52 protein-coding genes and 1 pseudogene (2 of these 53 only partly in view) are annotated in these 57,671 nt (G+C 59.3%); 19 read left to right on the top strand and 34 right to left on the bottom strand.

The annotated features are described in order from the left end of the window. Window positions 1-3,817, bottom strand: the start of a protein-coding gene (locus tag J2Y86_RS29735) for a peroxidase family protein (protein WP_253439813.1). It extends 7,016 nt beyond the left edge of the window; only the first 3,817 of its 10,833 coding nucleotides appear in the window; it begins with the start codon at window positions 3,815-3,817; its stop codon lies beyond the left edge, outside the window. Window positions 3,818-4,492: 675 nt separating this feature from the next. On the opposite strand from J2Y86_RS29735, the gene J2Y86_RS29730 reads away from it, so the two are divergent. The 3 genes from J2Y86_RS29730 to J2Y86_RS29720 are packed head-to-tail and all read left to right on the top strand — an operon-like array spanning window position 4,493 to window position 8,906. Next, a complete protein-coding gene (locus J2Y86_RS29730) occupies window positions 4,493-6,229 on the top strand; it encodes a type I secretion system permease/ATPase (protein WP_253439810.1) in 1,737 nt (578 codons plus the stop codon). A gap of 6 nt (window positions 6,230-6,235) precedes the next feature. Then, window positions 6,236-7,576 (top strand): HlyD family type I secretion periplasmic adaptor subunit, encoded by a 1,341-nt coding sequence (locus J2Y86_RS29725; protein WP_253439809.1) that lies wholly within the window; start codon window positions 6,236-6,238, stop codon window positions 7,574-7,576. Between the two features lies 1 nt (window position 7,577). Beyond that, complete coding sequence (locus J2Y86_RS29720) at window positions 7,578-8,906, top strand: TolC family outer membrane protein (RefSeq protein ID WP_253439807.1); 1,329 nt, start codon at window positions 7,578-7,580, stop codon at window positions 8,904-8,906. On the opposite strand, the gene J2Y86_RS29715 is transcribed toward J2Y86_RS29720, so the two are convergent. Next, window positions 8,899-9,189, bottom strand: a complete 291-nt coding sequence (locus J2Y86_RS29715) for a hypothetical protein (RefSeq protein WP_253439805.1) — start codon at window positions 9,187-9,189, stop codon at window positions 8,899-8,901. The genes J2Y86_RS29720 and J2Y86_RS29715 overlap by 8 nt on opposite strands. A gap of 57 nt (window positions 9,190-9,246) precedes the next feature. On the opposite strand from J2Y86_RS29715, the pseudogene J2Y86_RS29710 reads away from it, so the two are divergent. Next, a pseudogene (locus J2Y86_RS29710) lies at window positions 9,247-9,333 on the top strand (methyl-accepting chemotaxis protein); the annotation flags it as partial. 195 nt (window positions 9,334-9,528) lie between these two features. On the opposite strand, the gene hpaC reads toward J2Y86_RS29710, so the two are convergent. Beyond that, on the bottom strand, window positions 9,529-10,041 hold the full coding sequence (hpaC, locus tag J2Y86_RS29705) for a 4-hydroxyphenylacetate 3-monooxygenase, reductase component (RefSeq protein WP_253439802.1): 513 nt from the start codon (window positions 10,039-10,041) through the stop codon (window positions 9,529-9,531). A gap of 261 nt (window positions 10,042-10,302) precedes the next feature. Here hpaC and J2Y86_RS29700 point away from each other — a divergent pair, with 261 nt between their 5' ends. Continuing rightward, complete coding sequence (locus J2Y86_RS29700) at window positions 10,303-10,932, top strand: response regulator transcription factor (protein WP_253439798.1); 630 nt, start codon at window positions 10,303-10,305, stop codon at window positions 10,930-10,932. 59 nt (window positions 10,933-10,991) lie between these two features. On the opposite strand, the gene feaR is transcribed toward J2Y86_RS29700, so the two are convergent. From feaR to J2Y86_RS29655, 9 genes are all read right to left on the bottom strand, one after another. Further along, entirely contained in the window at window positions 10,992-11,912 is a 921-nt protein-coding gene (gene feaR, locus J2Y86_RS29695) for a transcriptional regulator FeaR (RefSeq protein ID WP_253439795.1), read from the bottom strand. Between the two features lie 153 nt (window positions 11,913-12,065). Next, window positions 12,066-13,013 carry a PDR/VanB family oxidoreductase gene (locus tag J2Y86_RS29690; RefSeq protein ID WP_253439792.1) on the bottom strand — a complete coding sequence of 316 codons (948 nt, stop codon included), beginning with the start codon at window positions 13,011-13,013 and terminating at the stop codon, window positions 12,066-12,068. A gap of 77 nt (window positions 13,014-13,090) precedes the next feature. Beyond that, window positions 13,091-13,831, bottom strand: coding sequence for an SDR family NAD(P)-dependent oxidoreductase (locus J2Y86_RS29685; protein WP_253439789.1), 741 nt, complete (start codon window positions 13,829-13,831; stop codon window positions 13,091-13,093). 11 nt (window positions 13,832-13,842) lie between these two features. After that, window positions 13,843-14,343 (bottom strand): aromatic-ring-hydroxylating dioxygenase subunit beta, encoded by a 501-nt coding sequence (locus J2Y86_RS29680; RefSeq protein ID WP_253439786.1) that lies wholly within the window; start codon window positions 14,341-14,343, stop codon window positions 13,843-13,845. After that, the gene (locus J2Y86_RS29675) at window positions 14,343-15,623 is read right to left on the bottom strand and encodes an aromatic ring-hydroxylating oxygenase subunit alpha (RefSeq protein ID WP_253439783.1); all 1,281 of its coding nucleotides are present in this window, start codon (window positions 15,621-15,623) and stop codon (window positions 14,343-14,345) included. Before J2Y86_RS29675 ends, J2Y86_RS29680 begins: the two co-directional genes overlap by 1 nt. 23 nt (window positions 15,624-15,646) lie before the next feature. Next, complete coding sequence (locus J2Y86_RS29670; protein WP_253439780.1) at window positions 15,647-16,795, bottom strand: amidase; 1,149 nt, start codon at window positions 16,793-16,795, stop codon at window positions 15,647-15,649. Further along, window positions 16,792-17,262, bottom strand: coding sequence for a nuclear transport factor 2 family protein (locus J2Y86_RS29665; RefSeq protein ID WP_253439777.1), 471 nt, complete (start codon window positions 17,260-17,262; stop codon window positions 16,792-16,794). The genes J2Y86_RS29670 and J2Y86_RS29665 overlap by 4 nt, the downstream gene beginning before the upstream one ends. A gap of 3 nt (window positions 17,263-17,265) precedes the next feature. Then, entirely contained in the window at window positions 17,266-17,637 is a 372-nt protein-coding gene (locus tag J2Y86_RS29660) for a hypothetical protein (RefSeq protein WP_253439774.1), read from the bottom strand. 26 nt (window positions 17,638-17,663) lie between these two features. Next, the gene (locus J2Y86_RS29655) at window positions 17,664-18,827 is read right to left on the bottom strand and encodes an acyl-CoA dehydrogenase family protein (protein WP_253439771.1); all 1,164 of its coding nucleotides are present in this window, start codon (window positions 18,825-18,827) and stop codon (window positions 17,664-17,666) included. Window positions 18,828-19,163: 336 nt separating this feature from the next. On the opposite strand from J2Y86_RS29655, the gene J2Y86_RS29650 reads away from it, so the two are divergent. The 7 genes from J2Y86_RS29650 to J2Y86_RS29620 all read left to right on the top strand — a co-directional run bounded on the left by J2Y86_RS29650 (window position 19,164) and on the right by J2Y86_RS29620 (window position 26,237). Continuing rightward, window positions 19,164-20,645 (top strand): PAS domain-containing sensor histidine kinase, encoded by a 1,482-nt coding sequence (locus tag J2Y86_RS29650; protein WP_253439768.1) that lies wholly within the window; start codon window positions 19,164-19,166, stop codon window positions 20,643-20,645. Window positions 20,646-20,907: 262 nt separating this feature from the next. Further along, window positions 20,908-22,056 (top strand): amine dehydrogenase large subunit, encoded by a 1,149-nt coding sequence (locus tag J2Y86_RS29645; protein ID WP_253439764.1) that lies wholly within the window; start codon window positions 20,908-20,910, stop codon window positions 22,054-22,056. Between the two features lie 13 nt (window positions 22,057-22,069). Next, window positions 22,070-22,609: a MauE/DoxX family redox-associated membrane protein gene (locus J2Y86_RS29640; protein ID WP_253439762.1), complete on the top strand. Its 540-nt coding sequence runs from the start codon at window positions 22,070-22,072 to the stop codon at window positions 22,607-22,609. Between the two features lie 3 nt (window positions 22,610-22,612). After that, complete coding sequence (gene mauD / locus J2Y86_RS29635; protein ID WP_017338073.1) at window positions 22,613-23,233, top strand: methylamine dehydrogenase accessory protein MauD; 621 nt, start codon at window positions 22,613-22,615, stop codon at window positions 23,231-23,233. 19 nt (window positions 23,234-23,252) lie between these two features. Continuing rightward, on the top strand, window positions 23,253-23,774 hold the full coding sequence (locus J2Y86_RS29630; protein WP_084322568.1) for a methylamine dehydrogenase light chain: 522 nt from the start codon (window positions 23,253-23,255) through the stop codon (window positions 23,772-23,774). Between the two features lie 102 nt (window positions 23,775-23,876). Then, window positions 23,877-24,398, top strand: a complete 522-nt coding sequence (locus tag J2Y86_RS29625) for a cytochrome c (RefSeq protein WP_253439759.1) — start codon at window positions 23,877-23,879, stop codon at window positions 24,396-24,398. 414 nt (window positions 24,399-24,812) lie between these two features. Then, window positions 24,813-26,237: an undecaprenyl-phosphate glucose phosphotransferase gene (locus tag J2Y86_RS29620; protein ID WP_253439756.1), complete on the top strand. Its 1,425-nt coding sequence runs from the start codon at window positions 24,813-24,815 to the stop codon at window positions 26,235-26,237. Between the two features lie 23 nt (window positions 26,238-26,260). Here the strand turns inward: J2Y86_RS29620 and J2Y86_RS29615 are convergent, their stop codons facing one another. From J2Y86_RS29615 to J2Y86_RS29555, 13 genes are all read right to left on the bottom strand, one after another. Beyond that, a complete protein-coding gene (locus J2Y86_RS29615) occupies window positions 26,261-27,397 on the bottom strand; it encodes a glycosyltransferase 61 family protein (protein ID WP_253439754.1) in 1,137 nt (378 codons plus the stop codon). Between the two features lie 79 nt (window positions 27,398-27,476). Beyond that, window positions 27,477-28,619 (bottom strand): hypothetical protein, encoded by a 1,143-nt coding sequence (locus J2Y86_RS29610; RefSeq protein ID WP_253439752.1) that lies wholly within the window; start codon window positions 28,617-28,619, stop codon window positions 27,477-27,479. 375 nt (window positions 28,620-28,994) lie between these two features. Further along, window positions 28,995-29,729 carry a WecB/TagA/CpsF family glycosyltransferase gene (locus J2Y86_RS29605; protein WP_253439750.1) on the bottom strand — a complete coding sequence of 245 codons (735 nt, stop codon included), beginning with the start codon at window positions 29,727-29,729 and terminating at the stop codon, window positions 28,995-28,997. Next, on the bottom strand, window positions 29,729-30,916 hold the full coding sequence (locus tag J2Y86_RS29600; protein ID WP_253439748.1) for a glycosyltransferase family 2 protein: 1,188 nt from the start codon (window positions 30,914-30,916) through the stop codon (window positions 29,729-29,731). The genes J2Y86_RS29605 and J2Y86_RS29600 overlap by 1 nt, the downstream gene beginning before the upstream one ends. Further along, window positions 30,913-32,115: a glycosyltransferase family 4 protein gene (locus J2Y86_RS29595; protein ID WP_253439747.1), complete on the bottom strand. Its 1,203-nt coding sequence runs from the start codon at window positions 32,113-32,115 to the stop codon at window positions 30,913-30,915. The genes J2Y86_RS29600 and J2Y86_RS29595 overlap by 4 nt, the downstream gene beginning before the upstream one ends. A 12-nt stretch (window positions 32,116-32,127) precedes the next feature. Continuing rightward, a complete protein-coding gene (locus J2Y86_RS29590) occupies window positions 32,128-33,117 on the bottom strand; it encodes a DUF535 family protein (RefSeq protein WP_253439745.1) in 990 nt (329 codons plus the stop codon). A gap of 7 nt (window positions 33,118-33,124) precedes the next feature. Further along, window positions 33,125-34,102, bottom strand: a complete 978-nt coding sequence (locus J2Y86_RS29585; RefSeq protein ID WP_253439742.1) for a glycosyltransferase family 2 protein — start codon at window positions 34,100-34,102, stop codon at window positions 33,125-33,127. Between the two features lie 5 nt (window positions 34,103-34,107). Next, window positions 34,108-34,659 carry a serine O-acetyltransferase gene (locus tag J2Y86_RS29580; RefSeq protein WP_253439740.1) on the bottom strand — a complete coding sequence of 184 codons (552 nt, stop codon included), beginning with the start codon at window positions 34,657-34,659 and terminating at the stop codon, window positions 34,108-34,110. An 8-nt stretch (window positions 34,660-34,667) separates the two neighbouring features. Continuing rightward, complete coding sequence (locus tag J2Y86_RS29575; RefSeq protein ID WP_253439738.1) at window positions 34,668-35,624, bottom strand: glycosyltransferase family 2 protein; 957 nt, start codon at window positions 35,622-35,624, stop codon at window positions 34,668-34,670. Next, window positions 35,621-36,232: an acyltransferase gene (locus J2Y86_RS29570; protein WP_253439736.1), complete on the bottom strand. Its 612-nt coding sequence runs from the start codon at window positions 36,230-36,232 to the stop codon at window positions 35,621-35,623. The genes J2Y86_RS29575 and J2Y86_RS29570 overlap by 4 nt, the downstream gene beginning before the upstream one ends. Window positions 36,233-36,307: 75 nt before the next feature. Next, on the bottom strand, window positions 36,308-37,771 hold the full coding sequence (locus tag J2Y86_RS29565; protein ID WP_253439734.1) for a GMC oxidoreductase: 1,464 nt from the start codon (window positions 37,769-37,771) through the stop codon (window positions 36,308-36,310). After that, complete coding sequence (locus J2Y86_RS29560; RefSeq protein WP_253439732.1) at window positions 37,768-37,962, bottom strand: hypothetical protein; 195 nt, start codon at window positions 37,960-37,962, stop codon at window positions 37,768-37,770. The genes J2Y86_RS29565 and J2Y86_RS29560 overlap by 4 nt, the downstream gene beginning before the upstream one ends. Window positions 37,963-38,084: 122 nt before the next feature. Continuing rightward, window positions 38,085-39,461, bottom strand: coding sequence for an oligosaccharide flippase family protein (locus tag J2Y86_RS29555; protein WP_253439730.1), 1,377 nt, complete (start codon window positions 39,459-39,461; stop codon window positions 38,085-38,087). Window positions 39,462-39,556: 95 nt separating this feature from the next. Here J2Y86_RS29555 and J2Y86_RS29550 point away from each other — a divergent pair, with 95 nt between their 5' ends. The 3 genes from J2Y86_RS29550 to galE are packed head-to-tail and all read left to right on the top strand — an operon-like array spanning window position 39,557 to window position 44,727. Beyond that, a complete protein-coding gene (locus J2Y86_RS29550) occupies window positions 39,557-41,083 on the top strand; it encodes an O-antigen ligase family protein (RefSeq protein WP_253439728.1) in 1,527 nt (508 codons plus the stop codon). 5 nt (window positions 41,084-41,088) lie between these two features. Next, entirely contained in the window at window positions 41,089-43,704 is a 2,616-nt protein-coding gene (locus J2Y86_RS29545) for a cellulase family glycosylhydrolase (protein ID WP_253439726.1), read from the top strand. Window positions 43,705-43,749: 45 nt separating this feature from the next. Continuing rightward, window positions 43,750-44,727 (top strand): UDP-glucose 4-epimerase GalE, encoded by a 978-nt coding sequence (gene galE, locus J2Y86_RS29540; protein WP_253439724.1) that lies wholly within the window; start codon window positions 43,750-43,752, stop codon window positions 44,725-44,727. 43 nt (window positions 44,728-44,770) lie between these two features. Here galE and J2Y86_RS29535 read toward each other — a convergent pair whose 3' ends face one another. The 6 genes from J2Y86_RS29535 to J2Y86_RS29510 form a co-directional block, all read right to left on the bottom strand. Continuing rightward, window positions 44,771-45,559 (bottom strand): CpsD/CapB family tyrosine-protein kinase, encoded by a 789-nt coding sequence (locus tag J2Y86_RS29535; protein WP_253439722.1) that lies wholly within the window; start codon window positions 45,557-45,559, stop codon window positions 44,771-44,773. A gap of 11 nt (window positions 45,560-45,570) precedes the next feature. Next, window positions 45,571-47,136: a GumC family protein gene (locus J2Y86_RS29530; protein ID WP_253439720.1), complete on the bottom strand. Its 1,566-nt coding sequence runs from the start codon at window positions 47,134-47,136 to the stop codon at window positions 45,571-45,573. A gap of 21 nt (window positions 47,137-47,157) precedes the next feature. Beyond that, a complete protein-coding gene (locus tag J2Y86_RS29525; protein ID WP_253440499.1) occupies window positions 47,158-48,276 on the bottom strand; it encodes a hypothetical protein in 1,119 nt (372 codons plus the stop codon). Between the two features lie 26 nt (window positions 48,277-48,302). Further along, window positions 48,303-48,860 (bottom strand): polysaccharide biosynthesis/export family protein, encoded by a 558-nt coding sequence (locus J2Y86_RS29520; protein ID WP_253439718.1) that lies wholly within the window; start codon window positions 48,858-48,860, stop codon window positions 48,303-48,305. A 363-nt stretch (window positions 48,861-49,223) separates the two neighbouring features. Next, window positions 49,224-49,721: a hypothetical protein gene (locus J2Y86_RS29515; RefSeq protein ID WP_253439716.1), complete on the bottom strand. Its 498-nt coding sequence runs from the start codon at window positions 49,719-49,721 to the stop codon at window positions 49,224-49,226. A gap of 281 nt (window positions 49,722-50,002) precedes the next feature. Next, window positions 50,003-50,830, bottom strand: a complete 828-nt coding sequence (locus J2Y86_RS29510; RefSeq protein WP_253439714.1) for an AraC family transcriptional regulator — start codon at window positions 50,828-50,830, stop codon at window positions 50,003-50,005. A 134-nt stretch (window positions 50,831-50,964) separates the two neighbouring features. Between J2Y86_RS29510 and J2Y86_RS29505 the strand changes: the two genes are divergently transcribed. The 4 genes from J2Y86_RS29505 to J2Y86_RS29490 all read left to right on the top strand — a co-directional run bounded on the left by J2Y86_RS29505 (window position 50,965) and on the right by J2Y86_RS29490 (window position 52,795). Further along, complete coding sequence (locus J2Y86_RS29505) at window positions 50,965-51,483, top strand: carboxymuconolactone decarboxylase family protein (protein ID WP_253439711.1); 519 nt, start codon at window positions 50,965-50,967, stop codon at window positions 51,481-51,483. A gap of 28 nt (window positions 51,484-51,511) precedes the next feature. Next, window positions 51,512-51,763 carry a glutaredoxin 3 gene (gene grxC, locus J2Y86_RS29500; protein WP_253439709.1) on the top strand — a complete coding sequence of 84 codons (252 nt, stop codon included), beginning with the start codon at window positions 51,512-51,514 and terminating at the stop codon, window positions 51,761-51,763. Window positions 51,764-51,909: 146 nt separating this feature from the next. Next, complete coding sequence (locus tag J2Y86_RS29495; RefSeq protein WP_253439707.1) at window positions 51,910-52,311, top strand: hypothetical protein; 402 nt, start codon at window positions 51,910-51,912, stop codon at window positions 52,309-52,311. A gap of 202 nt (window positions 52,312-52,513) precedes the next feature. Further along, entirely contained in the window at window positions 52,514-52,795 is a 282-nt protein-coding gene (locus J2Y86_RS29490) for a DUF3303 domain-containing protein (RefSeq protein WP_253439705.1), read from the top strand. Between the two features lie 41 nt (window positions 52,796-52,836). On the opposite strand, the gene J2Y86_RS29485 is transcribed toward J2Y86_RS29490, so the two are convergent. The 3 genes from J2Y86_RS29485 to J2Y86_RS29475 all read right to left on the bottom strand — a co-directional run. After that, entirely contained in the window at window positions 52,837-53,898 is a 1,062-nt protein-coding gene (locus J2Y86_RS29485) for a hypothetical protein (RefSeq protein WP_253439703.1), read from the bottom strand. Window positions 53,899-54,185: 287 nt separating this feature from the next. Next, complete coding sequence (ligD, locus tag J2Y86_RS29480) at window positions 54,186-56,771, bottom strand: DNA ligase D (protein WP_253439701.1); 2,586 nt, start codon at window positions 56,769-56,771, stop codon at window positions 54,186-54,188. 3 nt (window positions 56,772-56,774) lie between these two features. Continuing rightward, window positions 56,775-57,671, bottom strand: partial view of a methyltransferase gene (locus J2Y86_RS29475; RefSeq protein WP_253439699.1) — the 3' portion only. It continues 96 nt past the right edge of the window; the window shows 897 of its 993 coding nt (coding positions 97-993); the start codon falls outside the window, past its right edge; it ends in the stop codon at window positions 56,775-56,777.

Below are 57,671 nucleotides of genomic sequence, written 5' to 3'. Positions count from 1 at the left end.
GCACGGCCTTGAGCTGACCCGGGTTATAGGTGCCGTCGAGCATGAACGGGATCATATCGACCATGCTGTCGAAGGTGGCGATTTCAGGGCCGGTATGGTTGACGTCGCCGGCGTCATACACCGCAATCCTGACGTTGAGCCATTTGTCGCCATCGATCAGATCATCACCGCCGCGCCCCTCGATCAGGTCACTGCCATTGCCACCCAGGATGATGTTGCCCGTGGCAAAGCCGGTGGTGGGCAAACCGGCATCGGCCAGAAACTGCTCCAGTCCGCGGATCAACGCCACATTGGTCAGCGCACTGCCCGTGGTGCCACCGTGATTGATGATTGTGTCCGCATCAACATTATCGCCCTTGAGCACATCGCCGAATTGCGAACCGGACAAGCCTTCGACCTCGGCAAAACGGTCGAGGATCGAGGCCGGCGACGCGCCGACCGGATTGAACGGCCCGTTGTTCTGGTTTGGCGCGTTGCCGTGTGGCTGCGCCAGCGCGGCCATGGTCAGGTCAACGGTCACGCCGATCCTGTCATTTTTGTGGGTTACCCAGTCGAAACCGGACATGCCGTCCATATTGTCCTGAGCATCGCTGCCGACAAAGATGTCATCGCCACCCTCGCCGATCATTTCGTCGAAGCCACCACCACCGATGAAGATGTCGTTGCCGATCACATCGTCATTGAGCAACGGTGAGGCGTTATCGCCAGGCGCGCCGTCCTGGGTGCCCTTCTCGATCCAGTCATCGCCTTCGTTGCCGGTAGCTGGCAGGTTGGTCTTGGCGCCGAGGATGAAATCGTCACCCTGGCCGCCGAAGGTGGTGCTGATGTCTTCAGTAGTGATGATGAAGTCCTGGCCATCGCCCCCCAGGATCAGGTTGCCTCCAACCAGCATGCTACCGGCGACGATCACGTCGTTACCGGCATTGCCTTCCAGACGGTTGTCACCGAACGAGTCGGTGATGATGTCATCGCCCGCGCCGCCAAGGACCGCATCGTTCCCGGCGCCCCCTTCGAGGCGATCGTTGCCGCCGTCACCGTAAACGGTGTCATCGCCCTCACCGGAGAGGATAATGTCATTGCCGGCGGTGCCGCCGAGGACGACATGATCTTCACCGGTGTAATGCAGATAATTGCCGTCCGGACCCACGGTGTCGGGATTGTCGCGAATCACCAGTGACACGATTTCCACACCGTTGATCATGAGGCCGCCCGTTGGATCGTCGCGACCGCCCACGCCCAGGCCAGTGTACTGATTGGCCTGATTCACCTCGAGGGTGAACGTCGGCGTCTGGAACACGGTGTTCGACAGGTGGGTGACATCGGTGTTGAGCATGATCAGCTTGGCGAAGGAGTTGTTCTCAAGCTCCGTGCCGAAGTTCAGGCCCGCCGTACGCGACAGGTAGTAGAAGCGGTCGCCGTCCTGCAAGGCCTCCATCTGGGTCTCAAACACGAAGTTGAAAGACGAGCCAAGCATCCCGCCGAATGGCATCTTCTCTTCGGCGAGGCCACCGACCCAGAAGTCGATGTCGTCGACACCGCTGATGGTTACACCCGTCAGGTCGTCTGCGGTGCCCATCACCCCATCCCTGCCGGCCGTCGTGACGTTTGCCCAGTCACCGCTGCTATTGAGGAAGTCCAGGCGGTCAGCCGGCGCACCGGTACCACCGAATACCAGCGCAAGAGCAGCATCGCGTTTGCCTGCCAGCGTGGTCGCCGACGTAATCGTGTCATGCGTACCATAAGCCGCGATGAAGTTGACCAACGACTCGGGGTGTTTGAGGCTATCCGCCCAGTCAGCCCAACTGATGTACGGCTTGAGTTGGCTGTCACCGGTTGATTGGTAAAACTCGCGGCGCGCTTCATTCAACGTGGGGATGCCAGTGTCGCGGCCACGCGCCAGGTTCAGGGCTGGCAAATCGAGGGGCAGACCGAGCAGGTTGTTGCGCAACGCTTCGGTAACGAACTCGTCGATCTCGTTGCCGAGCTGGCGGGTCACACCGCGAATGATCGCCCCTGCCGCTTCGTCCGCAGTAGCGCCGCTGCCGGCGAAGGCCAGCGGGTTGAGGAAGGCCGCGATCAGACCGAGCTGCGAGTCAGGGTTGTTCGGGTCCGTGAGGAGCGGATTGAACTCGGGGTCGAAGCGATCGACCGTCTCGGTCAACATCGAGTGACCGAAGCGATACACCACGTGGGCGAACTCGGCGAGGATGGCCGGGTTGATCGAGGTGTCATAGCCGTTAGGGGCAAGGAATGCGTCGACCTGCGGCTGAACAGTCCGCGCGAACTCCTCGAACACCAGGTGCTGATACTGCATCTCGGTGCCGAACTTGGCGGCCTGGAACAGCCGTTCGCCGTCCCACACCAATGCTGCGATTTCGGCGGGTGCAGTCGGTATCGCGGCCACATCGTCCGCCAGCCACTCATTGAGGAACGCCAGATCGCCAGAGGCAAGGATGGTTTCCTTGGATTGCTGGACCAGGCGATTGTGCTCGGAATGGAACACATGGTGCACGGCGGTCAGGCCGATGTTTTCGTTCGCCCGGCCATCGCCGGCAATGTAGTGAGCGTCGAGCAGTTCGTTGTCGTAGGTCAGGTTGTTGCCGCCCGCGCCCACTGGCTGGGTATTGCCGATATCGGTGTCAGTATCCGCCTGCAGAGCCCCGCCGATAACGACCGGCGCGGCATTGTGGGCGATGTCGTCGAGGAAGCCATGCCCGGTGCTCACGGCGCTGGCCAGACTGATCGGAGCATCCCGGTTGCCTTCGACCAGTTGCGTGACGTCATCAGCCGTGCCGGCAATACCGTCATCGCCGTTACTGATGCGTATCACCACCTGCGGCATACCGTTCGGGCCCCGGATGAAGTTGCCGTACGCATCGGTGGCCAGCAGCGGCACGTTGTGCACATCGGCGTCGGTCAGGTCGATGCCAAGAATGTCACGGGCCTGGGCCTTGACCACTGCCCAGGTCGCCATGCCGCCATTTTCCGCGCCGCCATCATCGGCAGTGCCGAACTTGCCATCGACGCCCAGATCGCGGTTGGTAATCAGGCGCCCCGTTGCAACAGGGTCACCTGCCGCGTTGAGGACGTACTCGCGGAGAAACACCTGATGCGAGGGGTGCGAGCTGTAAGTCTGGCTCTGGTCCACGAACGGTGAGGTGGTGTTGGGCTGGCCATCATCGGCAGTGCCGACAATTCCGTCCGCGCCGGCTGTACGCACTGCCCGTGGCAGCACCATGAAGTTGGTCGGACTGCCCGGCACGAACAACGGATCGTCCGGCTGCAACGGAATAAACACAAAGTCGGTAGTGCTCTTGCTGAGCAGGTCGAGGCCGTGATCGAAGAACTGGCCAAAGAAGGTCATCCACGAGTTGAAGCCGGCGGTCAGGCCGGCGTCCGCCGACTGGTTGGGAATGAAGAACACTTGCGTGTCGTCATCCGTGCCGAAGACACCGTCGGGACCTGGGCTGATGACCGGGTCGGCACCGCCGTTCGCCGCAACCGCGGCCGGGTTGTTGGCGGTCTGATCAACGATCAGGTTACTGATAATCCGTGGCTGCGGGTCGATCACCGTCCCTGTCCCGGTGTATGACGCCAGAAACGAGGGATCCAGCAGGCGCGGGAAGGCATTGTCCGCAGCGCCGAATTCACTTTGCCCGGCGACCAGGTTGTTGTAGCTGCCATCGACGGTACGCAGGCCGAATGGCACCTGACTGTTGGGTAGCAAATCACTGAGGCTGGCGCCGTCGGCATGCGCTTCTGCGATAAAAATCTGCTTGAGAATGAACTCCAGGTCGGACTTGTTGAAATTGGCCATTTTGCTTGCCCTCGATCTCTTTGGGGAAGGACGCGGGACGATAGGAATCCGCCCACGCCCAGTCAGGTGCTGGCTTGCGCAGTGTGTTGGTTCTTTTTATTGGCGAGCGCTGACGCGGGAAGTCAAAGCCGTTAAACGGCCCCCGGGATGCGCGCCTGAAATTCACAAAAGAATGGCTCGCTGTGCGATCAGGCAGAGCGAACCCGAGCCCTGGGCGGGCCATGGAACCATGCAGTCAAGGCGAACTCCCTGAACAACCCCTTCCCTCTGCCGAAGAACGAAATGATCGACATGGTGTGCTCCCGCGGGAAAATCTCTGCGCCTCGCGCTGCCAAAGAGTTGACAGGTTTCAGGCGGACGTTGCCGTCAATGAGTAAGACTTAAGGTGCATAGCAAATAATTGTCAATTTTACGACGCACAAACCAGACGATCGGCCATTGACCCCACAACCGACTGTTTTTATTAGACTTATAGAAAGTTCGACGCACCATTAGAGCGAAATGTTATTTCAGATTGTTTCATCGCCACCTACGCTGCTGGCTATGGGAGCAACGCAGAAATTGACAGGAGATTCGCCCTAGAGCGAACCCCGGTCTATCGACGGCTACCTGCGAATTACACGCGTTAGCTGTTGCGCCGCAAGGGCTAACGGCTTTTCGAGAGGGGTCAGCCAAATGTACAGACAATCGAGTACTCGATCCGAACTGACCGATGCACTCTTTCGCCTTCGTCGCAGTTTTTACTCCCTGGCAGGTTTCAGCGGCGTGATCAACGTCATGATGTTGACGCCAGCTGTTTATATGCTGCAGGTTTATGATCGCGCCCTGGTCAGTCGAAACGTCACAACGTTGACGATGCTGACGTTTCTGGTGATAGGCCTGTTCCTGCTGATGGCCACGCTGGAAATGTTCCGCACCCGTGTGATGATCCGGGTCGGCAACTGCCTGGACATGGACCTCAATCGACGCATTTTCACCGCGGCATTCGAGCGCAACCTGAGCCGCGCCGGTGGTAATCCGGCCCAGGCCCTTCAGGACCTCGCGCAGGTGCGTCAATTTCTTACCGGCAATGGCCTGTTCGCTTTCTTCGATGCGCCATGGACCCCGATCTACCTGCTGGTCGCCTATCTGATCCACCCGCTGCTCGGGTTGATCACGCTGATCGGCTCACTGATTCTGATGGGCCTGGCCTACCTCACCGAGAAGGCGACGCAAAAACCGCTGGCCGAAGCCAATCAGGCCGCCCTCTCCTCCGCCAGCTACGCCAACAACAACCTGCGCAACGCCGAGGTCATCGAGGCCATGGGCATGCTGCCGTCAATCGGCAAGCGCTGGTACCAAAGCCATTTGCGCATTCTGGAAATGCAGACCCTGGCTTCCGACCGTGCCGCCCTGATCAGCAGCACCGGGCGCTTCGTGCGTATCACGTTGCAGTCGCTGATCCTCGGCGCCGGCGCGCTGCTGGCGATCGAAGGCAAGATCACCCCCGGGATGATGATTGCTTGCTCGATCCTCACCGGCCGCGCATTGGGTCCGGTGGAACAGGTCATCGCGTCGTGGAAGCAACTGCTTGGCTGCCGCTCGGCCTGGGGCCGGCTGAACGAAATGCTCAACGACTATCCGCGCCGACCACCGAGCATGTCGCTGCAACGGCCTCTGGGCATGCTGGCGGTAGAGAATGTGTATGCCGGCGCCCCCGGCACCAGCAACACGATTCTGCGCGGGGTGAGCTTCAACCTTTCCCCCGGCGAAAGCCTTGGCATCATCGGTCCGTCCGCCTCGGGCAAATCCACCCTCGCCCGCCTGATGGTCGGCGTCTGGCCGGCACAGGCCGGCAAGGTGCGCCTGGACGGCGCGGACATCTTCACCTGGAACAAGGGCGAACTCGGCCCCTGGCTCGGTTACCTGCCACAGGACGTGGAACTGTTCGAGGGCACCATCGCCGACAACATTGCGCGCTTTGGCGAAGTGGACAGCGACGCCGTCATCCGCGCCGCCAGGACGACGGGAGTGCACGAGATGATCCTGCGTTTCCCGCAGGGTTACGAGACCCGTCTGGGCACCGATGGCAGCCCGCTTTCCGGTGGCCAGAAGCAACGCATCGCCCTGGCCCGCGCACTGTATGGAGACCCCAATCTGATTGTGCTGGATGAGCCGAACGCCAACCTCGACGACGTCGGTGAAAAGGCCTTGGTCGATGCGCTGGCCCAACTCAAAAACCGCGGCGCCACCGTCATTCTGATTTCCCACCGTCCCAATGTGCTCTGCGCCGTCGACAAGGTGCTGATGCTGCGAGACGGCGGCGTGCAGATGCTCGGCACTCGCGACGAAGTATTCGCAGCGCTGCGCAAGGCCAGTGTGATGCCTGCAGGCGCTTCAACTCCGCTGGCCTCCGTCAAAGCACGGGAGTGACCGATCATGCAGATGAACCAACACACCGACATGATTCTCACCGACCCCAGGCACGCGGTGGATCTGGACGTCAACAAACCCCTGCGCAGAGGCATGTGGCTGGTGCTCGCTGGCTTCGGCGGCTTCCTCCTCTGGTCCTGGCTGGCGCCGCTGGATGCCGGCGTGGTAGCGACAGGCACGGTAAAAGTCACCAGCAATCGCAAAGCCGTGCAGCATCTGAGCGGCGGCACCGTGGAGGCCATTCTCGTTCGCGAAGGCGATTCTGTGAAAAAAGGCCAGGAGGTGGTCCGCCTCGACTCGCTGCGTGCCCTTGCCGAACAGGGTGCGGTCAGCGCCCAGTACATCGTCAGCAAGACGGTGGAAAACCGCCTGGAAGCGGAACGTGACGACCGCGATGTGGTGAACTTCGATCCCGAATTGCTCAAGCGCTTCGGCAATGACTACCGCCTGGTGGCCGCCATGGATCTGCAACAACGCCTGCTGGACACCCGGCGTGCCGGCCTCGCGGGCGAAATCAGCATCCTGCAGGAAAACCTCGCGGCGTCGGCGGTCCAGCTCAAGGGCCTGCAGCAAGTCTATGGCGCCCGCGCCTCGCAGATCGGCTTCCTCAACCAGGAACTCAAAGGTACCCGCGTGCTGGCGGCCGAAGGCTATGTGCCGCGCAACCGCCTGCTTGAGCTGGAACGCAGCAATGCCGACCTCGCCGCCGGCCAGGCGGAGAACCTCAACAACATCGCTCGCGTGCGTAGCCAGACCACCGAAATCAAGCTGCGCATCCTGCAGCGCCAGCACGATTATTTGAAGGAAGTCGAATCGCAGCTCACCGACACCGCCAAGGAAAACACCACCCTCGCCGACCGCCTGCGTGCGCTGGACTATGAAGTGACCCACACGGTAATTCGATCGCCGATCGATGGCATGGTCCAGTCCCTGAGCATTGCTACCGTCGGCGGGATCATCCAGCCCGGCTTCAAGATCATGGAAATCGTTCCGGACAACGAACCGCTGCAGGTCGACGCGATGATTCCCGTGCAGGCCATCGACAAGATGGTCCCCGGCCTGGCCGTGGACATTGCCTTCCCGGCCTTCAACCATGCCCGGACGCCCAACATACCCGGCCGCGTGAAGACCGTCTCCGCCGACCGCCTGATGGACGAGGAAAGCAAGCAACCGTTCTATCTGGCGCAGGTGGAAGTCACGCCCGATGGCATGAGCCTTCTTGGCAGCAATCATATTCGTCCCGGCATGCCCGCCAGCGTCACCATCAAGACTGGCGAGCGCAACATGATGAGCTATCTGCTCAAACCAATGCTCGAGCGTGTAGACAGCTCCTTCAAGGAACAATGAAATGGACCGTCATTGCCTGTGCTTCTGCCTGCTGGCGCTATCCCTCCCGGCCAGCGCCATGGACCTCAAACAAGCCTGGGACCTGTTGCAATACCAAGGCCCCGTCTACCGCGCCGCCGTGCATGAAAAACAGGCCGGCCTGGAAAACCGCGCCATCGGCCAGGCCGGTCTGCTACCGCAGATCAATGCCTCGGCGTACGACAACAAGGTCAATGGCACCCAGCGCCAGAGCGGGATCGAAAGGGATCTCGACTACGACTCCAAGGGCGCTAACGTGCGCTTGCGCCAGCCACTGTTCAACAAACAGAAAATGGCCGAATACCGCCAGGGTAAACAGCGTGCCGACTACAGCGTCGCAGTGTTCGATGCCAAGAGCCAGGACGCGGCGGTGCGCCTCGCCGAAAGCTATTTCGACGTGCTCCTGGCCAGCGAAACCATCACCCTTGCCAAGTCCAAACTGAACGCCTTCGACGAGCAACTCGCCTCGGCGAAACGGCGCATGGAACTGGGAGCCGGCACCGTCACCGATATCGACGAGTCGATCGCTCGCCGCGACCTCGCCGAAGCCGAACTGATCGAAGCGCAGGACAACCTGATCAATGCGCGCCGCAAGCTTGAGGAATACATCGGAGAAACCCCCGAATCGCTGACCACCTTGCGCCCGGGCTTCGATACACCACCGCTGCTACCGAGCAACCTGCAGGACTGGCTGGTCAAGGCTCAGACCGACAGCCCGCTGATCCATGCGCGCCGTCATAGCAGCAACCTCGCTGAAGAAGAAGTGAAGCGCGCCAAGGCTGGTCACTGGCCGACACTGGATTTCGTTGCCGGCTACACCGCAGGCGATAGCCAATCAATCTCCGAGCTGAATCAACGCAACCGCTACGCCTCAATCGGGCTGGAAGTCAATTTCCCGCTGTACAACGGTGGCGGTACCAGCGCCCTGACACGCCAGGCCAGTGCCAATAGTTTCAAGGCCCTGGACGAACTCGATGCCACGCGACAGGAAGTCATCTCCGGAACCACCCGCGAGTATGCCGGCGTACAGAGCGGCGCCAAACGTATTCACGCACTGGAGCGGGCCGTGGAGTCCAACGAGCGTTCACTGACGTCGACACGCAAGGGCTTCAAGGAAGGAGGCACCAGCACCAACTCGGACGTCCTCAATGCCGAAGAACTGCTCTTCGTGGCGCGTCACGATCTGTTCGAGGCGAAGCTGCGGTACTTGATGTCGCACCTGCGCCTGGCCTCTTCGGTGGGCAGCCTGGGCGACGACGACATCGACCACATCAACAACTACCTCGGCCCGGAATTGTTGGTCACTAACTGACGTTTACCGACACAGCCCCCAGTGGGAGTATCTGCAGAGCGAAAACAGACGCAGCCTCATCGTCACGACTCTGAAATTTCTCGATCCCCAAGGAACGAAGCTGCCCCATCATGACCAGATCACGCATCAGGACGGGCGCCTCATTCACCATGCGCGCAAGGCGCTGATAAAAGAAATCATCGAATTTCACCACGCCGTCCAGGAGCTTTCCCGCCATATCGACATAGTTTTGCTTGGGCGGGCTGGATGCCTGCGCAAGCGAGTAGATTCGCAGTTGCTTCACCAGATCGATGGCCTTGGCCTGATCCGACGCCGAAGCACTGGCTGGAATGGCAAGGGCATCTCCCAGCAGACCAACCTGCTGGCGCTCAACGCAGCGATCGAAGCCGCGCATGCCGGTGAAGCGGGCCGTGGCTTTGCGGGCGTGTACCGAGCTGGAGCGGGAGACTGGGCGACTGAATCAGTTGGTCGGGAGTTTCCGGATCTGAGATCAGTGTCGCCTGTTGTTCCGCCATCGCGGGCAAGCCCGCTCCCACAGGGTTTTGCGGCGTTCACAAATGGTGTGTTCGCCACACCCCCTGTGGGAGCGTGGCTTGCCCGCGATGAACGATAACGCGGTCTTTCAGCACGCCACCACAGCATGCTCGATCCGATGAAACAACCGGTTGAAATACACCAGGCTATCCCCCTCCCCGCGCACCCCAACCTTCGACAACTCCACGAACATCACCGAATGCGACCCCACTTCCTTGCACTCGCTGATCCGTCCTTCCAGTTGCACCAGCGCATCGCGCAGCACCGGCACGCCCGTGTCGCCGCCGTCCCACAGGTCCCAGGCAAACCGCTCCGCCATCGGTACCTGGGTCATGCCGGCGAAGTGTCGGGCCAGCTCTTCCTGCTCGCCGCACAGCACGTTGACGCACAGCCGGCCGTTGGTGCGGAACACATCGTGGGTGGCGCTGTTGCGGTTGACGCACACCAGCACGGTCGGCGGTGAGTCCGTCACCGAGCACACGGCGCTGGCGGTGATGCCGCAGCGTCCGCCGGGGCCGTTGGTGGTGATGATGTTCACCGCCGCCGGCAGCTGCGCCATGGCGTTGCGAAAGTCGATTTGCTGCTGGCTCAGGTCGGCCATGTCGGTGCCCCTTCCTTCAGGAGGGCCGCCCGTTCGCGGCCCGTAGGTGATGGAACAAGACTAAGTCCCTACGCTGCGCGCAACCATTCTCACGATCCCCATGGCGAGGTGGGCTTTCCGCTAGTCGACTAGGTGGTTTCTTTATCGTCAGGGGCTGCCGCAGTGGGTATTCTGCTGATGGGCGTCAACACAGGCGCCGATGTCCGCCGCAGCGTGCACGCGTGCGAAAACAATAATTAGAAATTCTCGTGGCAGCCCCTGATGGAAACTCGCAAACCGATTGTTTATATCGTTGATGACGACAAGGATTTGCGCACGTCGCTGGCCTGGTTGCTGGAATCGGTCAGCGTGCAAGCGCAATGCTTTGCCGGTGCTGAAGAGTTCCTGAGCCAGTATGACCCGAAGCAACCGGCGTGCCTGGTGCTGGACGTGCGCATGCCGGAAACCAGTGGCTTTCAGCTGCAGGAAATCCTCAACCAGCGCGGCAGCACCTTGCCCACCATTTTCGTCTCCGCGCATGGCGACATTCCGATGTCGGTGACGGCGATGAAGAACGGTGCGCTGGACTTCGTCGAGAAGCCGTACAACCCGCAGCAAATGATCGACCGTATTCAGGCGGCGCTGAAGTCCGCCGTGCATGCCCTGGCCGATCAGGAGCAACGCCAGCACCTTCAAGGCAAACTGGCCTTGCTGACCAGTCGTGAGCGGGAAGTGTTGATGCTGGTGATCGATGGCAAGGCGAGCAAGGTGATCGCCCGGGAGCTGAACATCAGCGTGAAAACCGTTGACGTGCACCGGACCAAGATCAAGGAAAAGATGGGCGTGACCAGCATTGCGATGCTGGTGCGTGAAGTGCTGCATTTGCCGACGGAAGAGCCGACGCGGCATTGAAGCTCTTCGGGGGCCGTCAGACCGCCATCAATCGCAACTGACACCGCGCCATCAAGCAATCAGTTCTGGCTATACCGCTTGCGATACGCCCCCGGCGACACGCCAAAACGCGACTTGAACGCCGATGAGAAATAGCTGGAATCGGAGAATCCCCAGGCATAACACAACGCCGACAGCTTCTGTTCAACGTGGGAACGGCGCAGGTTTTCTGCGCAGAAATCCAGGCGCCGGTGCTTGATGTATTGCGCCACCACCAGGCCGCGCTTGGAGAACATCCGGTACAGACCCCGCACCGAAATTCCTACCTCCCGGGCAATCAGCTCGGGGCACAATTCTTCGGCGCTGATGTGTTCATCGATGTAGGCAATGATCTTGCGAAACTGCCGCTCGTGGGCATCGCCGCCGTTGTCGCGGACGCTGATCCCCGGCAACAGCAGGCTGACCAGGGCATCGAGCACCGCTTCGCTCTCCTGCATGTCCAGGCCTTCCTGCTGCCGGGTGTCCATGACCAGCTTGTTGGCCATCGCCGCCAGTGGCGTGTCGCCTGAGATCCGCGTGGCGCAGTTGACCGCATTGAAGTGCGAACCGCGCTCGACCACCTGCCGCGGCAGGATCAGCGACAACTGTCGGGAATCCTCGTTGTAGGTCATGTCACTCGGGCGGCAGGCATCGATCAGGGCAATGTCGCCCGTGCCGAGCCGAGCGCGGTTATCGCCCTGCTCCAGCTGCGAACTGCCGCGCATCTGGAACACCGCGTAATAGTGGCCGTCGCTGCTGACGCTGACGTCTTTACTGGTGCGATACAGGTGCACGTGCGCCATGTCGACGACACTGAGGTTGATGGCGCCGCTGCGGTATTCCGCGAGCTCGCCGTAAAAATCCGTATCCAGAGCCCGGGCATCGAAACGCCCACAGGCCTGGTTGACCTGGCTCAACCAGCTTTCGAACGCCTCATTGCGAACCGCCGAAGAAGTCATCATCACTGCAAAGCCTCACGCGTGTCTTATTGTTATTTTTCGACCGCTTCGTCGAGCGGTTCGGCAAATGTTACGTACCGGGCTGTCTCCTCCCTTGACGGCCGCCGAAGCGCTATTCAACAGGCTCCGGCGCTGGCTTGCCAGCCTTCCCTTGCATTAGATGTCCAATACCAGACGAGCGGAAACGGCGCGGGAAACGCAGGCACAAATCTGCTTGTTGGACGCCTTTTCCTTGTTCGACAAACAGTTGTCGCGGTGCTCCGGCACGCCGTCCAGTACCTCGACGATACAGGTCCCGCAGATGCCTTCGCGGCATTCGGTGTCGATGTCACAGCCGTGGGCCTGCAACACGTCGACCAGACTGGCGTTGGCCGGGACCTGAAGCACCACGCCGGAACTGGCCAGTTCCACCTCGAAGCCGCCACTCGGGCCGGCATTTGCCGCCGGATCGGCCTGGAAGTGTTCGAGGTGGATAGCGTCGTCAGAACGGCTGCGCGCCGCGACTTCCACGACTTTGTTCATGAACGGCGCCGGGCCGCAGGTGTAGACATGCGCGGCACTGCCCGCCTGGTTCAGGCATTCACTCAACGCGGCATCCAGGTCACCCGGCTCGACGCCGTAGTGAAACTGCACATGCCCGGCGAACGTGCTCGCCAACAGCTGGGCAAATGCGGCGTATTGCGGCGAACGAGCGAAGTAATGCAAACGCCACGGCTGGCCGGTTTCCGTCAGCCGATAGGCCATGCTCAGCAGCGGCGTGACGCCGATACCGGCGGCGCACAACACGTGCTCGGTGGCCGTCGGGTCGAGGCGGAACAGGTTGCGCGGCGCGCCCATTTCCAGCTCCATGCCCTCTTCCACCTCGTGCAGCGCCGCCGAGCCACCACGGGACTGCGCTTCTTTCTTCACCGCGACCAGATACGCGCGGCAGTCCTGCGGCGGACTGCACAGCGAATACTGGCGAGTGACCCCGGTCGGCCCCGTCAGGTCGACATGGGCACCGGGTTCATAGGCGTCGAGCGGTTGGCCGTCACTGCGCACGAGGCGAAAGGAGCGGATATCCAGCGCTTCGTCGACGATCCTTTCGATCTTCACCTTCATCATTGCGTCACCTGAACGTTTTTCGGTTGAGTCTTAAGTCGGACATTGTCCTGTGGCGAGGGGAGTTATCGGATCGGGTATCAGCGCATGAACAGGCCACCGTTGATGTCCCAGCACGCGCCGGTAACCGAAGCCGCGTGATCGGCGATCAACAGCAGGACCGTGTCGGCGATGAACCCGGGGTCGCCGAGGGTACCGGCCGGGATCATTTTCAGAATCTGTTCCAGCCGCTCCGGCGCCACCGTTTCACGCACCACCGGCAAGTCCAGCGGCCCCGGCGAAATGCTGTTGACCGTCACCCCTTGCGGCGCCAGTTCACGGGCGAAGACTTTGGTCAGCGTCGCCACGCCGCCCTTGGCCGCCGCGTAATGCGCGCCCGTGGCGGTGCCGCCGTTCTGCCCGGCGAGCGAGGCGATGTTGACGATGCGACCAAAGCCACGCTCGGCAAAGTGCGCGCCGAACACCTGGCACGCGACAAACGTGCCGCGCAGGTTGATCGCCATCGATTCATCGAACTCCTCGGGCGTGATGTCCATCAATGCGGCGACTTTCGACACGCCGGCGTTATTCACCAGTATGTCGGTGCCGCCCCACCGCTCGGCGAGCAGGTCACGGGCGCGGACAAAATCGCCTTTGTTGCGCACGTCCAGTTCGATGGCGACGGCACTCGCGCCGCTGCCATCCAGCTCCGCAGCCAGGCGTTGCACGCCGTCGAGGCGCACATCCGCCAGGCCCACGCGATACCCCGCCGCGTGCAAGCGACGGGCGATGCACTCGCCGAGACCGCGCGACGCGCCGGTGATCAGGGCTACTCGGTTCATGGTGTTGACCCTCACAGCAGGAAACCGAGCGCGCTCAGGCTCTCGGTGGAATTGATCAGGCGCACGACCTTGCGCTCCAGCTTCGCCACACCGTCGGTGAAGCGAATGCGATGGTTCAGGTCAGCCACGAACGGCGTGTGCACCCCACGTTTGTAGGCGTACAGCAACTGCGCGGAATTGACTTCGACGATGTCGCCCGCCGCTTCCACCAGGCGGAAGCGCGAAACGGTGCGGATGGTTTTCGCCGCGTCCACCGCCGACGGCGAGTAGCCGGCGGTCAGGCGTTCGATGCGCAAGTCACGCATGCGCGCATCGTCGTAGGCGTAGTTGAGGGTGGCTTCGAAATCTTCGGTGTCCGGATCGATCGGCACGATGTACTTGCCGCTCTCGCTCCACAGGGTCGCCCATTCGGCGTAGTGCTTGTGGTCGAGCAGTTCGGCTTCGCGCCAGATGAATTCGATGGCCTGGGCCAACGGGCCGGAAAAACCGCTCAGGGTGTCGTGATTGCTCATTAGCTCATCATCCTTTTCCACATGTCATAGGCACCGCGCATGCCGCCTTCATCGGTGGCGTGGCTGACCTTGTCGCCGTTTTCAGCGGTGATTTCGCGATTGAGGCCACGGTTGACCAGGATCGGCGCATCGACGCCGGCGTACGATCCGCGCTGCACCCGATCCCAAGCCTCGGCGTCGTCCGGGCTGCCGAAACCGAACGGGCCCTGGAAGTGCTCGTGAATACGCAGGCGTTCGCGGTTGGCGATTTCCGGGCCACCGTCCATGCCGAGGGCGACATGGCGGATCTCTGTTTCAGTCACCGAGACCGGACGCAACACGCGGAAGAACGACATCGACATCGCGACGTTCGGGAACAGGTTCAGGTTGAAACCGGCACCGTGCAACGAACGGACGATGCGCCGCACTTGCGCAGGCTCCATGGTTTTCGACAGTTCTTCAGTGACGTGAGCGAAGCGCTCCTGCAACTGTTCGGTGCCGTCGTCGTGATCCAGATCGACGTGCTCCGGCACCATCACCATCACGCTGTGGCCGTTGCCCAACGAATGGGTCACCGCTTGCTCGTCGGTCATGAACGAGAGCATTTCCGAGGTTTCTTCATCCACCGACGACATGAACGACTTGTGCACGATCGGGAAGTGGTAACCGTCGGTGGTGTTTTCCAGCTGGATCTTCCAGTTGCCCTTGAAGCTGAACTTGTGTTCGCCCTGCGTCTTGATCGGGTACCCGGCGCCCTGCTTCATGAACAGGTCCATCCAGTGTTTCGCACCGCCAAGGAAATCCACCAACGGCTCGATCTCGTCGTTGTAACTGGCGAAGACCATGCCGGCATAACTTTCCACGCGCAGGCTGGTGAGTGGCAGTTCGGACTTTTCCAGAATGCCTTCGTAGCCGTCCGGATAAGGCAACGCACGCAGTTTGCCGTCGAGCCCATACGACCAGCTGTGATACGGGCAGGTAAAACCGGTGGCGTTGCCCTTGTGCTTTTCACACACCGTGGCGCCACGGTGCCGGCAGCGGTTTTCCAGCACGTTGATCTGGCCTTTCTTGTCGCGCACCACAATCACCGGACGACGGCCGATGGTCGCGGTCTTGAAATCGCCGCTGTTGCGCACTTCGCTTTCGTGGGCGACCCAGACCCAGGTGCGGTAGAAAATCTTCTCGAGCTCGGCTTCGAACAGCGCCGGATCGTTGTACAGCGAGACGTCGACGCGGTCGTGACTGACCAGTTCGTCCGGGCTTTTCGATGATGCAATCAGCCGGTATTCATGAGTGCTCATGCGGTTCTCCTCATGGCTTTTTCTTATGACTTCTTTTTAGGGGTTGGCCGCGTAAGGGCCATGCTCTGTTGCAGCTGCGCACCGAAGGCGCAGACGAGTTCGTCCTGACCTTTACGGCCAACGATTTGCAGGCCGACTTTCAGCCCGCTGCCATCCAGTTGCACCGGCACCGTCAGCGCCGGATGGCCGCTGAGGTTGAAGGGCCGTACCAGCGGGGTCATGCCGGCCACGGCTTTGCTCGCGCTACGGGCTTCGATCAGCGTCGGCGGCAGGCTTGGCATCGTTGGCAACAGCAGCACGGCAAACTCTTCCAGCGCGGCGTCCACTTGCAGGATGAAACGCGTGCGCACTTTTTCGGCATGCGCCAGATCCGCGGCGCTGGTGCGGCTCGCGGCCAACAGGCGTTGCTCGACATCTGCGCCGATCAGGCCTTTACCGGTGAGGTGACCGAATGCGGCCCAGTTTTCGACGTTGATGACGGTCAGGCCAGCGGCAAACGCGGCATCGAATTCGCTCAGGTGCAGGTGGCTGCGACGCCAGCCGGCACGGTCGGCGGCGGCGCCGAGGCACGCTTGCAAATGTGGGTCGCAATCGACTTCAAGGAAACCCACCGACGCGTTACTCGCAGGCAAACCCTGAACCTGAAAGCCAGGGCAAATCACTTGCATCGCGGCAATCAGATCGTCCATGTCTGCCGCGAACGGCCCCACGCAATCCAGGCTGGAAACCGCCGGATGCGCACCGACCCGACTGACGCGACCGTAAGTAGGCTTCAACCCGGCGATGCCGCAACACGCCGCCGGAACGCGAACCGAACCGCCCGTGTCGGTGCCGATGGCGATGTCCGCCAAACCGGCGGCGACCGCTACGGCCGAACCGCTGGAAGAACCGCCCGGTACCCGGTCCGGCGCTTGCGGATTGATCGGGGTGCCGGTCCAGTCGTTGATTCCGGTGACGCCGAAGGCCAACTCATGCAGGTTGGTTTTGCCAACGATCTGCCAGCCCGCATCAAGGATCGCGTCCACCACGTCGGCGTTGCGCACCGCCGGTTTGGCGTCGGCAAATGCACGACTGCCCGAACGGGTCGGATGCCCGGCAATGTCGATCGAGTCTTTGATCGCGACCCGTTTGCCGCTGCCACCGAGTAAAAATTCGCTGATGAATGTACTCATTCGCCCAACCCCGTGCTGAACAAGCGCTGTGTACGGAAATGCGCGATCAACCAGACGCCGTCGACACAGCGGAAATCGATATTCAACCGCGTGCCGAACAGCTCACTGCGCCCATCGGCGTAGGTGGAAATCTGCTGCATGATCCATTGCCCTTGTGCCGTGTGGCCGTCGACCGAGATCGACTCGCTGGTGAGGTAGTGCAGGTTCAGGCGAAAGTGCTCCGAGGGCGGCAAGTAACCGCCGACGAATGCCGCCACCGCATCACGCCCACGGTGTTGGCCGAAGGTCTGCGCCGTGGCGCTGCCAATGCCTTCCCAGATCGCGTCGATGCAAAACAACTCCGCCAGCTCGCTGACCTGGGTGACCGCCCTCGGCACATCGCACAGGTCCATGTAGCGCGCCATCAAGCGACGCACCTGGCTCTCCCCTTCGAGCGTCGCGAGACGCTGCAGCAAGGCCTCGTTCATGGCTTACACCCTGGCCGCATCTGGAATGGTCAGCGGACGACCGATGCGCGCTTCGACCTTGGCGTAACGCCACAGGCTGTATTCGTTCACCGGTGTGGTGCGGAACAGGTTGCAGGCGTCGATCACCGACTGGTGGCAGTCGACGTCGGCCATGATGTAGACGGTCCACGGTGAGGTGGTGGACGGGCCGACCATCAGTCGGTCATCGTCCATCGCACCCAGCACGGTGATGCCGGACATGGCGCCGAGGGAGCCCATCATCTGACTGAAGCCCTTCCACACGCTCAGGCCTTCGCCGGTCGGCAGGTCGAAAAAATTCTGGGTGATACCGATGCAAAAGACGACGCGCAGAGGTTCTTGGGTGGTCTGGGACATGGGTGTAGATCCTTTGGATAATGGGTTCAGATGTAGCCAGGGAACGGCGGCACGCCGAGGAACACCGAGCCGGCGCCGTCGTACAGGCCTTCGCTGAGGAACGCGTGCTGGGTGACCACCATCGAATCGCGCAGGTAGCGTTGCAGCGGATGGCGCAGGTAAATCGCGGTGGTGCCGGCGAGGCTGTACGCGCTCTGCACCACGGCGGCGCCGGCCTGGGAAACGTGGATCGCCGAGAGGCGCAACAGGCTGGTTTGTTCGGCGGTGACCGGGTTGCCGGCAAGGATCGACTGCCACACCTGCTCGGTCGCGCCGTAGAAGAAACCGCGCGCGGCGGCCAACCGGGCTTCGGCCTTGGCGATCTCGATGCGCACGTAAGCGCGGTCGGCCATTTTCGGCGCGCCGGTGATGCCGCTGCCGGCCGCCATGCGGCTGACTTCATCAAGCGCGGCGCGGGCCAGGCCGAGGTTGACCACGGCCAGCACTTGCGCGGCGTAGGCAATCGACGGGTAGCGGAACAGCGGCTCGTCGATGGTCGATGCACCGCCACGAATGAAGGTCCACCGTTCATCGACACGTTTGTCGGTGACGCGCAAATCGTGGCTGCCGGTGCCTTTGAGACCGACCACGTCCCAGTTTTCGACGATGTCGACCTGATCGGCACGCAATACCGCGGTACGTGGCTTGCCGCCGGCGGCGCCAATCCCCACGCCGAGCAGATCGGCGCCCTTGCAGCCGCTGGCGAATTTCCAGGTGCCGTTGACCTGCCAGCCGCCCTCGACGGCTTCGGCGGGTTGCAGCGGAAACAAGCCGCCGGCGAACACCAGGTCAGGGCTTTCCGAGTAGATTTCAGCGAGGGTTTCTGGCGGCAACGCGGCGAGATAGACGCCGGCGCTGCCGAAGCTGGCCACCCAGCCGGCCGAGCCGTCGGCTTCGGAAATGCGTTCGATCATTCGCAGGAACAGCGCCGGCGCCAGGGCGTCACCGCCGAAGCATTTCGGCGTGGCGGCACGGTAGATGCCCACCTGTTTGAAGCGTTCGATCATGTCCCTCGGCACGTGGGAGCCGGTGTCGAATTCGTCCCGACGCTGGCGCACTTCCTCCAGCACCTGCTCAAAGGCCTGGCTGTGGACGGTGTTCTCGTCGACGCCTGGCAGAGGGTCTTTCTCCGCGGCAGCTGATCGCAGCATGGGCTTCTCTCCGTTTTACTTATTGTTGTTGGGCGTGGCTAACGACACCGCCCCCTGTAGGAGCGAGGCTTGCCCGCGAAGAACGATAACGGGGTCTACCTGATAGACCGCGGTGCCTGGTTCGCGGGCAAGCCTCGCTCCTAAAGAGAAGATGCGTGACTACCCGTGCATTGAGGCCCAGTGTAAAAACCGCATCGGGTCGTCACTATTGGTGCGTGTAACCCCCTGGCTAAAGAAATCCCCTAGCCCGCCCCCGGTTACTTCTGAGCGCATCCCCACGCGCAAGGCGGTATAAAACGCCATACTTCCCTTTCACCGGTTCCTCAGGGCTACGCGATGTACCTGCCAAAACCGCACGACTTTTTCACCCTCATCGAAGCCATGCCGCTGTGCATCATTCTTCACGATGCCCAGAGCAAGGAGATTCTCTGGGCCAACACGGCCGCCCTGAACGCGCTCGGTTTCACCCTGGAAGAACTGACACCGCTGAAAGCCCCGGACATGACCCGCGATGCGCCGAAGTACCGGCGCTCGGTCGGGTTGCGCTGGCTCGAAGGCGCCGCGCGCACAGGCCAGCGCGCCATCGAGTGGTGTTATCGCTCCAAGCAAGGGGTGGAAATCCTGTCCGAGGCCGTCGCCACGCTGGTGCATCTGGAGGGGCGCGATGTGTTGATGGTGCAGTTCCGCGACATCTCCAGGGAAGACAAGGTCAAGCGCGACCTCAAGCGCTTTGAAAGCCGGCTCAAGGCGTTCATGCAGGATTTGGCCGAGGGAGTTGCGGTGCTCGGTCCCGAGGGTGATATCCGCTTTATCAGCGACTCCGGCGCACATTTGCTCAACAGCGAAGAACACGCGCTGATCGGCGAAAATTTCCTCTCATGGTGCGACGACGATTCACGCCAGCGCCTGCTGCAACAGTTGGCCAGCGAGACAGCAGACCACGCACCGTTCAGCGTGCACTACCACGTGCAGCGCCGCGACGGTGAGTGGCGCTGGCACGAGGCGACGTGTCGTTTTATTGAAATCGAAGACGATCTGGTCGGCCATCTGCTGCTGTTTCGCGACGTCACCGAGCAAGTGCGCGCCGAAGAGGCCCGGCGCGTCAGCGAGCAAAAACTCGAGTACCTGGCCCGTTACAACGCCATGGGCGAAATGGCCGTGGCGATTGCCCATGAGCTGAGTCAGCCGCTGGCCGCCACCCGCAACTTCATCGAAGGCGCGGTGATTCGCCTGAACAAAGAGCAAGCCACCGATCAGGGCGTCGCCTGGGGTTTGCAAAACGCCGTACGGCAAATCGAGCATGCCTCATTGATCATCAAGAGCGTGCGCGATTACGTGGTCAAGCTGGAGCAAAGCGAAGAGCTGATCGACCTCAATGCGTTGCTGCGTGAAACCCGTTATTTCATCAGCCTGCGCGCCGACCCGAGCCTGGTCCGCGTCGACATCGTCACCAGCCCGGCGCCGCTGATGGTGAGCTGTGAGAAAGTGTTGATCGGTCAGGTCATCCTCAATCTGGCGTTCAATGCCATTGAAGAAATGAGCGACTTGCCGGTGGAACGGCGAGTGCTGCGGATTCAGGCCAGCGCTGAAAACCAGGTGGCGCTGGTGCGCATCGAGGACTGCGGTCGCGGTATTCAGGCCCAGGCGCAAGAGAAGCTGTTCGACGGCTTCTTTTCCTCCAAGGTCAGCGGCAACGGCATCGGTCTGGCGCTGTGCAAGAACATCATCGGCCGCCACCGTGGCGATATCTGGGCGCAAAACCTCGAGCCCTGTGGCGCCGTGTTCACCTTCTCCCTCCCCCTCGCAAATCCTTCCTGATGTAAACCGCCTTTCGTAGGAGCACGGCTTGCCGGCGAAGGCGTCCTCACTGACGCCTTCGCCGGCAAGCCGTGCTCCTACAGGGCTGGTTTTTGCCCGTAATCGTGGCGTGTGCGGCCTGTTTCTTGAGACTGGCACAGACACACAAACACTTGGCAGCCACAGCAATTCACCCCCTCGGCCGGCGAGGCAGAATCGAACTGCAAAAATCTGCCAATGCACCCGCGATTTGCGTGAACAATAATTCAGGGAGTTCCCCCTAATGCGAGCCACCAGGATCACCGTACAGTCAGCGCTGAGTCTCAGCCTGCTGGTACTGGGTTTGAACAATGCCAGCGCGGATCTGCCCGCTGACACGATCGGCCAGACCGTTCTGGCATTTCCACCGGAAGTCCATCGCGCGTTCATCGTCGACGTCGAATTCGAAAGCTTCGTGGCGGGCCGCGTCACCGTGGTCGACCCCGACAAAAAACGCGTCCTCGGCATGGTACCCACCGGTTTTGCCGCGCCTTCGACGCTCAGCCACGATCAGAAAACCCTCTACAGCGCCGACATCTTCTACTCCCGTGGTACCCGCGGCACACGCACGGATGTGTTGACCGCCTGGGACAGTTCGACCCTGTCGCCGGCCTGGGAACTGTTGATTCCAACCAAGCGCGCCGAATCGTTGACCCAGCGCTACGGCTTGAAGACCAGCGGCGATGATCGCTTCGTCTACGTCTACAACTTCACGCCGTCGACGTCGGTGACCGTGGTCGACACCCAGGCCAAATCCGTCGCCGCTGAACTGGCGATTCCGGGTTGCGTCCTCAACTACCCGATCGGCAACCGCCGCTTCGCCTCGCTGTGCGGCGACGGCAGCTTGCAGGTGATCACGCTCAACGACCAGGGCCAGGAAGCCGCGCGCAGCCGCACGCCGTTCTTCGACCCCAACGCGGAAAAGCTCAATGAGCGCGCGGTGAACATCGGCGACACCTATTACTTCACCACCACCACGGGCACCGTGCGTCCGGTGGATTTCTCTGCCGACGCGCCGAAAATCCTGCCGTCGTGGTCACTGACCAGCGACGAGGAAAAGAAAGCCGGCTGGGCCCCCGGTGGCTGGCAGCTGATGGCCGTCGCGCCGAAGCTGAACCGTTTGTACGTGCTGATGCACGACGCGCACGAACCCATGAAGTGGGAAGACCCAAGCCCGCTGATCTGGGCATTCGATCTGAAAACCCACAAGAAGGTGGCGACCCTGGAAGCGCCGGTGCCGGTCTGGAGCATGCAAGCCACCGGCGACGATAAGCCGCTGCTGCTCGGCACCGACGTCGAAGGCGGCTTGCAGATTTTCGACCTCAAGACCAACAAGCTCACCGGCAGCATGCCGAAAGTCGCCAAAACCGCGACTCAGGTCATGAGCTACTAAACGAGGTTCGGCCATGCACATCGATCCGATCTTCATCATTGCCAGCGCACTCGCCATTGCGGTGTTGCTGGCCAGCGCCGCGACGCACAAGTTGCGTGCGCCGGCACGTTTTGCCAGGCAACTGGCCGACTACCAACTGCTGCCCGACGCGGTCGTGCGCCCCATCGCCCGAGTCATTCCGGTGGTTGAACTGGCGATTGCCTTTGCACTGCTGGTGCCGGCCTGTCGTTCGTGGGCGGCGCTCAGTGCCGCCAGCCTGATCGCGCTGTACGCCGCGGCCATCGGCATCAACCTGTGGCGCGGTCGTCGCGACATCGACTGCGGTTGTGCCGGCCCGGACCAGGCGCAGCCATTGCGTCCGGTCCTGCTGCTGCGCAACAGCGCGCTGGTGGGTCTGGCGCTGCTGGCCAGCGTGTTGCCGGTCGCCCGTGACCTGGGTGTTTTCGACGGCTTCGTCACCGTCGCCGCCAGCGCCGTCGCGCTGCTGATTTACGCCGCAGCCGATGGCTTGCTGGCGAACTCCCCTCTTCTGCTCAAACTGATTGGTAGGTGATCAATGGAAGGCTTAATCGTTTCCAACGTTCTGCTCTGGGTACTGCTGGTGGCCGTGGCGTTTGTCGTCATGGGCCTGGTCCGGCAGATTGGTGTGCTGCACGGGCGTCTGGCGCCGGCCGGTGCGCTGATGGTCGACAAAGGCGTGGCGGTCAACGAAGCCGCACCACAAGTCACCGCTTCCGACCGTCACGGTCGCCCGGTCAACTTCGGCTATGCCGGTGAAAAATCCCAACTGCTGTTTTTCCTTTCGCCGACGTGCCCGATCTGCAAATCCCTGCTGCCGGCGATCAAATCCATTGCCAGGGAACAGGCGAATCGCCTCGACGTGGTGTTCATCAGCGACGGCGACATGGACGCCCAGCAAGCGCTGATCCGCGAACACAAACTGGAAGACGCCACGTATGTGGTCGGGCCGGAAGTCGGCATGACCTATCAGATCGGCAAGCTGCCGTACGCCGCCCTGATCGATAAGACCGGCACCTTGCGCGCCAAAGGCCTGGTCAATTCTCGCGAGCACCTGGACAGCCTGTTCGAAGTCGAGCACCTGAAAAGCGCCACGCTGCAGGAATACCTGAACAGCCAGCCGCACGCACACGATCACAGCCACGGCCATAGCCACTGATTAAGGCAGGGAGACTTTTATGAAACTGCTGGATCTGTTGTTCGAGCGCTCGACCCGTCGAGTGGCCGACACCACCTCACGTCGCAAACTGCTGGCGCGCATGGGTTCCCTGATGGTCGCGGGCGCCGCGCTGCCCCTGCTGTTGCCGCTGGACCGCACCAGCAAGGCCCTGGCCGCCGACAATCCGAAGGCCGGTGACCCGGGCGATCCGAACAGCTGCGACTACTGGCGCTACTGCTCGATCGACGGTTTTCTGTGCAGTTGCTGCGGGGGGTCGGTGACGTCCTGCCCGCCGGGCACCGAAGCGTCGCAAGTCACCTGGATCGGCACGTGCCGCAATCCGGCCGACGGCAAGGACTACATCATTTCGTACAATGATTGCTGCGGCAAGCAAAGCTGCGCCCAGTGCGCCTGCACCCGTAACGACAGTGAAGAACCGGCCTATCGTCCGTTCAACAACAACGATGTGAACTGGTGCCTGGCTGCCAAATCGCACATCTATCACTGCACCGTTTCGGTCATTCGTGGCGTGGCGGTTTAACGCGCAGTTGCCGTCGATTGTTCGCGCAATCGGCGGTTTTTTTTCGGTTTGTCGTTTGTTTTTTTATTTGTTGTTACCGGCAATCAACACAAGGTGCCTGTCATGCGTCAGTTGCTATTCCTCGGCCTCGCCTGCGTCATGGCTTCCCCGCTCGTGCACGCCCGGGCCATTCCCGACCCGGCGCAGCGTCATGCACCGGGAAACGAAGCGCTGCAGAAGCCGATTGCCCAGGCCGGCTACAGCGTTGGCGTGAACTACCAATTGCAATGCGCCGGTTGCCACCTGGGCAATGGCATGGGCGCCCCCGCCAATGACACACCACGGATGGCAGGATTTGTCGGTAACTTTCTGAAGGTACCGGGAGGTCGCGAGTTTCTGGTGCGTGTTCCCGGCATGTCGCAGTCCGCGCTGGACAACGCACAGCTGGCCGACTTGCTCAACTGGCTGATGCGTGCAGACGGCATGGCGGGCAAAAGCACGCCTGCGGATTATCAGCCTTACAGCGCAGAAGAAGTGGCGGCGCTGCGCGCAAAAACCATGCTCAACCTCCCCGGCACCCGCGCAGAACTGATCAAGCAGATGCGTGCGCAAGGCATCGCCATTGAAGACGGGATGAACAACTGACAACGGTTTGACCGAACCGACACTGTGAAAACGGGGACTACGGTTCCCGCCCTGCCCCTTGAACCTGCCCCGCACGACTTCTGTCTCGCGCGGGTTACCTCTCCAAGACTGCTGATCAAACAAGCCTGCGGTAAACGCCGCGGATGCGTCACCCCGTGTTTGCTCGCCCCCTCCTGCCCGGCTTCATTTTTTGACTTGATTGTTGTATGAAACGGCAGTGATTCAGTGAATGTTTGCACAGTGGTGCTAAAGTGATAGCACCCGTCTCCGTCTCACCGGTTTTACACATTTGAGGGTAGATACCTGTCACAAGTATGAGTAGCTTGTCGGTGACGCCGAGGCTCTCAAGCGAGGGCCGCCTTGACCTGAACCCCGTCATTATCGAGCGCAAGGGAAAGCAAATGAGGTCTGAAAATGATTTTTGAGCCCAACAGTACCCGCTCCGTTCTACAGCGAAGAAGCAGCACCAGTATCGTTATTCAGGCCGGTCTCGATTGTGTTGCGGTCACCGGTGTCGCGTGGTTTTTGATCAATTATCATATCGGCTTCATTTCGCAAGACTACGTCATCATGCTCCTGCTGCTGCTTGGGGCATTGGCCGTGGTGTACGACCACTACGCTATCTACCGCAGCAATGTCGGATTCACCGTCAAAGCCTTCAAGCTTCTGAAGGCGTGGACCGCGACCTTTGGATTTCTAGTGGCCATGGCGTTTCTGACCAAGACAAGCGAACAGTACTCGCGACTACTGGTTGGGGAGCTATTTGTCCTTGGCTATTTCGCCCAGTTGTTCTTGCACCTTGCCACTCGGGAAATGCAGAAGAAGTTTCTGGCTCATTCGACGCAACTGGAAAATTCGCTGATCATTGGCTCGGGCGAGCTGGCCAGCTACCTCCACAAGAAAATCAGCAATAACCCCTGGCTCGGCGAACGCATCGTCGGCTGTGTGTTGATTGGTCCGGACGATGACTGGGCAAAGGAAGGCCAGGAAGGCGCACCCCGTCTGTCGATACTGGGCAATATCTCTGATCTTGATGAGCTGGTTGTCAAACATGCCATTCGTACCGTCTATTTCGTCACCCCTGTCGGTGGCTCCGAAGTTATCCAGAAGGTTTATTTAAGCCTGTTCGACAAACACGTCAGGGTTAACTGGGTGCCTGACATTTTCGCCTTGAAGTTGATCAACCACAGTGTTCGCGAGATTGCCGGCATTCCCGTGCTGACCTTGTCCGAAACACCGCTGATGGGTATGCGACTGTTTCTGAAAAATCTCGAAGACAAGGTCGGGGCTTTTCTCATCCTGCTGTTTGCCGCGCCAGTGCTGGCGCTTGTCGCCCTTGCGATCAAGATCGATAACCCCGGCCCGGTGTTCTTTCGGCAGCAACGCATGGGGTGGAGTGGCGAAGTTTTCCGGATCTGGAAGTTCAGAAGCATGGTGGTCCATCAGCCATCGGACGGCACCGTCAAGCAGGCGCAAAAGAATGATCCACGGGTGACCAGGGTGGGCGCCTTTATTCGGAAAACCAGCCTGGATGAGCTGCCGCAGTTGTTCAACGTGTTGATGGGAGAAATGTCGCTGGTAGGCCCTCGCCCGCACGCGATTCAACACGACGTGCAGTACTCACCCGATGTCTCGGGCTACTTTGCGCGCCACAACATTAAACCTGGCATCACCGGCCTGGCTCAGGTACGTGGTCTTCGCGGCGAAACGAAAGATATCGAACAAATGATTCGGCGAGTCGATTCGGATATCGAGTACATCAACAACTGGTCGCTCTGGCTCGACTTCATCATTCTTTTACGGACGGTATCTGCCTTCTCCGGCAAACAAGCCTACTAGTCGGACATGAGTAAAGGCGAGGTTCATGCCTCGCCGTACGATGACGGAAACAGATCCAGCGTGCGCTCGACTTCATCGGGATCGATAGTAAAACCGCTTCCCGCTGGCGTACCGACCACAAAACCAAAGTTCTGCCGGTCACGGTCGGTCAGGTACTTGAAGAAACAGACGAAACGATCCGGCGGCTGCAAAACCAGCAGCGAGCCACCCGGGGGAAGCACATTGACCCCATGGATAAGCTGACTCCCCTCGATCCCTATCACGGTTCTTGCCCCCGCACAGGCGGCGACAATGGTTGGAACATCGGAGGTCGCCGGGTCGAGAATGCGAAAGCCTCTACGGTCACGCAGACGCTCCGCAAGCGCCCTCTCATTGCGCAACAATCGCAACTCACCCTTGCCACCTCGCAGGATGAACACGCCTGGATGAGCGCTGGCGTTGACGTGTGACAGCAGTTTTTCACCCATCGCCCGGAAACGCAGGTGCTTGTGCCGGTTTTGGCTCAGGTCGTCAAAGATCACCAGTTCACGAAAAAAAGCATTACGTAAACGAACGGGCCTCATGTCCAGCCAGTTCTCGTAACCGGGGGCGTGAATGATGCCGTTCCTGGCGATGGAAACATTATCGGCACAGGGCGCCGTGGTCACCGGGATCCCTTCGTCGCTGGCCAGTCGATACGTTAAACAATCATCCATCAGCCAGGTGCCGAACCATTTGTTTCCCCCCGCCGTGCAATACAACGCGCCGCGATCGATTTCGTTTTCTACGCGAATGCCCGGTAACCGGCCAGAACCAGGGGTCAACCACGATTTGGCATTGCCTTTGTAGAGCGTGCCATCGATCAGCCAGACATCCTTCAACAAGTAACCCCGGGTCGGGTTATGTTGCACACGACCGACCCCTTCCATGGTGCGTCGAGGATGCTCGTGAGGATAAAAAAGCGCCTCGGCCCACCCCGTCACACGCTCGAGCTGATTGGGCAGGTAGAAAGCAGGCGGCGCGATCGCGGTTTCGCCCGGGGCAATTTCCCAGGTTTTCACGGCCTGGCTCTGCAGGGGTAATGAGGGCGTCCGTGTGATGCATGTATGAAAAAGGTGCTTGTAAGCAGCAAGGCTCCACTTTGATTGGCCGCCAAGGGTCAATGCATTAAATTGAGACATAGGCACCCCATCCAGATATGGACAAACAGCAACTGGCGTTCTTTATCGAAACTGACGTTCTCTAAACACAAGAATGTGTTCAGGTGGATACGACACTTTCCAGAACAGGGGGTGACTTCAAATGCGTGTAACGGCTACGCAGGGTATCGAGAAGTGCTTCTCCGGGCACCCTTGAACAATGGATATATACCTTGAAAAGTCCACCAAAGCCCATTTCGCGATATCGGTGCGCAACTTCCTCGTCACTCGGCCCTTCCGGCAACCCGAGATGAAGTGTCAGGTGCTTGCCCTCTACAGCAAATAGCGGCGCCTCCCAGAGAAACTGCGCGGCACCTGTTTTGGGCAGTTGAACAAACAGATAGCCGTGATTACCCAGCGTATCGACATCACCGCCGCGTCGTCTTTTCCATTCGAGAAGTCCGTCGTCCGGGCGCGCCAGGCAAGTGCCGATATCGTAATAGTCAAAACCATTTTCAATCGCCCATTCAAGCGCCATGAACGTGGTAATGGAGTTGACTTCACGCAACTTCTTTGTATCCGAAAACACTACATCGGGATAACCGAAGCGCACGGTACTCCAATAACGCTTCCCTGCCCGCGTGACTACGCAACCAAGATGGCATGCAACAATCTGGTCTTCCAGCAGCACCAGATCGAGTCGCCCAGCGACTTTTGCCACCCGTTGAACTTCGTGCGCTTCAATTTGCGAGGCGGCCGAACCATGTCGAGCCGCGGCATAGGGTTGAAGCATTTCCCGGTCTGCGACTTCAATCTCGTCATCGTTCAGCGCTTGTTTCATGCGGTAGCGCAGACGGTTCTTGCGCAGGTTCCGGCGCAGCTCGGTGTTGTATCTCGCGGTGATCTCGTCGATTGACCTGCTCAGTGGCACGACAGCACTCAGGTACTGAGGCACATACAAGGCACCCGGGGTCGGTATTTCACTGACCAACACTGTCCGGTCTGACTTGCCCAACTTCAATTGAGCATCAACAGCTTGAGATTGAACGCCCAGTAAAACCTTCACAAACTCCCGCTGTGTTTTCCTGCCCGCGTAGAGAATGTCATAGGCGCTGTCTTCCCGCAGTTTGAACCTGACAATTTCCCAGCGCCAAAAACAGGCTCGACCAAGAATATCCCGTAGCCAGGCGACAACGTTCCTTAGCTCGAATCGCACCGAAGGAGTCAATAACTGACGTATTAATTTCGCTATATATTCTTTCATTTGGTTATCAGCACAATTCAAGGAAGGGCCATTTGAGTTTCAAATCAATAAAACAAAGACTCGAAATGAAAGCGTGACAACTAAGCACATTATCCAAACTGTGCGGATATTACAGTCTCGATACAATCCGCCATCCACTTTGAGCCTGCCACCCTCCTTCTTGCGAAAAACTCGCAACTCCTTCCCTGAAACTCAAGATTTCTTGACAACATTTTGTTGACGCCAATCTTAATGAAGCAAATAACCCAAAGCACACCCGTCAAGTCGAAACTTCAACCTGAGTAAAGGTGCAACGCCGAAGTTTTGCAAGATATTTCAGACGCTGTTTTTATGGCGCCGGAAAAGCTTCAGTGAGGGATCAAAAGAACTGTTACGTCAGGCTTGCCTGAAGATCAAAGTACGCAATAAAAACAGCGGATTACCCATCACATAACGACGGAACAGTCGCTTTGGCTCAGTGATGAGTCTGAACACCCACTCGCAACCGATACGACGCACCCACTGTGGAGCGCGAGTCACCTTGCCGCCGAGAAAGTCCAGGATCGCCCCGCCGCACACGACCAGACACGGCACACCACTGTCGGCCAGCCTGGCAGCGACGGCTTCTTGCTTGGGCATGCCCATGCCCAGCACCACCAGTTCCGGCTGAAACTCCCGGGCAAGGTCAATGTAAGTATCCACGGGTGCGAAGCCATGGTGAGCAGAGACGACATTGACCGCAAACTGCGCTTCGCTCTGCCGCACGGCATTGGTTAGAAAAGGTTCTTCAGTCCCCCAGAAAGCCACGCGCCGGCCTTTGTACGCGGCCAGCAGTTTGGGGATGAAATCAGTACCATTCATGTTCAGCCCCGGTTCCAGACCGAGGCGACGAAACAGGATGGCCAGGCCGGAGCCATCCCGCAGCAGCACGTCCGCCGAGAGCAGCGCGGTGTGGTAATCGGTATTGATTGCCACCAGGTTCATGGCATGGGCATTGGCGAATCCGAGCACGGTCGTCGCGTCCGGCCTGGACAGCACCTCAATCAATCGTTGCTCATCATCAACGTCGCTGACCACCCTGAGTTTGCGGGTAATGGTTTGCCAGCGGTGTTGCCAGGACGAAGCGTGCATTAGTTATCGTCCCTCTTCGACCGCACCCACTCGACCTGTCGCTTCAGCACGAAGCCGATGTACAGGGGGATTTTTTTCAACGCGTAGAACGGTGCATATAACAAGGTCGAAAAAGCGATGATCTCGCGACCGAAACGGCTCCACGCCAGCAGGACAGTCCCGCCCAACAGGATCATCCCGACCGAAGCGATCACTGCGGGCGCCAATGCTCCGCCCAGCAAAAACACCAGCCATGACAGGATGAAGGCTGCGACCAGAACCAGCGTCAGCAACGCCAGCGGTGGCACCAGCAAATCCAGGGTCATGGCCAACAGACTCCCGTTACGCCGGGTGATCGCCTCCACCATCAACTTGGGCGCATCCCCCAGGATGACGCCCAGATGACCATGTTCCCAACGCTTGCGCTGGATACTCAAGCCTTCGTCACTGCGCGGAAAATTACTGGTCACCAGTGCATCGGGGCAAAACAAGGGCGGCTTGCCGCTTCGACAGAAATCAAGGCCCATCTTCAGATCTTCGACGATATGGCCGCTGGCGAGGTCGATCAACGCCAAGTCCTTCCAGACGAAAGCCATCCCCGAGCCCATTAATGAACACGGCAAACCCAGCCGGGCCCAACCTTGCGGCCGCACCCGGTTTTTCACACACCAGGCAAACTCGGCCAGCTGCACTTTCAGCCCGGAACCTGCCGGAGCATGCATCAGATACAGGGCCTGAACCGGCCGCCCAGCGTCGATGCAGCGCACTGCCAGGCGCTCGATCGAGCCTTCACTCACCAGGGAATCGGCATCGACGATGATCATGACGTCCGGCGCATCGCTCGCCAGATGACGCACCCCGAAGTCCAGCGCATACCCCTTGCCACGCTGCTGCGCATTGCTGCGCTCCACCACCTCGGCACCCGCCGCGCGGGCCAGCGCCGCTGTGTCGTCGGAACAGTTGTCCGCCACCACCAACAGACGATCGCCTTCCTGTAGCTGCGGCCGAATGCTGTCCAGCGTCGCAACGATGAGTGAGGATTCATTGTGCGCCGGCACCAGCACCGCCACCCGCGGCCGCGGTCCCGGTGTCGACGAACGTGACCGCGCAGGCAGACAGGCCAGCAGCACCTGGGCAGACAACACCAGCACCGGCAGGACGATGAGCACCAGCAGTGCACTGAACAGCCAACCCAGTAACGTGATCATGCTTGCGCCTTGAATAAATCAGCCAATCTGGCTGCTTCGGTATCGATATCGTGGCGTTCCACCACCCGCTGCCAGGCTGCTTCGCCCATTCGCTGCAACGCCTCGACAGGTTGCGCGAGGCAGTCCGCCATCGCCGCCGCCAGCGCCTCCACTTCGCCAGCAGGAAACAGCCAGCCGTTCTCACCCTGGCGCACGAGCTCGGGAATGCCCGCCACATACGTCGTCAACACCGGTCGGCGCAAGGCCATGGCTTCCATGATGACCACCGGCAAACCCTCGGCAAAGCTGGGCAGTACCAGGGCCCGCGCGGCAAGAATTTCCGTACGCACCTGGTCGCTGCTGATCCAGCCGGTGATTCGCACCTTCGACTGCAAACCATGCTGTGCAATGAAGGCTTCGATTTGCCCGCGCATCTCCCCATCGCCGGCCAGTACGATCTCGAACTCTACGCCTTGCACAGCCAGGATGCGCGCGGCCTCCAGCAACAGCAACTGGCCCTTTTGCTCACACAAGCGACCGACGCAAACCAGACGCGGCACGGACGGCACGGCAACGGGCGGCACATCGTGAAACGTCCGCTCCAGGCCGCAATGCACCACTTTCACCTTGGCCCAGTGCGAATGATCCACCCAGCGAAACAACTGGCTGCGGCCATAAGAGCTGATCGCCGCGACAAACGCCGCGCGCCGTACTTTCTCGCCCAAATGAATGAACTGCGGTTTGTCGAACTCTTCCGGCCCGTGCACAGTAAAACTGTACGCTGGCCCGCCGAGTGCGTTGGCCAGCATGACCACCTCGGTGGAGTTGGTGCCGAAATGCGCATGCACATGCCTGGCGCCGAACGCCTGTAACCAAATCAGCAAGCGACAGGCTTCAAGCAAATAAACCACGTGATACGGCCAGGCGCGATCAGCACGCCGGCCCATGCGTAACGCCAGCCACAGTGTCGAAAAGAAGCGTCGCGGCTGGGCGCGCAATACCTGCAACGCGGGGCCTATCAGCCCTTTGACTCCGTCCTGCAATACATACCGGGTTTTATCCCGTTCAGACACGTCCTCGGCATCCACCAACTCGGCGTCCCAGCCACGTAGCGCGATACGCTGGACCTCGAAACCCTGACGCTCCACCGCCAGAATCTCGCGACGAATGAAGCTATGGCTGACCTTGGGGTACTGATTGATGAAGTAAGCGATGCGCATAGGAACCCAGGCTCAGTTGTCGTTGCGGAGGGTTATTGCTGCAGGTGATTCCACTGTCGTACGGCTATCAGGAATGTCACACCGCTTGCTGTAACTGGCTGACAAAACACTGTCTATCTTTCTGAACGTGTCATCCAGAAGCTCATAGCGTCGGCGGTACATGGCACGTTTTTTTGCAACAATACTGTCGAGCGGTTTTCTGGACGGTTCCATGGGAATCTCGAAAAAGTCCTCGCGCTCTGAAGGCGTCGCGCCGTGCTCCAACCAGATCACGTCGTAATTTGCCGCCAGATCCTGAGATTTTTCAGCACCAAAATACGGATGACGATGGTGGCGATACCCATCCCCTACCGCATGGATTTTTTCGACACCGAGGTTCGTGGCAAGGTACTTGATCACTTCAATAAGGAAGCTTCTTGGTCGCAAGCCTTCAAAATCCTTTGTCAGGTCCCTGTAGATACTCAACGACAGATCACTCTCCACGCCTTTGTGTATCCCTTGGACGGCGCCGATGAACATACATAACTCATTGTCGGTGCGGCACAAGGTGAACGCGATGGATGCAATACGCAGCTCACCCTGAAACAAATTCAGTACCAGCTCCCCTTCACGCATGAACCACGTCGGACGATCCAGCACCAGGAAACAACCCGGGGAGAATGCCGACAAGTCACTCAACACCAGACTTTCGTTTCGCCCGAAAAGCAATAATTGCGGGCAGCTTGTTGTGATGACTTCGTAATGCGAAGCCAGCACGCCCAATCGATCCTGAGCGCTCCAGTTTTTACTGATGTAGGGCCAATGAACGACACCGATACAATCAATTCCCAACTTCTCGACCCCGGACTTGCCCAGGGCGTTCGACATGCGCCCCAAAAACACATTGAGCCCCGACCAGTTCTGTCCAATCAAAACCAATAATTTCAGCTTGTTTTTCAGGGCTCTTAACGAATAGCCCGCGTGCAAGGAAAACACGCTCTTCAATAGCAGCCAATTATTCATGGACGTCTCACTTGTATTCGATCAACGCGGTTTTGCCGGTGCCGAATCTGTTCAGAAGAAACTTGGCTTGTCCGAGCATCTCGGGAAATTTTCCCAGCACGAGAAATAAAGCCAGCAGCCAGTTTTCCCGGGGGGATCTATCGCCCCGGCGAGCCAGGCGCACGACTTGCAAGGGGTAGACCAGCAGCAAAAGCAGCCCGGACCATCCCACCATCAACATCGCGATCACCGTCGCCAGCGGCACACCCAGGCCCCAGAACCAGGCACGACGCGATTCCCGCAGCCAATGTTTCTCCGGTGCAGCCCCATGCAAAAAAGCACCTTCGGCAAAGGCATGACCGCCACGTAATGTACGCCGCCACCACTGGCCGAAGCGGGTCATGGCCGCATCGTGCAAGGTCATTTCCTCAGCCAGACGCCAGACCTTCCATCCATTCGCCCGCAGGCGCACACACAATTCGGGTTCTTCTCCGGCGATCAGGTCCGCTCGAAACCCGCACGCTTCGCTGAAGGCATCAGCCCGCATCAACGCGTCGCCACCACAGGCCTTGGCTTCACCTACCGGCGTGTCCCATTCCAGGTCACACAGCAAGTTGTAAATCGAGCGCTGCGGAAAACGTTCGCGGCGCCGTCCACAGACCACCGCCACTTCAGGCCGGCCATCGAGAAAGGCCTGTGCCCGGGTCAACCAGCCTTCGACTACCTCGCAATCACCGTCGACGAACTGTACGTAACGAATGGCCGGCAGCAGTCGTTGCAGGCGGGCAAATCCCTCATTGCGCGCACGCGCCGCCGTAAACGGGATCGACATATCCAGCTCGACCACCTCGACCCCGAGCGCCTTGGCCATCTGCACCGAATCGTCCGTTGAACCCGAGTCGACATAGACCACCTGCTCTGCCGCACCGACCAGCGAAACCAGGCAACGCTCAAGTCGCAGGCCTTCGTTGCGACCGATAACAATGACCCCCATGCCGATCGCCATGGGGTTCACTTGGCGTCGCAGTCGGAAGTGTCCAGGGAGGACGCTGTTGCTTCTGCAGGCTGCCTTCTCTTGATAGTGGCGGGCACGCCCACTGCCACCGAGTCATCCGGAACATCGGTCAGCACCACGGCATTGGCACCAATCACGACATTGTTGCCAATGCGGATATTGCCCAGCACCTTGGCCCCGGTGCCGATATCAACGTTATTGCCGAATACCGGGGCGATCGGATCATTGACATTCTTCAGCCCCACGACCACGCCATTGCGGATCCGGCAATCATCACCGAACTGTGCGTACCCACTGATGATGATGCCGCCGAAGTGATCGATGACAAAGTTGCGTCCGACCACGACTTCACAAGGCAGCTCGATGCCCGTGAGAATCTGCACCAGTTTGTAGAGCACTTTGTAGATAAAGGAGAGCAGCTTGCGCAAGAGCGCCGGACGCACGCCGTAGCGCCAGCGTCCGAAGCGATAAACCACCATCACCCAGAAACCCTGAGCCCCCCAATCACCCGCGTATGCACGCAAGTCCGCACGTATGTTTTCGAACATGAATGGCTCTACCGTGTTGGTTGGGTAGCGAATTTGGTCTCGCGCAGCAGCGCAAAGGTGGCACGCGTATGTTGCCAGCACGCGCCGATGGCGGCTCGGCCGCGACCTTTCAATAACGCCTTGAGCGCCAGAATCAGGTCGCCCAGGCACACCAGAAACATATGCAGGGCCAGACCGGGCAGACCGTGGTGCTTGCGGAAATACAACAGTTCGCTTTCGATCTGCATCTTGGGTATCTGTCGACTGACCGCATTGAGCTCGACAACCGTCTTGGCACTTTCACCACCGATATGCACCACCGTGGTGTCCGGGTAATACACCACTTTCCAGCCGGCCTGCTTGACGCGCTTGCAGTGATCGACCTCCTCGTAATAAAGGAAGTAGCGCGGATCGAACAAACCCACCTGGTCGATGACTTCCCGGCGGATCAGGTAATAGCAGCCAGGTACCCAGTCGCACTCACGGACCGAGGCGTGATCCCAGTCCATGTCATCCACCCTCTTCACCACGGGGAAAAACCGTTCAAGCCCGGTACGCGAGAGGAACACATTCAGCGGGGTCGGAAAGAAGCGACACGAAGGTTGCAGATCACCTTCCCGGCCGACCAGCCGAACGCCGAGGACACCGCAATCCGGGTGAGCCTCCATGTAATCGAGCGTCTTGTTCAGGGTGTCCGCAGCAACGAAAGCATCGGTGTTGATGAGCAAGGCGTACTTGCCCTGCAGGTGTTCAACGAGTTGATTGTTGGCACGACCAAAACCCACGTTTTTTTCATTGGCCAGCAGCAACGCTTCCGGACAAACATTTTCCAGGCGCTCCAGGGAGTTATCGGCCGAGGCGTTGTCCACGACCAGATAGCGCGTGGGATCCGCACTGTTGGGTTGGCGCAATGCATCAAACATCGGCTGCAACAGATTCGCGGTGTTGTAGTTGACCACCAGCACATCAAGGGGAGTACGGGTCATTTAGGTGACTCGCCAAAAAAGTATTCCACTCGCATTTCCATAAGCGCCGACTCCAGACTTGGATCATAGCTACCGGTGCGCTCTCTGATGAGGTCCATCCACGGATAGTCGTTGCAACGCGCCTCGAATTTTTTCATCAGGTCTTCAACGGTGCAAAAAACTCTCGCTGGATTGCCCCCGACCACGACACCCGGCGGGACATCTTTCCTGATGACAGCACCTGCGGCGACAATTGAACCCGGACCTATGGTCACGCACGGCATGATGATCGCACCGTGCCCGATAAAACAGTTGTCACGGATGTCGACGGGGCCGACAGAATCAAGTTTTACGTTGTAGAGAGTGGAGAAGAAAACGGCTCCATCGTGACAGAACAGGGTGCAATCCGATAAAGCGATGTTGTTGCCGAGGCGCACCAGCGAAGGGTCAGCGATATTGCAACCGACATTGATCCACACATTGCTGCCGACGGAATGCAGCGATCCCCAGCGCGCCAGATATCGAGCCCACTCGAACCCGTCAGGATTACAAAACCGTTTAAAGATCCAGCGCCCCCGCCCCGTTTTGTTGACGAAAAAACTTACAGCACGCCTTGCCAGCCTTATCATCCTGTCAGCCTCACAAATCCTGCGATTCTCATCCGTGCCAGAGCCAGAAACACCCTGGTTTTTTTGATTGTAGTATCAGGAATACCTGCCCGCCGGGCCCGCTTGATGATTAAGATGGTCTGCCAGCCTCAGGGCAAGCTGCAAAAGAGGCATGGTCGGATTGCTCGCACCGGCTGTAGCGAAAACGCTGCTGCCCGCGACGTAAAGATTATCGGTGCCGAACACTTTGCAGTTCTCGTCGACCACTCCGGATTCGGGTGTCGAGGCCATCCGTGTGGTTCCCATATGATGCGCGTGGGGCGCCACTTTCAGGGGCACAGCGAGGTCATACACGTAGTCATCGAGCTTGACGAAGCCCAGCCCCGTGTCGGCAAAACACTTCGCCACCTCCATCCCTATGCACTTGATGGTATGTCTGTCTTCGAGTGTCACTTCCCAATTGATGCTGACCTTGCGCATCCCCAATGCATCCCGTTCATCGTGCAACGTGAGGCGGCTGTTTTGATTGGGAAACTGTTCGATCAGGGTGGTAATCACCCCGTCCCCGGGACAATTGAACCGGGTAATGAAATCGATCTTGTGCGCCACCCCGGCATCGCAGGCGAGGTTCTCCAGAAAATCCTTGATGGCCGCCATTCGCCCGTAGGCCTGCACTTGCGCCAGGAGTGATGCAGACACATTCCCTTTGCCTGACTGATATTGCGCTACAAACGCGTCGGTCGTGAAGTACTGTCGAGGTTCGGTACTCTGCCCCTCTTCCAGGATGAAAGTCCCCAGGTCGAGGTTCAGGTGCTCCATGAAACATCTGCCGACCAAACCGTCCTTGCTGACGACACCCGCGGATGCAAGCGACTCACTGTTCATCAGCTGCCTGGCATTCTCGATGGCGCCCGTTGCCAGAATGAACTGTTTTGCCGTCACTCGCTCCCGGTGCCTGTCGTAATCCGACACAACGATGGAGGCGATGCGGCCGGTCTTGCCATCAAACTCAAGATCGACGCAGTTGCAATTGATGAAGACATCAAGCCCCTCGGTCTCTTGGAGTTCCTTGGCGTATTTTTGTGCAAATCGCGTCGGCGGGCTCAGCAGAAAACGGTCCGCTACAAAGTCGTTGCCATCCATGGAGGCATTGATGGCCTTGAATCCCGTATCAGACGGGAGATCCACAATGGCCATGGCCGCTGGCAGATAACGCTCGATCTCGGAGAATGCGATGGGCCAGCCGGGCAGTTTGATGGGAGGCGCAATGTCAAAATCTGACTTCTCGAAGGGCCGGCAACGCCCCGCCCAGTGGTTGGATGTGCCGCCAAGAAAGCGCAGACGTGTTTCTTCCGCGTAGACATTCATCCCTGTCGAGGGGCAGTTATAGAGGGTTTGCGAGGGCTGCGAATACTCGTGCCCCCCGCCCTCGATCAGCAGCACGCGACGTCCACCCCCGGCCAGGCGCAATGCCAGCGTGATGCCCGCCGGCCCGGCCCCGATGATGCAAAAGTCATAGCGGTCGCGCAGTTCTTTCTGCGATTGGTAATCTTTGATCATGTGCGCGTTTGCCGAAAATACTGGGCAGGCAACACCCAGCCGTTGACCACGACAAACCCGTTTTTTTCAGAAGAAGGCGGAGCAAGGAGTGAGGACAATCCAAATGTCATCCCCCCAAGACTCAATACGGCAAACGCCTGGAGGAAGTCTCTGCGCCCCATCACAGAGGTATTCAAATCAAGTCCACTCATGATTCAAAGCCCCACGACATTAAGTTTGCGTTTGTATTTTCAGCTACACAGCGAACCCCATCACTCCCCAAAAGGATGACGTTCCGCCAAGGCGTTGAAAGCAGCAAGTGACATCGATCAAATCAAAGCCATTCGGCAATGCCCAGCACCAACTCCCCGCACAACACTCCGACCAGCAACATTGGCAGCACAACCAGCTCACGCTTGAGATCGAACAGCCCTATACGACAGTTCACGTAAACAATTAGCACAAGTGTAGGAAACGTATGCAGCGCGACACCCCAAATGGCGTATTTCACCCCGCCAATGGCCAGCAGCACCGGCAGCAACACCCATAACGAGACGGCGCGGATGATGTTATCCATGGCCTGGTACTTCGTGAGTCCCAGCGCCAGCCACGCTTGATGCGCGATGCCATAGCGCAAGGTGAAGAAAGACACTGAAAGCACGGCCATCATGCTGCCGGCCTCGGCATAACGCTCGTCGTATAACCAGTGGATGATCAAAGGACTGATGACCCACAACAGTCCGGTGATAAACAGCAAGGCGATGTCGACAATCAGTTTGAAGCGGTCATACAAAGAGCGCAGCCGCACGGTGTCATTGCTTCTTGCCGCTTCGCCGAAGGCTGGCAACGCCACGGCGCCAACCAGCCTCTGCACACCGAGGGTAATAGCCCCCAGAATCAGCACGGCAATGGAGTAGACACCCAGTTCGGCGGCCGACATGCTGCCGCCGAACCAGATGCGATCGCCATTCATGGCCAGTACGCCCACTGCCGAAGACAACAATATCCACCGGCCGAAGACGACCAGCTCCTGGAGCGCACTACGATCCCACAACAGACGGTTAGGCGGACCCGGAAACCAGAAATGCCCCAGAAGCAGGCTGACCAGAGCGGAGACCAGACCCGCCCCCACCAGCGACCAGATAGACCGGGTGAAGTAACCGATCACCAGCATCACCAGCAGGCCGGCAATCTGGGACGCAAACTCGGCGAGCACGACTTTCTTTTGCTGGAATGAGCGAACGGCCACGTCGACTTTTGTCGACTGAAAACCATAGATGATTGCGGAGAAACCGGTAATGGCCAGCACCAGCGGCAACTCGGGTGCACCATAGGTGGATTCGGGCGACCACAGTTGGATGGCCTGCGCAAACCAGGCGAAGCCTGCGATCAGAAGTGTCGTGGCAAACAGGACAAAACCGCGCACGATCTGCACGGTCCACACGGTATTGAGAAATACCGGGTCGTCACCCCGCGGGCTCTGGATGATGTTCTGGCGCAAGCCGACATCGGAAAGCAAATGGATGATCACCGAAACGGTGGTGGCGATGATCATGATGCCGAACATCTCTGGCATCAGCAGGCGAGCCATGATCAGGTTGCCGCCCAGGCGCATGGCCTGAGACGTGACCAGTGCCCCGAGATTCCAGGCTCCGGCGAATATCGCTCGCTTGCGCAGGCTCAACGATGGCGATATATCAACTGAAGGCATAACATCAATCCCGGACTCTGTTGCACGAACGTTACTATAGCCGCAATCAGGCAATCCACTATGCTTCGCTCACCATTCAATAAGTGCATTAATTCATGCCTGAGCACATTCGCGCGCTAATCGTCATTCTGGTCCTCGCCGGCACCGTTTTTGCTCTTGCCCGTCGACCCGCAAAGGACCTGATTCCGTACAACGACTTCACACGGCGCCGCAACCTGTGGTTCGTCTTGACCCTGCTGGTTTTTTTCGCGCACAGTTTCTGGGTGTATGCAGCCGTTGCCGCTGTGGTGCTGACGATCGCCCGAAAACGCGAGCGCAATCCCATAGCGCTGTTTTTCATGTTGCTGTTTATCGTGCCGCCGGCGTCGGCGCAGATTCCCGGCATGGGCATCATCAATTATTTCTTTGATCTCAACCACATCCGGCTGTTGTCCCTGTGCGTTTTGCTTCCGGCATTTTTCGCGCTGCGCAGGCGAGCGGACACCTTGCCTTTCGGGCGCACCTGGCCTGACAAGCTGTTGGCCGGCGGCCTTGCGTTGACGAGCCTGCTGTTGCTGCGCGAAACCACGCTCACCGACACGTTGCGCCAAACCGTCTACATGTTCATCGAAGTTTTCCTGCCTTACTACGTTGCCAGCCGGGCCCTGAAAGACATCAACGATTTCAAGGACGCCCTGTTGGCCTTTGTCCTTGCCGCCATGGTGCTGTCGATTATCGGGCTCTTCGAATTTGCCCGCAGCTGGCTGCTCTACAGCGCGCTGACCGACGCCCTGGGCATGCAATGGGAAATGTCCGGCTACTTGAGCCGTGGCGGTTCATTGCGCGCGAGCGCCACCACTGGCCAGGCCATTGCGCTGGGGTTTGTCATCAGCGTCGCCCTCGGCCTGTACCTGTTTTTGCAGGAAGGTGTGCGCAGCAAGTTCCAGCGCCGGCTTGGCGGTCTCTTGCTGGCTGGCGGATTGTTCGCGCCGCTGTCGCGCGGTCCCTGGATCGGCGCCGTCGTCATGATCACAGCGTTCATCGCCACGGGTCGCGGCGCTGCCAAAAAATTGATGCTGCTGGCGCTCGCCGCGGTGCTCGCCCTTCCATTGCTGGCCATCGTGCCGGGCGGGCACAAAATCCTGGACCTGCTACCGTTCATTGGCACTCTCGAAGTAGAGAACATCACGTACCGGCAACGTTTGTTCGATAACGCAATGATCGTTATCCAGCGCAACCCCTTGTTTGGCGCTTTCGACTTCCGCAACACGCCGGAAATGCAGTCCATGATCCAGGGCCAGGGCATCATCGATATCGTCAACACCTACATCAACGTGGCGCTGCAGGTCGGGTTGGTCGGGTTGACGCTGTTCGTGGCTTTTTTCGTCACGGTTCTGCTGGGCATCCGCAAAGCGATGCGCTCGTTTCCCGACAAGGATGACGAGACACGCCGGCTCGGACGCGCGCTCCTGGCGACACTGGCCGGGATTATGGTGACCATCGTGACCGTCAGCAGCATCACGTTCATTCCCGTGGTGTATTGGTCGGTGGCCGGGCTGGGTGTTGCCTATGCCCAGATGGCTCGCAAGCTCAAGCACACGTCGAACGCAGTCACTGCGAGCGCCCACCTCCAACTCCGGTAATGCCAATGACCACTTTGTCTCGCCGCACTCCGATGCTGCTTCTGGCGCTCTTGTGCGTTGCCATCTGGCCGTTCAGGACCTGGGCGTCGGAGTGGGTCGCCAGCGTCGATGAACTCAGCGGTCTGCCGGTGCTGACGCGCGGCGGCAGCCCTGTGTTTGCCTCAAAATTCACCTTCTGGGGGAGTAACTGGGACTGGACGTCTTTCGGCACCCGGTTCAAGGTTGACGCCCCCTACAAATACACCCTGGAAGGCCAGAACAAGGAATTGGACTTCGACCTGGCGACGCAGATCCAGAAGAAAGACGAGCAGACGCTGACCTGGGACTTTGACCTGGATGCACACAGCGTGAAGTCGGGCGTGATGGGTGGGGGTATCGTCTTCAATTTCGCCCCGACCCTTTTCGACGGAGAAATGGGCAAGCCGGATTTGCTGCCCGGTAACCGCGGCTGGTCGTGGGGCAACGCACAAGGTCGACGCATCGAGATGCGTTTCGAGCCGGCACTGGCGAGTGTGTACTTTGAGCCCGGCAGTCCATCCGAGGTGCGTGCTTTTTTCTACAAGGGCTCAATCAAGCCCGGTCGACAGAATATCAAAGCCACCTTGAGCATTTCCGGTGACGTGACGCTCGGCCCCACCACGACCGAACGCTTCGGCCTCACGGACCCGAAGAGCTGGCCAGATGACAAGGTCGACATCAAGACCTCGCCGGTCGATCTGTCCTTTCTCAACGCTGATGAAAAACCTGCGGGCAAGCGCGGCTTCGTCAAAGCCTCCGGCGAACAACTGCTGTTCGCGGACAACACCCCGGCGCGTTTCTGGGGCACCAACATCACGTCCTACGCGCTGTTCCGAACGTCCGACGATGCAATCAAGCAACAAGCCAAACGCCTGTCGGCACTCGGTTTCAACCTCGTGCGACTGCACCACCATGACTCGCCCTGGGTCAGCCCGAATATCTTTGGCGACCGCGACCAAACGCATGACACTCAGCAACTCAGCGCAGAATCGCTGAAAAAAATCGACTGGTGGATCAAGTGCCTGAAAGACGAAGGCATCTATGTATGGCTCGACATGCACGTCGAGCGAGCCCTGATGGCGAAGGACAACATTTTCGGCTTCGACGAGCTGCCAAAAAACGAACAGAACAACGCCAGCCTCAAGGGCTTCGCGTATGTAAACCTCACTATCCAGCAGGCAATGAAACGCTTTGCCGAAGCCTACATGACTCACGTAAATCCCTTCACCGGCCTCGCCTATAAAGATGATCCGGCAATCGCCGCCGTGCTGATCACCAACGAAAACGACGTCACTCAACACTTTGGCAACGCCCTGTTGCGAGACAAGGGCGTCCCCAAGCACTGGGAGCTCTACAAGAACCGGGCCGATGCCTTTGCCAGCCAGCACAATCTATCGGCAGGGCTCACCTGGCGCTCGTGGGAGCATGGCCCCTCCAAGCTGTTCCTTAACGATCTGGAACAGAATTTCAACGTAGAGATGATTCGGCATCTGCGCGAACTGGGCGTGAAGGTGCCCATCGCCACCACCAGCAGCTGGGGCGGTGACGGCCTGAGTTCCTTGCCGGCCCTGACGTCTGGCGACGTCATCGACGTTCATAGTTATGGCGGCTCCGGGCAACTGGAGAAAAACCCGCTCACCAGCGAAGGCATCGTCGACTGGATTGCCGCCGGCCAGGTCACCGGCAAACCGCTGACCGTCACCGAGTGGAACAACGAACCGTTCCCGACACCCGATCGCCACTCGTTGCCACTCTATGTCGCCGGCACCGCCAGCCATCAGGGCTGGGACGCGCTGATGCAATATGCTTACAGCCAGCAGCCGCTCGACGGTGGCTGGGTGACGGCTGACAACTGGCACGCCTATAACGATCCGGCCATGCTGGCCACCCTGCCCGCCGCCGCCCTGCTCTATCGTCGCGCCGACGTCAGCGAAGCCAACACCACTTACGTCTTTGCACCGACACCGGACACCCTGTTCAACAAACCCGTTTCTCCGGCCAATTCTGTTTTTTTGCGCACGGCCATGGAGAAAGGCAAGCTGCAAATCGCCATGCCGCACACGCCGGAATTAACCTGGTTGCAGCCGGGCGTTATCCCGAGCAATGCGAAGGTGTTTCATGACCCTGACCAGTCGTTGCTGGACGCCAATGCCAGCGAGTCCACGACCGATACGGGTGAGCTGAAACGCAACTGGAAACAAGGCATCTACACTGTCAATACGCCGCGCACCCAGGCTGTCACCGGCTGGATCGGCGGCGAGTCGATCAGCCTCGGCAACATCCAGGTCCAAGTGAAGACCGCCAATGCCAGTGTGGTGGTGCAAAGCCTGGACGCCGCGCCTGTGGGTCGATCGCAGAACCTGCTGATTTCCCTGGGCACTCGCGCCATCCCCAAAGATGACGACAAAACGCCTTTTTATGTCGAGCCGCTCGAAGGCACGCTCAGCATTCAGGGACCGCCAGGCCTGACGCTGTTCACACAAGGTACGCTGGCGCAAATGAAGAAGTTGCCCACGACTTACGTTGACGGGCGCTACACGATCAAGTTCGACGGCGTGCAGGCTTTCAATTGGTTGTTTTTGAGAAAAAACGCTGCTCACTGACGGTACAATCCGCGTTTGCACAGCAACAATTTCCAGGAGGACAGGATGAATTTTTTGGTGGTCGGCGGCGCAGGTTATATCGGCTCGCACATGGTCAAGCATCTACTGCGCGCAGGCCACGAACTGGTGGTAGCCGACAATTTCTCCACGGGGTATCGCGACGCCTTGACCGGCGGAAAACTGGTTGAACTGGACATCGCCGACGCGCACGCCCTGGACGCCTTGTTTGCCGCACACCGCTTCGATGCCGTGTTCCACTTCGCCTCGTTCATACAGGTTGGCGAATCCGTCACTGAACCGGCCAAGTATTATCAGAACAACCTGGCCGCCACGCTGACGCTGCTGCAAGCCATGGTTCGCGCGAACATCAAGCACTTCGTCTTTTCCTCGACGGCCGCTGTTTATGGCGACCCGGTGTATGTGCCCATCGACGAAGAACATCCCAAGGCGGCGATCAACCCCTATGGTCGCAGCAAGTGGATGGTGGAGCAGGTGCTTGAAGATTTCGATCGCGCGTACGGATTGAAGTCGGTTTGCCTGCGCTACTTCAACGCCGCCGGAGCAGACCCGGAAGGACAGCTGGGTGAACGCCATGAGCCGGAAACCCACTTGTTGCCACTGATCCTGCAAGCCGCCTCCGGTCGGCGCGCGAGCATCACCGTCTATGGCCGCGATTACGACACGCCTGACGGCACATGCATTCGCGACTACGTACACGTTGCCGATCTGGCGGCCGCTCACGCACTGGCCGTGGATTACCTGGTGGCCGGCGGTGCAAGCACGGCGTTCAACCTCGGCAATGGCCACGGATTCTCGGTACAGGAAGTGATAGACACGGCGCGGCGTGTCACCGACCGGGCAATCTCCGTCAGCGATGCGCCACGCCGTGCGGGTGATCCACCACGCCTTGTGGCGGATCCCCAAAAGGCCCACGCGCTACTTGGCTGGCAACCGCAATTCGCTTCGCTGGAACAGATCGTGACGCACGCCTGGAGCTGGGAGCAGAAGCATCCCTGGCAGTGAAGTCGGCGCTGGCCGCTAGCGCCGATCGCTTGAGGATGACGCGCTAGTAGTAAGAGCGGTTTTGCGGCTCGGCTTTGTTCAACACTGTACCAATCAGATTCGCCCCACCCAGTAGATGCAGGCTTTCCTCGATCTCTTTCCTGCTGTTCAAACCGTTGGCGACGATGAGCAGAACACAGTCGAACTTGGGCAAGACGTTGATCGCATCATCCGAACTCAACAATGGCGGCAAGTCGGCAATCACGATACGTGAGCTGTAGCGCTCGCGCAGGTCGGTAATCAAATGACTGATCTTGGGCGATGACAACACTTCGGTGGAGAGCGGAACCGCCTCACGCGTCGGCAGGACCACAAAGCGTGGCAAGGTCGGATTGACCAGCACCTCTTGCAGTTCCGCTTCATTTTCAAGGTATTCGTTGAGCGATTTCTCCATCGGCAGCCCCAGATAGGCGCCCACCCTTGGACGACGCAAATCGAAGTCCACCAGCAACGCCGTCTTGGTGGTGTGATGCGCGATGCTCATTGCCAGGTTGATCGCTAGTACTGTCTTGCCGGCCTCTGGTGTCGGCGAGGTGATGGCGAGTGTACGCCAGCCATTTTCTTCCATGACTTTCAGAACTTGCGTACGCAGCAGATCGAACGCCCCGCCCATGTTCGAGTTCTTGTTGTACGCCACAATGCGATTGCGCTCGAGGTGATCCGGCCGCAAAGGTACAACTTTGGTTTGCACATAACTGAGCGCATTCAGACCTGAAGAATGCGCGGTGGACGTCAAGGCTTTTGAAGAGGTCTCGGGCTCGGTGTTTTCGGTATCGGGCTTGATAATTTCCATGTCTGTATTCCTTATGCAAACCGGCCCAGCGTTTTATACGCCAGCTGATCCAGAGGCATGTAGAGGAAGTGCACGAGCACCAGAAGGATCGCGAACAGCACGATTCCACACAGGATCAGGCGCGTTCGCCACTTCTTGCGGCGCTCCAGTTCGGCCATGGTGTGAATGTAGGGAATGGAAACCAGTACGCGTCTGCCGAGCACACTGGCCAGGGCTTCAGCACCGCGCACGCGCGAACTCATCATCTCGAGAAGCATCACCAGTGCGCCAGCGCCCACCGGGGCAAGCACGAAGCCCATGGCGACCACTTTCTTGCGGTTCGGCCGAACCGGCTTTTCAGGCATCAGCGGCGCTTCCAGGAGTACAAAGCGCTCCGCCTTGTTTTCCTGTTCCAGGCTTTCGGAAATTCTCGCGTTCATCTCTTTGGCGCGCATTTCCTCATATTTCTTTTTCGCGTTGTCATGGTCGCGCATCAGCGTGATCAGGCCGCGCTCGACTTGAGGCATTTCAATAATCTGCGCTTCGTATTCGGATATTTTCTGCTGCGTCTGCTGCCTCTGATCCGCCAGTGACCGGATACGCGCCTCGGTGGCAGCTATCCGCGCCTGAGCTTTCGCTACATCCATATTGACGGGCACTGCCGCACTGCCCGCCACCGTCTTGTTCGCTTCAAGTGCGGCAATCTTGCGTTTCACGGCACGCACATCGGGGTGGGCATCGGTATACAGCGTCTGCAACCGGGCGTACTCCACCTTGAGGCTGCCCAGATCCTGCGGTTTGTCAGCCGCTGCACCCGTTGCTCCAGGCTTGGTCGCTACGCCGGTGTTGGCGGCGACAAGCTCCAACTCGTTGAAACGCAATTCCTCACGGGCAGCCTTGTAGTCACGGTCGACCTCTTTGAGGTCGGTTTCAGCGCGCGTCAGCATATTCGAGAGCAACTCCCGATTTTCGGGTAACGCGTTGCTGTGCAACTCCTTGAATATCGCCACGCGACTGTCCTGGGCATTCAGGGCAACCTCGAGCTTGTCCGCCTCCTGCTTTGCGAACTCGGTGTTTTCATTGGCGCGCTCGGTGCGCTGCCTGATGTTCTCATTCAGAAACAGCGTCACCAGCTCGTTGGCCACCTGGGTGGCAATCTCTGGCTGGCGGTGCTCAAAGGAAAGGCGAAACGCAATCGTCACTTCCCCGCGTCCCTTGATCGCGGCGCTGACCAGGGTGACGCCAATCGCATTGCGCATCTCATCGATTTTCTCGGAAACGCTCAAGTGCCGGCCTTGAGTAGAGAACAGATTGTATTTGTCGATGATCGCTGCCAGGTTCTCGCGGGTCATCACACGCTGGCGAATGACTTCGATGCGCTCATCGGCAAAGGTGCCGTTGTTTGCCGCGACCAGCTCAGGCGAGATTTGCTGCGACTCGATCAGAATCGTGCCGGAGGATTCAAAGGTGGGCGGGAGTGACATCGCGACCGCGATGCTCACGCCAAGGATCGCAGCGCAACTGACGATCAACAGCACCGCGTGGTGCTTGATGATTGCAATGTAGTCGTTGACCGACATTTCGTATTCAGTAGTCATAGATCATCACAAAGCTGAATTTCAGAGACCGGGATAACTATAAGTCAAGGTCAACCCGACGACATTTGCACTGGCATCCGGCAAGCCGTCCTGCTTGCGTTCTTTGTAAGTGAAGGATAGGCGCGCAATCCAAAAAGGCGAGAGTTCCTGACTGAACCAGGCACTGTAATTGTGCAGGGTGTTCGGCGTTTGCCCTTTGCTGTCTTGCCAATAGGCTTCAAAACCGGTGCGTCGGGTCTCGTCGATGGCATAACTCCATGTGCCTCTGGCGGTATCCGCTTCGACGAAACCACCGTCCCCGCTGGCAACGGTGCTACGAGCGGCGTCGATGCTCGCCTCCACTCGCTCACCGGTATATTGGAACGCCACACCGCCCTGCCCCTTGGGGCCGTCGCCGGTACCGGAAATCTGATTGACGCCCGCATACACCGATCCCTTGAACCGTTCGGAGAGCAGGAAGTTCACGCCTACCGTCGGGGTGTAGCTGTTCGAGGAGGAAGCCGCGGTACCTTCCGCCGGCTCATAGCGCCGAACGCCCAGACGGCTGAACAGCTCGACCTGCTCGTTCCATGCGTAGTTCCAGGTAAAACGGGTCGCCAACTCGTCATAGTCGATCAACGTATCCACGTCGTAAGTGACGTGAGTGTAGTCAGTTTCGTTGATCAGGGTGCTTCGTTCGCTGAGCGCGGTGCTCCAGTTGCCGCCGACCGTATAGAGTTTCTGCGTGCCATCGTCCGCAGACACCACGCCGGTTTCCTGAACCGCGGTGGAAAGCGTCGAGCTCTCTTCATAGCGGGCCGTGAGTCCATAACTGCCCGTTTCGGTTTCGCGCTTCCACCCAAACTTTAATCTGGGATCTTCACGGTCAGACACGATGTCCGTTTCGGACGAGCGCACGACATACACACCGAGGCCGAACTGGAACTCATCCCGTCCGGAAGTGCCGACAAGGGTGTAATCGGGGGCGATGATGGTTCGGGTCACCCCCTTCTCGCCACTCGTCAGCAACAGTGGGTTGCTGTCGTACTCGACAGTCGAGGGCACCGCGATTGCTGATTGCCAGGTAGCCGCATAGGCCATACCCGAGAACGGCAGGATGAGGATTGCCGTGGCAACCCCGGTAGTTCGAAACGCAAGCAAAGTAATCCCTAGTGCATCGCGCAAGGCTAAGGCACAACCAGCGTATCGCCGGCCTTAAGTAGAAAATTGGTGGACATGTCATCGCCGGACATCAACTTGCTGTAGTTGACCCGCAGGATCTCTTGCTTGGTCCCGTTGAGTCGCACGACCTTGATGTCATCCGTGTCGGCGAATTTGTCGAGACCGCCCGACTGGCTCAATGCCTGCAGCACTGACGTTTGACCGGACATGTGCACAGGGCCGGGTTTCACGACCTTGCCCTGCACGTACACGAGATTGCCTTCGGTGCTCGTGACAACAACGCTCACCTGGGGATCGGGTATGAACTTGGTTAGCTTGGCGGCTATTTTCTCTTCCACTGCGGTGGTATCGAGCCCCGCGACATCGACCCGCCCCGCCAGTGGGAAGTTGATGCTTCCATTGGGAAGAACGATCAGATCCTGTTTGAGCTTGTCTTCGCCCCACACAGAAACGTTGAGCTTGTCACCCGGACTCAACAGGTAAGCAGCATCGTTTGCAACGGCATTGGAAATGCTGGGCAGAACAGCCAGCGCGCAGACCACAGGTAACCAGAAACGTAACATCGGGATCCCTCCGCCTAAGTAGCCTTGCCCAGAGTCTCACACAAAATCCCAGGCAAATCACGCTCGCAATTTTTGTCGCTCGGTAACCGCTCAACGAGCATTTTTTCGCGGCTGACGGTGGCCATTTTTCGTCGGCCCGACGTAGCACTTATCTGCAGTGCGGCCTCTAGTGAAGGAAGTTTTTTATTTAACAGTAACTTGTCGTTAAACATATCGCCCCCGATGTTTCTCGCCAAATTAATAGCACTCTGTTCAATAGAGCCCGTCACTCAGCCAATACATCGCCAACCACTAACGCATCAAAGTGAAATCAATCACTAGTGTCAATGCGCCATTCAATCATCAGCAAAAACAAGCTGCTAGCTATACCTTCCGCCGATTGGCGACCATAACGAAACCGAACAATGCGGACGAAAACAACCAGGCAGCCGCGGACAGCGGAACTGCATTGGGTTGATTGGCAAGGGTGTCAGCCGCTCCACTTACAACTGTAGCTTGCGCATCTAAATCTGCCGTGAATTTATCACTAACAAGTTGCGCCATTAATCCGTCACAGGAAGAACTATTGACGGTTGCACCCACCTTTGCGGCAGATTCAATGAGACTGTTCAGTTGATTTTTTGCGGTTTCGACGGCGGAAACATCGCTGACTGAAGCCGGCGCGCCAGAACGGTTGGCAACAGTTGAAGGGGCGCCACCCGGCGCTTCGGCTGCCGCGCCCACTTTTGGCCCAGACGCTGCACAAGAATCGGCTATACGGTTAATTTCATGGGCCAAAATGGTCGCGTGAGCGTTGGCGATGGCCGCACCATTAAAGAGCACACAGAACAAAACGGATTTGAAAACCAGTGATGAACGCATGATGACCGCCTCCCTGCCTACAGGGTTTTCCTGATATCGAATGAAGGATTCGTTACCCAGTTGCTTGGAGACTATAAGCACATCGCCAGCACGTCAATGGTCCGTCACTACAATAAATAAAAATAAAATTTTACGGAGAATGGCGTCAAAATAACGCCAATAAATGCGTTTCACTCTGGCTCCCTCTATCCATATGAAACGGCTCAAGCGTGGGCATCGGGCTTCGTCTGAAGGCTTGAAAACCTGCTTTCGCACCTCGTCGAAAGGCCGGCGACAAAAAACTATCGCAGCGTCCCGTTGCGCATCCATTCTCGCGGACTGACACCGGTCTTGCGCCGGAATGCCCTAGCCAGCGCCGAAGGACTTTCATAGCCCACCTCCTCGGCAATCAGGGCGATGGACTTGCCTTCACGCAAACGCTTCTGCGCCAGGCTGATGCGCCAGCTCACCAGATAGTCAACCGGCGTCTGACCCACCACCTGGCGAAAGTGCTCGGCGAAGCTGGCCCGGGACATGTTGGCCGCCGATGACAATTGCCCCACGGTCCAGGCTTTGCCGGGGGCGTCATGCATCAGGCTCAACGAGCGCGCCAGGCGCGGGTCCGCCAGGCCGGCCATCATGCCGGGGCTGTGCTGATGGTTAGTCAACAGGTGCCGCAGCAACTGGATCACCAACACCTCGAACAGGCGGTCCATCATTGCTTCGCGACCGCAAATGCCGTCGAAGGCCTCGTTGAACAGCCAGTCCAGTGTGCCGGTCATGCTCGGTATTTCGTCGAGCCCCAGCACCAGGTAATCGGGCAAGGCTGCCGCCAGCGCATTGCCTGCACCGCCATCGAAGGTCAGCGAGGCGCACACCAGTTGTGTATCGGACGGCTCAGCGGCAAACAAGCGATGTCGGAAGGGTCGAGGAAAGAAAATCAGGGTTGGCTGGTTGAGCTGGATTTCGCGCTCGTCGGCCAGTTTGAGCGTCAACTCTCCGGCCTGTAGCAAATGAAGGTGCCCACACGCCTGCTCACCGTCAAAACCCGTGGTGCCGCAGAACGTGCCGCTGTGAAAGGTTCCGGCACTGACGCCGAAATGGCTGAGTAACGTGGACAAGCGATCCATGGGCAGGCTCCGAGCGAATATCTGGACGATCTGTCGCATATCCTCGACGATTTGCACCCAATAGACCAGTGCCCGGCAATAGTATGGACTCCGTACCCAGCGCACACCGCGCAGTCATCTACCGGAGATTCACCATGAGCCGTATCAATACCCTGAGCCTTGAACACGCCACCGACGCTACCCGCCCGCTGCTGGAAGGCGTGCAGAAAAAAATCGGTTTTTTGCCCAATGTCTTCAAGACGCTGGCCCATGCACCTGCGGTGCTTGCCTCTTATCTGCAACAGTCGGCAACCCTCGGTAAAACGTCGCTGAGCGCCACCGAGAAAGAAGCGATCTCCCTCGCCACCTCTCAGGTGAATGGTTGCGACTACTGCCTGGCGGCCCACACCCTGTTTGCCGGCAAGGCCGGGTTGTCTGCGCAAGACATCCTCAGCGCCCGTAATGGCCAGCTCAATGCATTCGCCACCCTCGCCCGACAGATCACCGAAAGCCGCGGCCACCTGAGCAGCGAGCAGATCGAAGCGGCGCGAGCGGCTGGCATCGACGACAGCAAGATCATCGAAGTGATCGCTCACGTGGCGTCGCAGACCCTGACCAATTACCTCAACAACGTCGCCCTGACCGACATCGACTTTCCGGCGATCGATGCTTGAACAGACTTTCAATTCGGGAGTACCGCTTATGAACACCGTAACGCTCTATACCACCGACACCTGCCCTTACTGCCGCAACGCCAAAATACTGTTGGCCAGTCGGGGGATTGCGATCCAGGAAATAAACGTTCAATCGGAACCGGGGAGATTCCAGGAGATGCTCGACCGAAGCGGACGTCGCAGCGTGCCGCAGATTTTTATCGGTGATACGCATGTCGGGGGTTTTGACGACCTGGCCAAACTTGATCGTCAGGGGGGGTTGATGTCGATGCTGGCCTGAGACGTTTTTTTGATGGGGTACATATCCGTTACCGCAGAAACGGATATGCCCCCAAAACGCCAAAACGCCCCGCTCTTTACGCGCCCTCGAGCACACCCGGTGATCCCTATGGGCAAACCAGCGCACAGCGCTCTATGATTGCCCCCATGACAACCCCGCTGCCGATCCGCCAACCCTGCCCGCCCGGTGCCTGCATCTGCGAGCGTGAACCGCTGCTGGAAACACCCGGCGCGGACCTGCGCATCCTGTTTCTGACCCGCACCGAAGAAAAGCGCCTGATCGAGCGCCTGGAAAACCTCCAGAGCCTGAGTGACCTCGAACGGCTGCAACAACGGATGTACGAACAACTGGGCATCCGCGTAGAAATCGCTCCCGGTTTCAACGAAGTCCGCACCATGCGCGGCATCGCGATCACCATCGCCGAACTGCCGGGCCTGTGCCGCAAAACCCGCCAGGCTATCCCGACCGCCATTCGCCGTGGTCTGGAGAAACGTCCGGAAATCGCCTACGAACTGCTCAACGCCAACGACCTGTTGCGCGATGCCTGACAGTCAGGCGTCTCAAGCAATTCCAGAGACAATAAAAGAGGATCAGCGGTCATACGCGAACGGCCGCGCGCTGCTATGCCTTCTCATGGGAGCAATCGCTTCAACCCCGTCAGGATGACACGGAAAAAGGCGTGGCCGTGGTTCCGGCGCCAGCCAGGCGCGCGACGAGCAACAGGTGCCAGTCCGTAGCAGGAGGTGGCCAATGTTATTCATGGTCAGTTGGTCGATCAGTCCGCAAAACCGCAACACCGTAATCAAGCGTTTCCTCGAGACCAAAGGAGCACCGCCCGCCGGCGTCAAGATGCTGGGGCGCTGGCATGCCGTCGGTGGCTCGAGCGGTTTTGGCATCGCAGAAACCGATGATGTCGTACAGATTCAAAAGTGGGTGCTGCAATGGAATGACCTGATGAACATGGAGGTGCATGCGGCACTCACCGACGAGCAGGCGGGGCCGCTGTTGGCGGCAGCTGTCAGCCAGCAATAGTCGTTCGGGGCGGCGAGTGCTGCTCGCCGCCCGCTACCCTGTCAGCGTTTCCAGCACTCTGAATAACGCGCGCACACCCCGTACTGCCGGTCCATTTGCGCCATCCGGTCGAGATGATGATTGATGGTTTCAAGCAGCAGGTTCTGGCTGGTCTGGACGTAAAACTTCGTCATCGTCTTGCGCTCCTCGGACGCCGCAAAGTGCGTAGGCCTGGATGCCTTGTCCTCAGGGTGTGCCCATTGTTCCAGTTGCTGATCCGTCAGTCGTTGCAGGCGCAGACGATACTTGTCGCTGTATCGCTTGAACGTTTCCGCCTTGTTTCCCGCCGCTTCTTCGTCAAAGGCAATCAGGTTCTGGCGGTACAGGGCCCAGTAGTCGTCCGGCAAGGTAAAGCCCAGCTTCGCCTTGCGTTCGGCAATCAGCTTGTCGAGTTTTTCCGGTGTGTAGCGTTCGCCGTTGTCCTTGGCCGGGTCGGGTTTCATGCCGGCGATGGTCGCACCGTCGAAGATCTGGTCGATCAGCATCACCCGCTGAGGCGTGTCGGGCAGCGCGGGCGGAAGCCCCGGGAATGACGTGCCGCGACCGACACAGGCAGGCAGGCCATTGTCCATGACCGGCATCGGCAACCGCACGTCACGGCCATCGATTCGCTTCAGCTGATTCAACAGCACGCCGCAACGGCCATCGCGCAAATTCAACGTCACCTCGTATTCAGCATTGCGCTCGGGTGCCAGGCTCAAACTGGTGACACACACCCAGTTACTGCCAGTCGTGGCGAGGTGCAGGTAATTATCCTGATCGGGTTTGACCTTGATCTCCAGATAGCCCCTGGCATCGGCCGGCGGCGCGACACTCATGCCCACCCGACGCTCGGTGTCACGGGCGTACAGGTTGTTGAGTTCACCGGTGACTCGCCCCTGACAATTCTCCGGGTCGTAGTAGTAGAGCTTCGCATTGCTGGTGTTGGCGATGAAGCGGACCTTGGCGGCGTCGGGCTCGGTGGCATCGGTGTAAGTGTCTTTGACGGCGCAGCCGCTGAGCAGAGCGGACAGCAGCGCCGCGACAGCAACGACGCGCGTGGCGCGATTGAAGGAAACCGGCATTGGATCGTCCCTGATGCGCGAAGGCTATGGAAAACGGGGGATGCTACTAAATGGCCACCACCCTGTCCATCGGGCAAGTCAGCGCCTGCCCGTGGGGCCGTCAATCGGCACCGGGAGCGTTCGTTGACGTCGGGGCTGAACTATCGGTTTTAAACCTCGCAGACACCTCGCCACCTGTGGGAGCGGGCTTGCCCGCGAAGGCGGCGGTACATTCACCATCGTGGTGACAGACGGACCACTATCGCGGGCAAGCCCGCTCCCACAGGTTCGGAGTCGGGCATTAAATGCTACTTCTTCATCCCCACCCGCCGCCGCATCTCGGCGGTGATCGCCTGTTTCGTTTTCTTCAGGTCGGCCCAAGGCTCGTCGCCCACCTCGGCCAGGCGTTCATGCACCGTGTGGATGTTCCACTGATTGCCGCCCTTGAGCCCGGCCACCTCCTCGCGAAAGATCGGCACTGACACCGGCAGCCCTTCGCGGGTGCGCGCAGCGTAAGCACAAATGGTGGTGGCGCCGAGGCCGTTGCGCAGGTAATCGATGAAGATCCGCCCCACCCGGTTTTTCGGCCCCGAGACCGCGGAAAACCGTTCCGGCAACAGTTTGGCCATGTGGCTGACGATGGCGTGGCTGAAATCCTTCACTTCATCCCAACCGAGCTTGCGGGTCAGCGGCACTACGAGGTGAATGCCTTTGCCGCCGCTGGTCTTGAGGAAGGCCTTGAGCCCCAGTTCATCCAGCACCGATAGCGTCAGTTGCGTCGCCTCGACCATGCTTTTCCACGGCAGTGCCGGGTCCGGGTCGAGGTCGAGAACGAAGCGGTCAGGCTTGTCGAGGTTGTCCGACGTGGCGTTCCAGGTGTGCAGCTCCACGGTGCTCATCTGCACGGCGCCGATCAGTGCCTCGGCGCTGTTGATGATCATGATCGGCTGACCGGTGAGTTCCTTGTCGAGGGTGGTGATCCCCGGAATGGCCAAGCGCTCGGCGTTCTTCTGGAAAAACAATTCACCGGCAATGCCGTCCGGCGCGCGAACCAGCGCCACGGGACGGTCTTTCAGTTCGGGCAGAATCCATTCGGCGACGCGGGCGTAATACTCCGCCAGTTGCACTTTGGTGGTGCCGCTGCTGGCGTCGATGACCCGGTCGGGGTGAGTGATCCGCACCTTGCCCTCGCCCAGGCCGAGTTGTGACGGCGCCGACGCGGGTTTTTCCGAGGCTTTCTTTTGGCGGGAGGCAGGTTTTTCCGCCGTGTTTTTTTTCACCACTTTTGGACGCTCCTCGGTGATGTCTTCCGCCGGTTTGTCATCGCGCAGACCGTGGAACACGGCATGGCGAACCGAGCCTTCCTTGGTCATTTCGGCGAAGGCAATTTCAGCCAGCAGAACGGGTTTGAGCCAGTGCACACCTTTGGCGTCAAAACCGGTCGGCGGATTGACCACCGACGGCTTTTTGGTCTGCAACGGTTTGAGTTGTTCGTAGATGCTTTTAAGCGTTGTCTCGTTGAAGCCGGTGCCGACCTTGCCGGCATAACACAGCTTCCCGCTGTCCCGGTCATGCAGCCCGAGCAGCAATGCGCCAAAGGCATTGCGCGAACCTTTCGGATCGGTGTAGCCGACCACCACAAACTCTTGCCGGTGCTTGCACTTGAGCTTGATCCAGTCACTGCTGCGACGCGACACGTACGGCGAACCCAGGCGCTTACCGATCAGCCCTTCCATCCGCATCTGGCAGGCACTGTTGAGCAGCGCGTCGGGTTCTTCGGCGAACGCATCGGAGAATCGCAGCAACGGCTCTTCATTCGGTTTGAGTACCGTCGCCAGCGCGACGCGTCGCTCTTCGACCGGCACCTCGCGCAGGTCCACGCCATTGAGGTAAGGCATGTCGAACAGGTAGTAAAGAATGTTGCCGCTGCGCCCGGAGTCGAAGGCGTTTTGCAGCGCTTGAAAGTCCGGCACGCCCTGCTCGTTGGCCACCACCATCTCACCGTCAAGCCAGGCCGATTCCAATTGCAGAGAAGCCAGTGCCTCGGCTTGTTTCGGCAGTTTATGAGTCCAGTCGTGACCGTTGCGTGTGAACAGCTTGACCTCGCCATGGTCGATGCGAGCCATGATCCGATAACCGTCAAACTTGATCTCGTAGCTCCATTCGCCGTCGGGGGCTTTTTCCACCAGCGTCGCCAGTTCGGGTTTGATCAGGTCCGGCAGTTTCGCTTTGTGTGCACCGGTCAGTTGCGCCGACTGTTTTTTTTCTGCGACTTTGCGCGCCGGTTTCTTGATGGGCTTGGGCTTGTCCGCTGCCTTCGACTTTTTCGCAACGATGGTCCGGTCACTCAACACACTGTCCGGCTCGGCCGCGACCACGTCGTAATCGCTTTCGGGCTTGGCCGCGCTGTCCTGATGCTTGATCAGGAACCACTGCTCCTGCTTGCCCGGCATGTGCGTACGCACCAGATTCCACAGGCCGCCGAGCTTCTCACCTTGCAGCTCGAACTTGAGTTTTCCCTTGGCGTAGGCCGTGGCCGGATCTTCTTGCGGAATCCACACGCCACGGTCCCAGACAATCACGTCACCGGCACCGTAATGCCCTTCGGGAATGCTGCCCTCGAACGTGGCGTAATCGATCGGATGGTCTTCGACATGCACCGCCAGGCGCTTGACCTTGGGGTCCAGCGACGGGCCTTTCGGCACCGCCCAGCTCTTCAGTGCGCCATCAAGCTCCAGGCGAAAGTCATAATGCAGGCGCGAGGCGTCGTGCTTCTGGATGCAGTACTGCAAGGCGTGATCTTTCGCGGCTTTCTTGGCCGATCGCTTGGCGGCCGGTTCAGAGGTCGCCGAGAAGTCGCGCATGCGGTTGTAGTCATCCAGATTCTTGTTCATGGCTCACTCACCTGCGGCTGATTCAACGCTGCCCCCGATGCCGGGATCGAGCCGCGTAACGATCAGCGCGACCACCGCAATCCGCTCCACCCTTTGGTAGCCGGGCATCAACAGTTCTTCACCGAATACGTCCGGATCGATCTCGCGATAGGTCCAGCCGAACCGCGCCGAATCCAGGTACGGCGCCAACGCGTCCAGAAACGGGTCGCAGCCATCGATCATCGCCACTCCCGTGTACAACACCAGCGAACCGCCAGCGGTCAGTCGGTTCAGTGCCTGCTCGACGATGCGCACCGACAATTGCGCGCCGTACGCCCCGCCGCCGTGGCGATAGGCACGCTCCGCCGGGTCAGCCATGTAGGGCGGATTGGCGACGATCAGATCGAATGTACCGTCGACATCCTGCAGCACATCACTGGCTTCGACGCTGACGTTGGCCACTTCCGCGAGCGCGGCGTTCACAGCCGTCAGGCGTAGCGCCGCCGGGTTGATGTCGACTGCCAGCACCTCGGCTTCACGACGTGCGCGAGCAATCACGATTGCGCCGACACCCGCCCCGCAGCCGATGTCCACGGCGCGTCTGACCGGCGCGAAACTCTGTTGCAGATGGGTGTGAAGCAACTGGGCAAAGCGGTAGGTGTCCGGACCAAAGAACACCGCGTCGGCCGCGTCCGTGGGGAATCCGGAATGCACGAACAACAGGTCATCGAGACTGGACCAGCGTATGTGGCTTTTCAGCCGGCCATTGCTCTCTTCGAGAACGCCGGCCTGCTGCAATTGCCGCTGTTCGTCCGCTGATAACAGACCCGGTTCGAACGATCGCGACCAACCGAACACCTCGCGCAGGGTTCGGGCACTCTGACCGAACGCGCGGTCGTTGACCCGCTGATGGGTCAGCGG

The organism is Pseudomonas migulae, assembly GCF_024169315.1.
Lineage (GTDB): Bacteria > Pseudomonadota > Gammaproteobacteria > Pseudomonadales > Pseudomonadaceae > Aquipseudomonas > Aquipseudomonas migulae_B.
The sequence above is the reverse complement of the archived record's forward strand: the minus strand, read 5'-3'. Positions and strand labels throughout refer to the sequence as shown.

Coding starts and splice junctions, on each gene's coding strand:
- J2Y86_RS29730 (WP_253439810.1), top strand. CDS start 4,493: ATGTACAGACAATCGAGTACTCGATCCGAACTGACCGATGCACTCTTT.
- J2Y86_RS29725 (WP_253439809.1), top strand. CDS start 6,236: ATGCAGATGAACCAACACACCGACATGATTCTCACCGACCCCAGGCAC.
- J2Y86_RS29720 (WP_253439807.1), top strand. CDS start 7,578: ATGGACCGTCATTGCCTGTGCTTCTGCCTGCTGGCGCTATCCCTCCCG.
- hpaC (WP_253439802.1), bottom strand. CDS start 10,041: ATGGCCGACCTGAGCCAGCAGCAAATCGACTTTCGCAACGCCATGGCG.
- J2Y86_RS29700 (WP_253439798.1), top strand. CDS start 10,303: ATGGAAACTCGCAAACCGATTGTTTATATCGTTGATGACGACAAGGAT.
- feaR (WP_253439795.1), bottom strand. CDS start 11,912: ATGATGACTTCTTCGGCGGTTCGCAATGAGGCGTTCGAAAGCTGGTTG.
- J2Y86_RS29690 (WP_253439792.1), bottom strand. CDS start 13,013: ATGATGAAGGTGAAGATCGAAAGGATCGTCGACGAAGCGCTGGATATC.
- J2Y86_RS29685 (WP_253439789.1), bottom strand. CDS start 13,831: ATGAACCGAGTAGCCCTGATCACCGGCGCGTCGCGCGGTCTCGGCGAG.
- J2Y86_RS29680 (WP_253439786.1), bottom strand. CDS start 14,343: ATGAGCAATCACGACACCCTGAGCGGTTTTTCCGGCCCGTTGGCCCAG.
- J2Y86_RS29675 (WP_253439783.1), bottom strand. CDS start 15,623: ATGAGCACTCATGAATACCGGCTGATTGCATCATCGAAAAGCCCGGAC.
- J2Y86_RS29670 (WP_253439780.1), bottom strand. CDS start 16,795: ATGAGTACATTCATCAGCGAATTTTTACTCGGTGGCAGCGGCAAACGG.
- J2Y86_RS29665 (WP_253439777.1), bottom strand. CDS start 17,262: ATGAACGAGGCCTTGCTGCAGCGTCTCGCGACGCTCGAAGGGGAGAGC.
- J2Y86_RS29660 (WP_253439774.1), bottom strand. CDS start 17,637: ATGTCCCAGACCACCCAAGAACCTCTGCGCGTCGTCTTTTGCATCGGT.
- J2Y86_RS29655 (WP_253439771.1), bottom strand. CDS start 18,827: ATGCTGCGATCAGCTGCCGCGGAGAAAGACCCTCTGCCAGGCGTCGAC.
- J2Y86_RS29650 (WP_253439768.1), top strand. CDS start 19,164: ATGTACCTGCCAAAACCGCACGACTTTTTCACCCTCATCGAAGCCATG.
- J2Y86_RS29645 (WP_253439764.1), top strand. CDS start 20,908: ATGCGAGCCACCAGGATCACCGTACAGTCAGCGCTGAGTCTCAGCCTG.
- J2Y86_RS29640 (WP_253439762.1), top strand. CDS start 22,070: ATGCACATCGATCCGATCTTCATCATTGCCAGCGCACTCGCCATTGCG.
- mauD (WP_017338073.1), top strand. CDS start 22,613: ATGGAAGGCTTAATCGTTTCCAACGTTCTGCTCTGGGTACTGCTGGTG.
- J2Y86_RS29630 (WP_084322568.1), top strand. CDS start 23,253: ATGAAACTGCTGGATCTGTTGTTCGAGCGCTCGACCCGTCGAGTGGCC.
- J2Y86_RS29625 (WP_253439759.1), top strand. CDS start 23,877: ATGCGTCAGTTGCTATTCCTCGGCCTCGCCTGCGTCATGGCTTCCCCG.
- J2Y86_RS29620 (WP_253439756.1), top strand. CDS start 24,813: ATGATTTTTGAGCCCAACAGTACCCGCTCCGTTCTACAGCGAAGAAGC.
- J2Y86_RS29615 (WP_253439754.1), bottom strand. CDS start 27,397: ATGTCTCAATTTAATGCATTGACCCTTGGCGGCCAATCAAAGTGGAGC.
- J2Y86_RS29610 (WP_253439752.1), bottom strand. CDS start 28,619: ATGAAAGAATATATAGCGAAATTAATACGTCAGTTATTGACTCCTTCG.
- J2Y86_RS29605 (WP_253439750.1), bottom strand. CDS start 29,729: ATGCACGCTTCGTCCTGGCAACACCGCTGGCAAACCATTACCCGCAAA.
- J2Y86_RS29600 (WP_253439748.1), bottom strand. CDS start 30,916: ATGATCACGTTACTGGGTTGGCTGTTCAGTGCACTGCTGGTGCTCATC.
- J2Y86_RS29595 (WP_253439747.1), bottom strand. CDS start 32,115: ATGCGCATCGCTTACTTCATCAATCAGTACCCCAAGGTCAGCCATAGC.
- J2Y86_RS29590 (WP_253439745.1), bottom strand. CDS start 33,117: ATGAATAATTGGCTGCTATTGAAGAGCGTGTTTTCCTTGCACGCGGGC.
- J2Y86_RS29585 (WP_253439742.1), bottom strand. CDS start 34,102: ATGGCGATCGGCATGGGGGTCATTGTTATCGGTCGCAACGAAGGCCTG.
- J2Y86_RS29580 (WP_253439740.1), bottom strand. CDS start 34,659: ATGTTCGAAAACATACGTGCGGACTTGCGTGCATACGCGGGTGATTGG.
- J2Y86_RS29575 (WP_253439738.1), bottom strand. CDS start 35,624: ATGACCCGTACTCCCCTTGATGTGCTGGTGGTCAACTACAACACCGCG.
- J2Y86_RS29570 (WP_253439736.1), bottom strand. CDS start 36,232: ATGATAAGGCTGGCAAGGCGTGCTGTAAGTTTTTTCGTCAACAAAACG.
- J2Y86_RS29565 (WP_253439734.1), bottom strand. CDS start 37,771: ATGATCAAAGATTACCAATCGCAGAAAGAACTGCGCGACCGCTATGAC.
- J2Y86_RS29560 (WP_253439732.1), bottom strand. CDS start 37,962: ATGAGTGGACTTGATTTGAATACCTCTGTGATGGGGCGCAGAGACTTC.
- J2Y86_RS29555 (WP_253439730.1), bottom strand. CDS start 39,461: ATGCCTTCAGTTGATATATCGCCATCGTTGAGCCTGCGCAAGCGAGCG.
- J2Y86_RS29550 (WP_253439728.1), top strand. CDS start 39,557: ATGCCTGAGCACATTCGCGCGCTAATCGTCATTCTGGTCCTCGCCGGC.
- J2Y86_RS29545 (WP_253439726.1), top strand. CDS start 41,089: ATGACCACTTTGTCTCGCCGCACTCCGATGCTGCTTCTGGCGCTCTTG.
- galE (WP_253439724.1), top strand. CDS start 43,750: ATGAATTTTTTGGTGGTCGGCGGCGCAGGTTATATCGGCTCGCACATG.
- J2Y86_RS29535 (WP_253439722.1), bottom strand. CDS start 45,559: ATGGAAATTATCAAGCCCGATACCGAAAACACCGAGCCCGAGACCTCT.
- J2Y86_RS29530 (WP_253439720.1), bottom strand. CDS start 47,136: ATGACTACTGAATACGAAATGTCGGTCAACGACTACATTGCAATCATC.
- J2Y86_RS29520 (WP_253439718.1), bottom strand. CDS start 48,860: ATGTTACGTTTCTGGTTACCTGTGGTCTGCGCGCTGGCTGTTCTGCCC.
- J2Y86_RS29515 (WP_253439716.1), bottom strand. CDS start 49,721: ATGCGTTCATCACTGGTTTTCAAATCCGTTTTGTTCTGTGTGCTCTTT.
- J2Y86_RS29510 (WP_253439714.1), bottom strand. CDS start 50,830: ATGGATCGCTTGTCCACGTTACTCAGCCATTTCGGCGTCAGTGCCGGA.
- J2Y86_RS29505 (WP_253439711.1), top strand. CDS start 50,965: ATGAGCCGTATCAATACCCTGAGCCTTGAACACGCCACCGACGCTACC.
- grxC (WP_253439709.1), top strand. CDS start 51,512: ATGAACACCGTAACGCTCTATACCACCGACACCTGCCCTTACTGCCGC.
- J2Y86_RS29495 (WP_253439707.1), top strand. CDS start 51,910: ATGACAACCCCGCTGCCGATCCGCCAACCCTGCCCGCCCGGTGCCTGC.
- J2Y86_RS29490 (WP_253439705.1), top strand. CDS start 52,514: ATGTTATTCATGGTCAGTTGGTCGATCAGTCCGCAAAACCGCAACACC.
- J2Y86_RS29485 (WP_253439703.1), bottom strand. CDS start 53,898: ATGCCGGTTTCCTTCAATCGCGCCACGCGCGTCGTTGCTGTCGCGGCG.
- ligD (WP_253439701.1), bottom strand. CDS start 56,771: ATGAACAAGAATCTGGATGACTACAACCGCATGCGCGACTTCTCGGCG.